At 45.3% G+C, this 57,671-nt stretch carries 48 protein-coding genes (1 of these 48 running past the window's edge); 14 read left to right on the forward strand and 34 right to left on the reverse strand.

The features are described from left to right. Positions 1 to 159 precede the first annotated feature (159 nt). Entirely contained in the window at positions 160 to 636 is a 477-nt protein-coding gene (locus tag JFC06_RS07485; protein ID WP_198334549.1) for a hypothetical protein, read from the forward strand. Positions 637 to 699: 63 nt separating this feature from the next. Here the strand turns inward: JFC06_RS07485 and JFC06_RS07490 are convergent, their stop codons facing one another. Together JFC06_RS07490 and ybaK are read right to left on the reverse strand one after the other, a co-directional pair. Beyond that, positions 700 to 1,074: a 5-carboxymethyl-2-hydroxymuconate Delta-isomerase gene (locus tag JFC06_RS07490; RefSeq protein WP_198334550.1), complete on the reverse strand. Its 375-nt coding sequence runs from the start codon at positions 1,072 to 1,074 to the stop codon at positions 700 to 702. An 87-nt stretch (positions 1,075 to 1,161) separates the two neighbouring features. Further along, complete coding sequence (ybaK, locus tag JFC06_RS07495; RefSeq protein WP_198334551.1) at positions 1,162 to 1,650, reverse strand: Cys-tRNA(Pro) deacylase; 489 nt, start codon at positions 1,648 to 1,650, stop codon at positions 1,162 to 1,164. 247 nt (positions 1,651 to 1,897) lie between these two features. Here ybaK and plsB point away from each other — a divergent pair, with 247 nt between their 5' ends. Next, positions 1,898 to 4,657 (forward strand): glycerol-3-phosphate 1-O-acyltransferase PlsB, encoded by a 2,760-nt coding sequence (plsB, locus tag JFC06_RS07500; protein WP_198334552.1) that lies wholly within the window; start codon positions 1,898 to 1,900, stop codon positions 4,655 to 4,657. Between the two features lie 111 nt (positions 4,658 to 4,768). On the opposite strand, the gene ettA is transcribed toward plsB, so the two are convergent. Then, entirely contained in the window at positions 4,769 to 6,430 is a 1,662-nt protein-coding gene (gene ettA, locus JFC06_RS07505) for an energy-dependent translational throttle protein EttA (protein WP_193005863.1), read from the reverse strand. 506 nt (positions 6,431 to 6,936) lie between these two features. On the opposite strand from ettA, the gene JFC06_RS07510 reads away from it, so the two are divergent. Together JFC06_RS07510 and JFC06_RS07515 are read left to right on the forward strand one after the other, a co-directional pair. Continuing rightward, complete coding sequence (locus tag JFC06_RS07510; RefSeq protein ID WP_198334553.1) at positions 6,937 to 7,230, forward strand: GNAT family N-acetyltransferase; 294 nt, start codon at positions 6,937 to 6,939, stop codon at positions 7,228 to 7,230. Between the two features lie 272 nt (positions 7,231 to 7,502). After that, complete coding sequence (locus JFC06_RS07515) at positions 7,503 to 7,796, forward strand: 4a-hydroxytetrahydrobiopterin dehydratase (protein ID WP_193005859.1); 294 nt, start codon at positions 7,503 to 7,505, stop codon at positions 7,794 to 7,796. A 150-nt stretch (positions 7,797 to 7,946) separates the two neighbouring features. On the opposite strand, the gene JFC06_RS07520 is transcribed toward JFC06_RS07515, so the two are convergent. Continuing rightward, positions 7,947 to 8,102, reverse strand: a complete 156-nt coding sequence (locus JFC06_RS07520; protein WP_193005858.1) for a DUF1328 domain-containing protein — start codon at positions 8,100 to 8,102, stop codon at positions 7,947 to 7,949. 614 nt (positions 8,103 to 8,716) lie between these two features. Here JFC06_RS07520 and JFC06_RS07525 point away from each other — a divergent pair. The 3 genes from JFC06_RS07525 to JFC06_RS07535 all read left to right on the forward strand — a co-directional run bounded on the left by JFC06_RS07525 (position 8,717) and on the right by JFC06_RS07535 (position 12,144). Next, positions 8,717 to 10,018: a saccharopine dehydrogenase family protein gene (locus tag JFC06_RS07525; protein ID WP_198334554.1), complete on the forward strand. Its 1,302-nt coding sequence runs from the start codon at positions 8,717 to 8,719 to the stop codon at positions 10,016 to 10,018. 495 nt (positions 10,019 to 10,513) lie between these two features. Next, on the forward strand, positions 10,514 to 11,341 hold the full coding sequence (locus JFC06_RS07530; protein ID WP_198334555.1) for a hypothetical protein: 828 nt from the start codon (positions 10,514 to 10,516) through the stop codon (positions 11,339 to 11,341). 236 nt (positions 11,342 to 11,577) lie between these two features. Further along, positions 11,578 to 12,144, forward strand: a complete 567-nt coding sequence (locus JFC06_RS07535) for a hypothetical protein (RefSeq protein ID WP_198334556.1) — start codon at positions 11,578 to 11,580, stop codon at positions 12,142 to 12,144. Between the two features lie 154 nt (positions 12,145 to 12,298). Here the strand turns inward: JFC06_RS07535 and JFC06_RS07540 are convergent, their stop codons facing one another. Then, on the reverse strand, positions 12,299 to 14,818 hold the full coding sequence (locus tag JFC06_RS07540) for a Tex family protein (RefSeq protein WP_198334557.1): 2,520 nt from the start codon (positions 14,816 to 14,818) through the stop codon (positions 12,299 to 12,301). 406 nt (positions 14,819 to 15,224) lie between these two features. Here JFC06_RS07540 and ompR point away from each other — a divergent pair, with 406 nt between their 5' ends. Then, a complete protein-coding gene (ompR, locus tag JFC06_RS07545) occupies positions 15,225 to 15,983 on the forward strand; it encodes an osmolarity response regulator transcription factor OmpR (protein ID WP_193005849.1) in 759 nt (252 codons plus the stop codon). Positions 15,984 to 16,070: 87 nt separating this feature from the next. Further along, positions 16,071 to 17,297: a CobW family GTP-binding protein gene (locus tag JFC06_RS07550; protein WP_198334558.1), complete on the forward strand. Its 1,227-nt coding sequence runs from the start codon at positions 16,071 to 16,073 to the stop codon at positions 17,295 to 17,297. Between the two features lie 108 nt (positions 17,298 to 17,405). On the opposite strand, the gene JFC06_RS07555 is transcribed toward JFC06_RS07550, so the two are convergent. The 4 genes from JFC06_RS07555 to ubiG form a co-directional block, all read right to left on the reverse strand. Continuing rightward, positions 17,406 to 17,672, reverse strand: a complete 267-nt coding sequence (locus JFC06_RS07555; RefSeq protein ID WP_193005847.1) for a DksA/TraR family C4-type zinc finger protein — start codon at positions 17,670 to 17,672, stop codon at positions 17,406 to 17,408. Positions 17,673 to 17,838: 166 nt separating this feature from the next. Beyond that, a complete protein-coding gene (locus JFC06_RS07560; RefSeq protein ID WP_227670204.1) occupies positions 17,839 to 18,675 on the reverse strand; it encodes a YciK family oxidoreductase in 837 nt (278 codons plus the stop codon). A gap of 99 nt (positions 18,676 to 18,774) precedes the next feature. Beyond that, on the reverse strand, positions 18,775 to 19,485 hold the full coding sequence (locus JFC06_RS07565; RefSeq protein WP_198334559.1) for an HAD family hydrolase: 711 nt from the start codon (positions 19,483 to 19,485) through the stop codon (positions 18,775 to 18,777). Between the two features lie 69 nt (positions 19,486 to 19,554). Then, positions 19,555 to 20,400, reverse strand: coding sequence for a bifunctional 2-polyprenyl-6-hydroxyphenol methylase/3-demethylubiquinol 3-O-methyltransferase UbiG (ubiG, locus tag JFC06_RS07570; RefSeq protein WP_198334560.1), 846 nt, complete (start codon positions 20,398 to 20,400; stop codon positions 19,555 to 19,557). 528 nt (positions 20,401 to 20,928) lie between these two features. On the opposite strand from ubiG, the gene JFC06_RS07575 reads away from it, so the two are divergent. Then, complete coding sequence (locus JFC06_RS07575) at positions 20,929 to 21,549, forward strand: thiol:disulfide interchange protein DsbA/DsbL (RefSeq protein WP_193005844.1); 621 nt, start codon at positions 20,929 to 20,931, stop codon at positions 21,547 to 21,549. Between the two features lie 182 nt (positions 21,550 to 21,731). Here the strand turns inward: JFC06_RS07575 and yjgA are convergent, their stop codons facing one another. The 8 genes from yjgA to mazG form a co-directional block, all read right to left on the reverse strand. Then, positions 21,732 to 22,244: a ribosome biogenesis factor YjgA gene (gene yjgA / locus JFC06_RS07580; RefSeq protein ID WP_198334561.1), complete on the reverse strand. Its 513-nt coding sequence runs from the start codon at positions 22,242 to 22,244 to the stop codon at positions 21,732 to 21,734. Between the two features lie 57 nt (positions 22,245 to 22,301). Continuing rightward, positions 22,302 to 23,270: an RNase adapter RapZ gene (rapZ, locus tag JFC06_RS07585; RefSeq protein WP_193005842.1), complete on the reverse strand. Its 969-nt coding sequence runs from the start codon at positions 23,268 to 23,270 to the stop codon at positions 22,302 to 22,304. A gap of 85 nt (positions 23,271 to 23,355) precedes the next feature. Then, positions 23,356 to 24,249 (reverse strand): pantoate--beta-alanine ligase, encoded by an 894-nt coding sequence (gene panC, locus JFC06_RS07590; protein ID WP_198334562.1) that lies wholly within the window; start codon positions 24,247 to 24,249, stop codon positions 23,356 to 23,358. A gap of 36 nt (positions 24,250 to 24,285) precedes the next feature. Then, positions 24,286 to 25,086 (reverse strand): 3-methyl-2-oxobutanoate hydroxymethyltransferase, encoded by an 801-nt coding sequence (panB, locus tag JFC06_RS07595; protein WP_198334563.1) that lies wholly within the window; start codon positions 25,084 to 25,086, stop codon positions 24,286 to 24,288. Between the two features lie 212 nt (positions 25,087 to 25,298). After that, positions 25,299 to 25,874 (reverse strand): 2-amino-4-hydroxy-6-hydroxymethyldihydropteridine diphosphokinase, encoded by a 576-nt coding sequence (folK, locus tag JFC06_RS07600; RefSeq protein WP_198334564.1) that lies wholly within the window; start codon positions 25,872 to 25,874, stop codon positions 25,299 to 25,301. Positions 25,875 to 25,919: 45 nt separating this feature from the next. Next, positions 25,920 to 28,082 carry a polynucleotide adenylyltransferase PcnB gene (gene pcnB, locus JFC06_RS07605; RefSeq protein WP_198334565.1) on the reverse strand — a complete coding sequence of 721 codons (2,163 nt, stop codon included), beginning with the start codon at positions 28,080 to 28,082 and terminating at the stop codon, positions 25,920 to 25,922. Positions 28,083 to 28,247: 165 nt separating this feature from the next. Next, positions 28,248 to 28,643: a ComEA family DNA-binding protein gene (locus JFC06_RS07610; protein WP_406947932.1), complete on the reverse strand. Its 396-nt coding sequence runs from the start codon at positions 28,641 to 28,643 to the stop codon at positions 28,248 to 28,250. After that, positions 28,627 to 29,493, reverse strand: a complete 867-nt coding sequence (gene mazG, locus JFC06_RS07615; protein WP_198334566.1) for a nucleoside triphosphate pyrophosphohydrolase — start codon at positions 29,491 to 29,493, stop codon at positions 28,627 to 28,629. The genes JFC06_RS07610 and mazG overlap by 17 nt, the downstream gene beginning before the upstream one ends. Positions 29,494 to 29,625: 132 nt before the next feature. On the opposite strand from mazG, the gene JFC06_RS07620 reads away from it, so the two are divergent. After that, positions 29,626 to 31,113 carry a phosphohexomutase domain-containing protein gene (locus tag JFC06_RS07620; protein ID WP_198334567.1) on the forward strand — a complete coding sequence of 496 codons (1,488 nt, stop codon included), beginning with the start codon at positions 29,626 to 29,628 and terminating at the stop codon, positions 31,111 to 31,113. 157 nt (positions 31,114 to 31,270) lie between these two features. Here the strand turns inward: JFC06_RS07620 and JFC06_RS07625 are convergent, their stop codons facing one another. The 13 genes from JFC06_RS07625 to sdhC all read right to left on the reverse strand — a co-directional run bounded on the left by JFC06_RS07625 (position 31,271) and on the right by sdhC (position 49,583). Further along, on the reverse strand, positions 31,271 to 32,617 hold the full coding sequence (locus JFC06_RS07625; protein WP_404815031.1) for a UDP-glucose/GDP-mannose dehydrogenase family protein: 1,347 nt from the start codon (positions 32,615 to 32,617) through the stop codon (positions 31,271 to 31,273). Positions 32,618 to 32,723: 106 nt separating this feature from the next. Next, positions 32,724 to 34,400, reverse strand: a complete 1,677-nt coding sequence (gene pgi / locus JFC06_RS07630; RefSeq protein ID WP_198334568.1) for a glucose-6-phosphate isomerase — start codon at positions 34,398 to 34,400, stop codon at positions 32,724 to 32,726. 3 nt (positions 34,401 to 34,403) lie between these two features. After that, positions 34,404 to 35,276, reverse strand: a complete 873-nt coding sequence (locus JFC06_RS07635; RefSeq protein ID WP_198334569.1) for a UTP--glucose-1-phosphate uridylyltransferase — start codon at positions 35,274 to 35,276, stop codon at positions 34,404 to 34,406. Positions 35,277 to 35,333: 57 nt separating this feature from the next. Beyond that, positions 35,334 to 36,410: a UDP-glucose 4-epimerase GalE gene (gene galE, locus JFC06_RS07640; RefSeq protein ID WP_198334570.1), complete on the reverse strand. Its 1,077-nt coding sequence runs from the start codon at positions 36,408 to 36,410 to the stop codon at positions 35,334 to 35,336. 95 nt (positions 36,411 to 36,505) lie between these two features. Continuing rightward, the gene (gene sucD / locus JFC06_RS07645; RefSeq protein WP_198334571.1) at positions 36,506 to 37,381 is read right to left on the reverse strand and encodes a succinate--CoA ligase subunit alpha; all 876 of its coding nucleotides are present in this window, start codon (positions 37,379 to 37,381) and stop codon (positions 36,506 to 36,508) included. Positions 37,382 to 37,517: 136 nt separating this feature from the next. Continuing rightward, on the reverse strand, positions 37,518 to 38,684 hold the full coding sequence (gene sucC, locus JFC06_RS07650) for an ADP-forming succinate--CoA ligase subunit beta (protein WP_193005831.1): 1,167 nt from the start codon (positions 38,682 to 38,684) through the stop codon (positions 37,518 to 37,520). A 157-nt stretch (positions 38,685 to 38,841) separates the two neighbouring features. Continuing rightward, entirely contained in the window at positions 38,842 to 40,296 is a 1,455-nt protein-coding gene (gene lpdA / locus JFC06_RS07655; RefSeq protein ID WP_198334572.1) for a dihydrolipoyl dehydrogenase, read from the reverse strand. A 256-nt stretch (positions 40,297 to 40,552) separates the two neighbouring features. After that, entirely contained in the window at positions 40,553 to 41,794 is a 1,242-nt protein-coding gene (gene odhB, locus JFC06_RS07660; protein ID WP_198334573.1) for a 2-oxoglutarate dehydrogenase complex dihydrolipoyllysine-residue succinyltransferase, read from the reverse strand. A gap of 140 nt (positions 41,795 to 41,934) precedes the next feature. Beyond that, positions 41,935 to 44,820 carry a 2-oxoglutarate dehydrogenase E1 component gene (locus tag JFC06_RS07665; protein ID WP_198334574.1) on the reverse strand — a complete coding sequence of 962 codons (2,886 nt, stop codon included), beginning with the start codon at positions 44,818 to 44,820 and terminating at the stop codon, positions 41,935 to 41,937. A gap of 891 nt (positions 44,821 to 45,711) precedes the next feature. Continuing rightward, on the reverse strand, positions 45,712 to 46,422 hold the full coding sequence (locus tag JFC06_RS07670; RefSeq protein ID WP_193005827.1) for a succinate dehydrogenase iron-sulfur subunit: 711 nt from the start codon (positions 46,420 to 46,422) through the stop codon (positions 45,712 to 45,714). A gap of 211 nt (positions 46,423 to 46,633) precedes the next feature. Further along, positions 46,634 to 48,484 carry a succinate dehydrogenase flavoprotein subunit gene (sdhA, locus tag JFC06_RS07675; protein WP_193005826.1) on the reverse strand — a complete coding sequence of 617 codons (1,851 nt, stop codon included), beginning with the start codon at positions 48,482 to 48,484 and terminating at the stop codon, positions 46,634 to 46,636. Between the two features lie 305 nt (positions 48,485 to 48,789). Continuing rightward, positions 48,790 to 49,194, reverse strand: coding sequence for a succinate dehydrogenase, hydrophobic membrane anchor protein (sdhD, locus tag JFC06_RS07680; RefSeq protein WP_227670216.1), 405 nt, complete (start codon positions 49,192 to 49,194; stop codon positions 48,790 to 48,792). 2 nt (positions 49,195 to 49,196) lie between these two features. Further along, entirely contained in the window at positions 49,197 to 49,583 is a 387-nt protein-coding gene (gene sdhC, locus JFC06_RS07685) for a succinate dehydrogenase, cytochrome b556 subunit (RefSeq protein ID WP_193005824.1), read from the reverse strand. A 1,015-nt stretch (positions 49,584 to 50,598) separates the two neighbouring features. On the opposite strand from sdhC, the gene gltA reads away from it, so the two are divergent. Next, positions 50,599 to 51,879, forward strand: coding sequence for a citrate synthase (gene gltA, locus JFC06_RS07690; RefSeq protein WP_198334575.1), 1,281 nt, complete (start codon positions 50,599 to 50,601; stop codon positions 51,877 to 51,879). 152 nt (positions 51,880 to 52,031) lie between these two features. Here gltA and JFC06_RS07695 read toward each other — a convergent pair whose 3' ends face one another. Together JFC06_RS07695 and JFC06_RS07700 are read right to left on the reverse strand one after the other, a co-directional pair. Further along, a complete protein-coding gene (locus tag JFC06_RS07695) occupies positions 52,032 to 52,985 on the reverse strand; it encodes a hypothetical protein (protein WP_227670203.1) in 954 nt (317 codons plus the stop codon). Between the two features lie 63 nt (positions 52,986 to 53,048). Beyond that, positions 53,049 to 53,570, reverse strand: a complete 522-nt coding sequence (locus JFC06_RS07700; protein ID WP_227670202.1) for a type IV secretion protein Rhs — start codon at positions 53,568 to 53,570, stop codon at positions 53,049 to 53,051. A gap of 429 nt (positions 53,571 to 53,999) precedes the next feature. Between JFC06_RS07700 and JFC06_RS07705 the strand changes: the two genes are divergently transcribed. Together JFC06_RS07705 and ribBA are read left to right on the forward strand one after the other, a co-directional pair. Further along, the gene (locus tag JFC06_RS07705) at positions 54,000 to 55,289 is read left to right on the forward strand and encodes a replication-associated recombination protein A (protein WP_198334576.1); all 1,290 of its coding nucleotides are present in this window, start codon (positions 54,000 to 54,002) and stop codon (positions 55,287 to 55,289) included. 362 nt (positions 55,290 to 55,651) lie between these two features. Next, complete coding sequence (gene ribBA / locus JFC06_RS07710; protein ID WP_198334577.1) at positions 55,652 to 56,764, forward strand: bifunctional 3,4-dihydroxy-2-butanone-4-phosphate synthase/GTP cyclohydrolase II; 1,113 nt, start codon at positions 55,652 to 55,654, stop codon at positions 56,762 to 56,764. Positions 56,765 to 56,893: 129 nt separating this feature from the next. Here ribBA and JFC06_RS07715 read toward each other — a convergent pair whose 3' ends face one another. Further along, on the reverse strand, positions 56,894 to 57,385 hold the full coding sequence (locus tag JFC06_RS07715) for an acyl-CoA thioesterase (RefSeq protein WP_198334578.1): 492 nt from the start codon (positions 57,383 to 57,385) through the stop codon (positions 56,894 to 56,896). 51 nt (positions 57,386 to 57,436) lie between these two features. Then, on the reverse strand, positions 57,437 to 57,671 hold the 3' portion of the coding sequence (locus tag JFC06_RS07720) for a hypothetical protein (RefSeq protein ID WP_198334579.1). 743 nt of this gene lie beyond the right edge of the window; 235 of the gene's 978 nt are visible here — the last part of the coding sequence; its start codon lies off the right edge, out of view; it ends in the stop codon at positions 57,437 to 57,439.

The following is a 57,671-nucleotide window of genomic DNA, read 5'->3' on the forward strand; positions in this document are numbered from 1 at the left end:
CAGAACTCAGTCCTTGATATAAACTTAAACCGTCCAACATTTGGGGGTCAGTTCATTTAGGCACTTTTTTATGCTTAACTAAATATCATGCAACTCAAATTAAGAGTCCTAATAGGTAGTAGGCAATGAATAACGAATAAAAAATCACAGGAGTCAATCATGTTACCCATAAAACATCAGACCGCTTCACCAGCCAAACACTGTGGACGAGCCCTACTGCTTAGTACCGCGCTTGTCAGTATGGCTACCAATAGCGCGACTGCGAAAAGTAGCGACACCCCCATTCACTTTGCCAAAGGTGCGGTGAGTAGTACGACTACTGGGAAGTTAGCTTCTAGTGAAAAAGAGCACTGGTACCGTTTTCAGGCTGAAGATGGGCAATATGCCGTGGTCAACATTGCCCCACTGGCAGGCACGCCTGAGACCGCGAATGTTGGTGTGCTATATATGCCAAATGGCACTTATGATGGCAGCAAAGGCGGTATTGTTTATCAAGACTGTTTACCGGGTACGGGGGAGTACCGATTACGTGTCGCACGCAATTTGATGGCAACCCATAGTAAAACCGCAGGCTACAAAGTAGAAGTGGTGATACTACCAAAGTATGCCAGTAAGTCACTGTGCGAACACTCATAGTTTGTCATGACTAGAGAGGTTAAAGAGGCCAGTGTCTTTAAATAATACCTTTAAACAGTGCCTTTAACGACCAAGCATTTTTTTATGATAAACCGCGCTGATCTCTTCAACCTCTACACATATCTGTAACGCCGCTCGCCCTGACTGCTCTGCGTTTAGTATCTCCTCTATGGTTGACATCAATAGTTCAGCCAACTGATTACGCGTCTCCAAAGTACGACCTGTCATGATTTTTAAATGCGCATAGATAAAGCCGTTGTTTTGTTCGTCATCTTCTGTACCCACTAAAAACGTCTCAATGGGTACGATGCGTGCTTTGATATCGGTCTGCTGACCAAAATGTCCACTGTCCCACAGCACCTTGTTCAAAGATTTGAGGAAGGCTTCTTCGTGTGAAATACTGACATTAGGCGTGGCTTGAATGGTTAAATGGGGCATAAGTATGTCCTTGTAATATATGATTGAGGGGTAGCAGCTAAGCGCCTGTCAGTTCTGAGCTTATCTGATCATTAACGATCAGGCGGCTTAGTCATCAGTAATCGCATCAAAGCAAGCCGCCAATGTTTCTGCTAATTGGGCAGGTGGCAGCTCAATCTCCAGACCACGGCGACCGCCACTCACATAAATCGTTGGCTGAGCTTGTGCTGAACGATCTATCACAGTTTTTAAGCGCTTTTTTTGTCCTAACGGGCTGACACCGCCCAGCACATAGCCCGTACTACGAGCTACTTGCTTGGGATCTGCCATTTGAACTTTTTTGCAGGGTAGCAATTTATTAGCAGATAAGGCTTTGGCCATTTTCTTAAAGTTGAGCGTTTTATCGACTGGTAATATTGCCACAGCGAGCGCACCTGTGTCTGTCGATACGACCAAGGTCTTAAAAACTTGAGTCACGTCAACCCCTAGCTTTTCAGCGGCTTCTAGTCCAAAAGAGGGGGCACTACTGTCATGAGTGTATTCGTGCACTTGATAATCAAGTCCACGTTGTTTGGCAAGATCGATGGCTGGAGTCATAATATTTTAGCTTCATTCAGTGACGTTAATGAGTAAGTAAACCTACAGTTTAGCGTATTTTGTGCCAATATATTATTATGCTTAGCCCCTGAATACTCAAATAATTGCGTGCGCCTCATAGGGCTCGATGTCGTGTGTGATCACGAGACCTTATGAATATTAGCAGTATATACAGACACTATATATCGCTTTGATGGCTTTTATGGCATCATAAGCGCAACATATTTGACTATTTTTGATACTGATTATGATACCGAAGTTTCTAAAAAAACGGATTTTTAAAGCGCCAGTCGTCACTGATAACCCTTCTCCAACTGACGTCAATCCAAGCGTACCCACGCCTTATGCTAACGCCCCGATCAATCAGCTGTATCGTAAGCTATCAGGTCAGCTGCTTGACGTTGCTGTCAAACCTAAGCTTTTAGGGGAGTTGCCTGAATTCGATGCTGACGATCAGACCCTAAGATTTTATGTGTTGCAAGATTACTCACGCTCCAACAGTATTTTGATTGATTTGCAGACGCAAGAGCACAACTTACCACCAGCGTTGGTTGGCGTAAATGATGCTGCCCACAATATCAAAGAAAATGCGGCCATCATATTTTTAAACCACCCAAGTGCCAAAGACAGTCAATTATCACCGCGCCTTGGCCGTTTGGTGTCAGCGGTCTTGCAATACCCAGAGCTAAAGGTTCGGTTGGTGCCAGTGTCTATTTTATGGGGACGCGCACCAGAGAAAGAGGATTCTTTATTCAAACTGCTGACCGCTGATAACTGGGAGGACCCCAGTATCACTAAGCAACTGTTTAATATTGGGGTGATGGGGCGTGATACCTTTGTCCAATTCCACCCACCACAAGATTTGCGCACCCTTATTACGGACCATCTTCAAGAAAACCCAGAGAACGCTGCTGTTTTTGAATCAGGGGCCATTGATTCAGCAAACGCCGACTCAACAAACACGGAAAATGATACTAAAAATAAAGCCGACGCCGTGCCAAATTATGCATTGGTAGCAGCAGCTGATGGCAATCGTGAGCTGGTACGCATGTTACAGCAGCATCTCACGACTTATTTAGACAAGCAGCGTGCCAGTATGCTCGGCCCTGACTTGTCAGATCGACGTAACTTGGTAGACAAATTGGTGTACTCACCAGCGATCAAACACGCGATAGAGACTGAAGCCGCAGAAACGGGCACCAGTGTACGTGAGGCTCGTGTCTTGGCGAAAGGTTATGCCAATGAGATGGTCAATGATTACTCACACTCTATCATTCGCGGTTTTTATAAGTTTTTAACGTGGTTATGGACGCAATTGTACGATGGCGTAGAAGTCCATCATTTCGAGCGTGTGCGCGATCTTGCCACGGACTATGAGCTGGTTTACGTCCCGTGTCATCGTAGCCATGTTGACTATTTATTATTGTCTTACGTCATCTACAAGCGAGGGCTAAGCATTCCTTATGTCGCAGCCGGTGACAACTTAGATGTGCCAGTATTAGGCCCACTATTACGCGGTGCAGTGGCCTTTTATATTCGCCGCAGCTTCCGTGGTAATGCGCTTTATACAGCGGTGTTACGCGAGTACATGCACACCCTTATCACTCGCAACACGCCCATTGAGTACTTTATTGAAGGCGGTCGCTCGCGTTCAGGCCGCCTGTTGCCACCGAAGATGGGGATGCTGGCGATGACCGTCCACAGTCAATTGCGTCAGTCCAATAAGCCCGTGGTCTTCATCCCGACGTACATTGGTTATGAGCGCATTATGGAAGGCGGTACTTATATTGGTGAGCTAAAAGGTAAGCCAAAAGAGTCTGAGTCTTTGATTGGACTACTCAAAGTTGGCCGTAAAATTGAGCGTATCTTTGGTAATGTACACTTGAGCTTTGGCACGCCACTGTACCTCAGCGACTTTATGCAAAAGTTCGATGTACCAGCCAATAGCCTACCTGCCGATCGTACCGACACACCACTGGACGATAAAGCCAGTGCGATGGTCGATAATATTGGCGTAAAAGTCATGCAGCACATCAATAAAGCCGCGGTGGTCACGCCAGTGTCGTTATTGTCATTAGTACTGCTGTCCGCACCCAAAGCCGCGTTAGATGAAAATAGTTGCCGCGAGCAAATCGCACTCTATCAAGGTCTTGCTCAGCAGCTGGCCTATTCAGATGACACTGTCATCACTGATATGACTCCGCAGCAAATCATTGATTATGGCATTAAATTAAAGCTCATCGAACGTACGCCGCACATCTTAGGCGACATCATTCAGGTTGCGGGCAAACAGGCGGCACTCCTTAGCTACTTCCGTAATAATATCCTGCATGTCTTCATCTTACTGTCTTTCTTAGCAGCCTTAGTTGCGCGTAATGGCCGCATAGAGCGCAGCCGCCTAAACAGTATTACTGAGCAATTGTATCCCTTCTTACAAAGCGAGCTATTCTTATATTATCCAGCGCATGGCTTAGCCGAAACCCTCAACAAAAAAGTCGATAGTCTGCTCTCTCATGGACTGATTGTAGAATTGGGTGATGGCGTACTCAGCGCTCCTGAATCAAACAGTAAGTACTATCAGCAGCTGCAAGTATTGGCGACCCCAGTGGGACAGAGTCTTGAGCGTTACTTTATGACCCTTGCCCTACTCGCCCAGCAAGGCTCAGGAAATTTGACCGAAAACGAAGTCGTTGACTTGTGTCATCTGCTTGGTCAGCGCTTGTCTGTGCTCTATGCGGATGATATTCCTGACTTCTTCGACCGTGCTTTATTTACTAGCTTCATCAGTGCCTTGACTCGTCTCAATTACTTACAAAAAGATGATGAGACTGGCGTGTTAACCTTTGATCACCGTATTAACGACATTGCCCATCATGCCAAGTACGTACTGACGCCTGATATGATGCAAATTTTGCAGCAAGTGGCAAGCTTAGATGAGACTGAAATCACTCATGCTATCACTGAGATTAAGAATAAAAAACAGCGCAAATTTGGACGTAAGCGTTAATTGATAAAGTGCTAGTCTGTGATATTAAGCATAAAAAAAGACCTCTAATCGTTAGAGGTCTTTTTTATTGTGTCAGATGAAAGCTTTCATTTCAGCTTTTAAGCCAACACTCTAGTTAGAAATCTTTTTGTACTTCATGCGCTTAGGACTGGCATCATCACCCATGGTTTTTTTGCGATAGGCTTCAAACTCAGTATAGTTGCCATCGAACCACACGGGACCCTCTTCTTCAAATGCCAAGATATGGGTTGCAATACGGTCAAGGAACCAGCGATCATGCGATACGACCATTACTGTACCGGGGAATACTTGAATCGCATCCTCTAGCGCACGTAAGGTTTCGATATCCAAATCGTTTGATGGTTCATCAAGAAGCAAGACGTTTGCCCCCTGCTTTAGCGTCTTCGCCAACTGCAGACGGTTACGCTCACCACCTGATAGTTGTCCAACGTGTTTTTGCTGGTCTGAACCTTTGAAGTTAAAGCGGCCGATATACGCACGGCTTGGCGTGGTGTAGTCGCCAACGGTAATGATATCAAGGCCGTCAGACACTTCTTCCCACACGGTTTTATTATCATCTAAGTGATCACGTACCTGACCAACATAGGCAACTTTGACACTTTCGCCCAAGTCGACCGAGCCGGTATCTGGGGTATCGCGCTCAGTGATCATGTTAAACAGCGTGGTTTTACCCGCACCATTTGGACCGATAATACCAACGATAGCGCCAGCTGGCACGTTAAAGCTTAGGTTTTCATATAGTAAGCGGTCGCCAAATGATTTGGAGATGTCGTTTACTTCAATGACTTTATTACCTAGACGTGGGCCAGGTGGAATATAGATCTCAGAGGTCTCATTACGTTTTTGGAACTCTTGTGAGTTTAACTCTTCAAAACGCTGTACACGAGATTTGGATTTCGCCTGTTGGCCTTTTTGATTTTTACGAATCCATTCAAGCTCTTTTTTCAGGGCTTTAGCAAAAGATTCTTCTTGCTTATTCTGCTGCTCAAGTCGGTTGTTCTTTTGCTCTAGCCACTCAGTATAGTTGCCTTCATACGGATAGCCATGGCCACGGTCAAGCTCCAAGATCCACTGAGCGACATTGTCTAAGAAATAGCGATCATGGGTAATAGCCACGATGGTACCGCTATAGTTTTGCAAGAACTGCTCAAGCCATGCGACAGACTCGGCGTCCAAATGGTTGGTCGGCTCGTCCAGTAATAGCATGTCAGGGCGTGACAATAACAAGCGGCACAGTGCCACACGGCGTTTTTCACCACCTGATAGTTTGCTGACATCCGCATCCCATGGTGGCAGACGTAGCGCCTCAGCGGCTTTTTCTAGCTGAGTATTTAAATTATGCGCGTCCCACGATTGGATGATGTCTTCCATCTTGCCTTGCTCTTCTGCAAGCTTATCAAAGTCAGCATCAGGTTCAGCATATTCTGCATAAATGGCATCGAGACGTGCTAGCGCATCTAATGCTTCGCGCATACCGTCTTCGACATTACCACGGACATCTTTGCTGTCGTCAAGCTGTGGTTCCTGTGGCAAATAGCCAACTTTGGTGCCTGCTTGCGCGCGCGCTTCACCGCTAAACTCAGTATCGACGCCAGCCATGATACGTAGCAACGTTGATTTACCTGAACCATTGATACCTAAAACACCAATTTTGGCACCAGGAAAAAATGATAGGTTGATATTTTTTAAGATTTCACGCTTAGGGGGAACAAGTTTTGACACGTTGTTCATCGTGTAAATATATTGAGCCATTAACACTCCGATAGACTGCATAGAAGAGAACAGCAAATGCAACTTAGCGATGCTGCTAAGCGTGCCGTACCTCAAAATCAGGGTTACAAATTATCAGTCATTATCGCATTGTGGCGCATACCCTGCAAGCTGACAGTTGCTTTACCCTGTGTTTTGCTCATTTTGTCATAGAGCCGCTTATTGTTTCTATTCAAGCTACCTTTTTTATTAACGCTATCTGACATCTAGGGCTAAACGATTAAACTAAATATTTTGACACATGGCTTTTTTTCACGACCACAAACATAGCGCTAAAATTTTGCCAATGTAATCAATAGCCATTAAGAATCTTAACAGTTGCCCTATCTACTCTTACGCTAAGCGTCTAGATTGTTGGCTACTGATACGCCATACTGACCGTACTACCTAGCGTACCCTGACGTTATATCGCAATTGTCATAAAATGCCATGGCCGACTAAATAAACGATAAAAATTCGATAATAATAATCAATCACGGAGTGCCCTTATGAGCAGCCACATTTCTAAATCCAATCTAAACATTATTCACAATAAACCCGCAAAGCGTTTTGAGACCTCTATTGAGGGTCAAACTGGTTATATCAGTTATCAAGACCGTGATGGCAAACTGGTATATGATCATACAATCGTGCCACAACAACTTGGTGGTCGCGGGGTCGGTTCAGCTTTGGTCAAACATGCCCTAGACTATGCACAGGAGCAAGACAAAAAAGTGATACCGCAATGCTCTTTTGTCTCTTCATATATCCATAAGCATCCTGAGTATCAGAATTTGCTGTAGCGCTTAATTACCTTATAAGCGTCTATTGAGTGATTGATACCTAGGGGCTGATTGAAGTGTAAGCACTAATACGACATTGCTCTCCTATAAGTTGGCTTTCTATCCATGTGTATATTTATTCTTACACCTATGGCAAGATAGCACTATAGGCGGGCCTTTTATGCGTTGCTCATGACAACAGCGGTTATTGTATTTGATAACGCTAACACTGTTGATTTTCACCCCATATACTTTTAATAAACCAATCCACCATAACAATAAAGGTTATTAATATGAGTAGTTTATCTGACAAACAAATCAATCTGCAGTTAGAAGATCTAGCAGGATGGCAGCGTGATGGTAACAGCATCGTCAAAAGCTATCATTTTAGCGACTTTATTGAAGCCATGAGCTTTATGAACCAAGCGGCCTTTCACGCCGAAGCACTTGAACATCATCCTGAGTGGCAAAACACTTATAACGTGGTAAATGTACGACTGACCACGCACGATACAGGTGGCATTACCAGTTTGGATATTCGATTAGCGAAACGTATGGAGTACATTATCCAGCCCAAACGCTTATAGTGACGCGTTCAGACGGTTTATTTGCAACTTCCACAACTGTTTCAAAACCTGCTCTAGTAAAAAAACCTGTTCCAATAAAAACTGTCCCAATAAAAAAGTCCTCAAATCAAATTGAGGACTTTTTGTTTTCTAAAAATATGTGGTCTGCCCTTACATCTTGCGACTTACAAACGCTACGATGAATAGGATGACTGCAACTGCCAATAAGATATAAGCCAAGTTAGCAGATAAGCCAGCGACGCCGCCAAAACCTAACAAACTTGCTAATAATGCGATTACGGCAAAAATAATAGCCCAGCGAAACATAATATTCTCCTCAAATTATTGTTAAAAAACCAGATGGATAAGCTTACACAGCAAATTTTAATCAAACTACGCGACTCAAATCCTGCCTAGTAGACACTTACTACTGTTAGCTGTTTTAATCCCTCTAATATTTATTGATACATCTATTAAATACTTTTGATTAATACCGTCAATTTTTGTTTTTTTAATACTCGTTACGACTGCTTACGTCCATAGATTAGCAATGTTTATCTTCAGAAAACGTTCATTTTAGTAATAATGTCGGTGGGTTATGTAAAGTTTGTAGCAAACCTTAATATTTACTAGCTTATCTCGCTCTTTATAGCGCTTGTGTGTAGAGATGGTTAGCTCCTACTGAATAATTGTCACCTCTACCCTATAATCTGCTATAAATGTTGCTAGTCAGTTATGCCTGATATTGCTTAAGGACGTTGCTTGCAAACGTTACTGACAAAAAGTCTCTGAAAATATAAAGGCAAATCAAAACCCAAGCTCTGATAATGGCAATAGACCGGATAGATAAAAACTTCCACCCCATGAATACCTTAGCTCACTGCTTAATTATCTATTCAAATACTTGCCATTAAAATACTTAATAAAAAAGGATGATAAATATGGATAACAATACGGACAGCTCAAACAATATGGCAAAGGACAATATGGCAAAGGGCAATGATAAAAACCGTCCTTACGCAGTCGTGTTATATGGTGCGACAAGCTTTGTTGGTAAGATCACGGCGCATTATTTAACGGAATTTTTATCGAATGCTAAAGACAAGAGTGGTGCAAACGTTACTTGGGCGATCGCTGGTCGTGATGAGGAAAAACTGAATGAGTTACAGTCCAAGCTCGCCAGCAAAGTAGATATTATTATTGCCAACAGTAATGATGAAGCCAGCCTTGATGACATGACCAAGCAATCTCAAGTCATCATCTCTACCGTCGGTCCTTATCTCAAATATGGTGAGCCTTTAATCAAATCTTGTGCGGCCAATGGCACAGATTATGTCGACCTCACAGGCGAAGCTATTTTTATCAAAGACATGATGGACAAATATCAAGATACCGCTAAGCAAAGCGGCGCTCGTATTGTCAACTCGTGTGGCTTTGACTCTATTCCATCGGACTTAGGTGTCTACTTTACTCAAACCCACGCAGAAGAGACGTTTGGTGAGACCTGTGATGTGATTCACATGCGCGTAAAAGCAGCAAAAGGCGGCCTGTCTGGCGGTACCATCGCATCGATGGCCACTATCTTTGAAGAAGTGGGAGAAGATAAATCACGTCGTAAGCAAGTGGCAAACCCTTATCTGCTGAACGATGATAAAGACGCCCCAAACGTGCGCCAAGACAATGTCAGCAAACCAGAATATGATAGCGAGCATAAACGCTGGTTGGCCCCTTTTGTTATGGCAAGCATCAACACCCGTATCGTACATCGCACCAACCAGTTGCTGGACTACGAATATGGCCGCGACTTTAAGTATGATGAAGCGATGTGGATGAAAGATGGAGTAAAAGGTCAACTATCAAGTTACGCGATGAGCGCAGGCTTATTTGGCTTTGCCACAGCGATGATGATCAAACCAAGCCGTGAATTACTGTCTAAGCATGTACTACCCAAGTCAGGCTCTGGACCATCGAAAGAAGAGCAAGAAAACGGCTACTTTGATATTCGCCTCTTTGGGCAAACCGCCAATAAAGAAACCATTCATACCAAAGTCACTGGGGACAAAGATCCTGGTTATGGCAGTACCTCACGCATGTTGGCACAAGCGGCATTGTGTTTGGCACAAGATGTCAGCAAAGATGATGTGGGTGGTGGTTTCTGGACGCCAGCTTCCGCAATGGGCGACAAGCTTTTAACCCGTTTAAAAGCGCATTCAGGTCTTAGCTTTGAAGTGGTTGATGAATAGAAGTTTCTAAATCATGACGCCGTATATTTTAATATTTATCCTTTTAATGACCGTATCTTGCTTACAAGATGCGGTTTTTTATTAAGAAGATTTTTGGTTTTCTACGTCTGATGTTAACAAATAATAATAACGTACTTTTTTGGTGAATGATGTTGCCCGTTTTCGATTTTTTAATACATTATGCTACACATTCCTAGCCTAATGTCACAGCCATATTGCAGCGAGTGCAGTAGGATTAAACAGGTTATGGCATTATTTTTACATCGTTACGTTGAACATCTTATTTTTGGTGAGTATATCTATTCTGCAAAAGGTAGAGTCACCCTCCAAAAGTAAGCGTCTAAAAATAACCCACCGACTTTGTATCAATCAATGCCAATAAAATACGCCTGATAAAAACATACTTTAAAACAACCAGCACTGTGTCAACTGAGCTGGTCGTCCTTGTAAAATTCGACAATCGGAAAATTCATTTATCATTGAGAGGGAACTATTATGAAACTTAACCTATTAACAGCTGCAATAATGACCTCAGGTCTTGCTATGTTTGCCAGCTCAGCCAATGCAGCTATGACCACTGATGGCCATGGTAATGTCGGTTATGACACCTATGAAGAGTGCGTCACAGCCGTCAAAGACGGTTCAGCCAAATTTTATACACCTTACACCTATCAAAACCCTAAACTACAAGCGGGTGAAGCCACCATCAAAAAAATGCGCTTGTCAGAAGTAACCATTCCTCAGCGGGTGGTTGATAACAACAGCTTGCGTACAAACGACTACTCGGCAGGAGCGTGTGACTTGGGCGTTGGTCAATCAAACGGTCGTTATGGGGTTTCAGGGGCCTTAGTGGGTACATATGTCCCTATCGCAGCCGACATGCCAGTCAACGTTTATATGGATGCCGCTGGCAACCCAGTACGTCTAAGCATGCAGCAATGCGACAACCACTTTGGCAGTAAATTCCCCACACCAGTGGTCAGTGAAGTCAAAGCTCCAGAAGCCCAAATTGCTGTCACCGAAGTACGGACTGTAGAGCCTGTTGTCATCGAGACCACTCGGGTCATTCGTCCGGCTAAGTATAGTGTTAAAGAAGTCATCATTGCCCCAGAAGATCAGATACAACGTGTCAATACCACGCAAGGCACTGCCGTCGCTGTTGAAGGCGTAAATCGTACTGTTATCGTTGGTGAAGAAGCCGAGGCAGGCATCCTTGATAACACCGAAGTGGATCAAACTTTCCCAGTTATTCGTGTTCCGGATACCGATACCCAACAACGTGTGGTTGATCCAAACACTGGTAAATATATTATTGTTGAATAAATATTTAACAATAAGTTTAGTTTGAGTTTATGCAGATTAAGACAGCAATCGTTGCATAACGACACATTCACACATCAAACTGTTAGAAATTTAATGAGTTTACCACTGAAATATCAGCTGCATAGCTGATATTTTAAAAATAGTAATAACAATAAAACCAGTATAAAAAGGATGGCGTCAATGTACCCATTCATGGTTTAGACATTTATTCTCTTTACATATTTTGGAGTTATACTATGAAAACGAATACTTTATCGCTCATTATGGGCGCTGCTCTTGTTCTACCAAGTCTGGCTATGGCAATGCCTGTTAATAAAACAGAAGTGACGCCAGCAGATAAGCGTGTGTTACCAGTAGATAACACCCTACAAGCTAAAATCGAAGGACCTAATGGTGAGTTACTAGCGACCCAGCCGGGTGCAGTTGAAGTCAATAACGGCTCTGCGTTAGGAATGACTGATACAGCTACCTCAGCATCCGTCAATACAGGCAAAGTCACCCCTGCTGATATGCGCACTACACCTGCCCCAAATACATTAAAAGCTAAAATCCAAGGACCCGACGGTGAATTAATCGCGACCCAGCCGGGTGAAGTGGAGTTAAGCAATGGCTCTGCGTCAGGAATGACTGATACAGCTGCCTCAGCATCCGTCAATACGGGTAAAGTCACCCCTGCTGATATGCGCAGCACACCAGCGCCAAACACATTAAAAGCTAAAATCCAAGGTCCCGATGGTGAGTTACTTGCTACCCAGCCGGGTGAGGTTCAGCTCAATGAAAGTCGCCGTCTTGTCGTACGCTAACCTGTTTTGATATTAATAACGCCTAAGCCAATTACTATAAGCGGCTAGGTCTTTATAAATTATCATGACGAATTAAAAAAGGCAGCCTTATGGCTGCCTTTTTGATTGCCTGTGATATTCATATATAAATATCACAAGCCACGAGCAGTAGTCATTATTTCTTCGCTTTAGTCACGCCCGCTTCTTTTAACAATGCCCCAAGGGTACCCATTTTACTAGGCGCTTCAGCTTTTTCCGCTCTTGGCGCTTTGCTACGATGGTTAGCACTGTCTTTATCCTGAGCTTTACCACGCGGCTTAGACTGACGCTTGTCAGTTGCAGGGCGATTGCTGCGTGGACGACTGGCTTTATCTTCGTTACCCGCATTTGCCGCAGAGGCCTTCGCTGCTGGGCGCACTGATTTTTCCACTTCAGGTTTCATACTAAAACCGATGCGACCACGTTTTTCATCAATGGAGATGACCCGCACTGAGACGATATCACCTGGTTTTACGCGGTTCATCGGGTCTGCGACAAAGTCATTGGCCATCTGGGAGATATGCACCAGCCCATCTTGATGGACACCAACATCGACGAAGCAACCAAAGGCGGTAACGTTAGTAACCACACCTTCTAACGTCATGCCTTCGCTCAGATCTTTAATACTATTTACATCATCACGGAAGTTAGCGGTCTTAAACTCTGGACGTGGGTCGCGTGCAGATTTGGCCAGCTCTTCAATGATGGCTGTTACACTGATGTTATCGTCGTGAGCCACGAGCGCTGTTGTATCAATGGCATTTAACACCCCATCATTACCGATGACTTCTGGCAACGGCTTACCCGCTTGCGCCAACAAACTATCGACGAGCGCATAGCTTTCTGGATGCACACCAGTGGCATCAAGGGGGTTACTACCACCATGAACACGTAAGAAACCTGCTGCTTGCTCAAAGGTCTTAGCACCTAAGCGCGGGACGTTTTTTAGTGACTCGCGACTATCAAAGGCGCCATGCTCTTTGCGGTAAGTGACGATTTGCTGGGCGACATTGCGATTCAGGCCAGCAATATGCGCCAAAATAGCAGGACTGGCGGTATTTACATCAACACCCACAGCATTCACGCTGTCTTGCGTCACTTTATCCAAACTATCTGCCAACTGATTTTGGTTGACATCATGCTGATATTGACCGACACCGATGGCCTTTGGATCGACCTTAACCAGCTCTGACAGTGGATCTTGCAAACGACGAGCGATAGAGACTGCCCCGCGAACGGACACATCTAAATTCGCCAACTCATCACTAGCCAGTTCACTGGCTGAATAGACGGAGGCACCCGACTCGTTTACGATAACCGCTTTGGCTGTGAGCGCATCGTTCGCGGCCAAAATCTCTTTAATCATCGCATCTGTTTCGCGACTCGCGGTCCCATTACCGATAGCAACCAAATCGACATGATAGGTGCTTAACAACTTATCGATGACGGCTTTGGCTTCATCCATTTTATTGTCAGGGGCAAACGGATAAACCGTCGCGACGACAGGCTTATCTTCGCTGTCTAACATGACATGACCTTGGGCATCGACGATGGCCATTTTTACGCCGTGACGGATACCCGGATCGACGCCTAAAATAACTTTGCGACCAGCAGGCGCTGACATCAGTAAATGCTGTAAATTATTGGCAAAGACCTCAATCGCATCCGCCTCAGCGGTCAAACGCTTCTCTGTTAATAAACGATGCTCAATGTGTGGACGCCATTTGTCTTTCCACAAGCTACCGGCCGCTTCTGCTAAAAACTCACGACGGGCGGCAGGCGCTTTGGCATCGACGTCGAAATGACTGATGATTTTTTCGATAAAGGGGGCATCTTCGCCCTCAATCTTTAGTCCCAAGACGTTTTCTTGACGGCCGCGTAGCATCGCAAGCAGACGATGATTGGGTAGACGCGCAAGACTCTCGCTATGTTCAAAGTAGTCTTTGAATTTCTCACCGACTTCACGTTTTTCCTCACTGGCCACGCTCGATACGATACTGGCCGTTTTGGCAAAACCACTGCGCAAATTGTCCAGCAAGTCCAATGCTTGCGTCCATTCATCCACGATGATGGCCTGTACACCAGCGAGCTGCTTGTCGATATCGCTGAAGTCAACTTCAATCTCATTACCACTATCATCGGTAATGCTAGATTGTGCTTGATAGTCGGCTAGCGCGTCCGTTGGGGTAATCTCTTGCGTCAATACCGCTTGGGCGGCAACGTCTAGGCCTGCCGCACGTGCTTTGGCCGCTGGTGAACGGCGACGCGGACGATAGGGCAAGTAGATGTCTTCCAGCTCAAGTTTAGAGGTCGCATTATCAATGCGCGCCTGTAGCTCGGCGGTCAAATTGCCTTGCGTGCTCAGCAGCTCAGTAATTTTGAGGCGACGGGTGGCCATGTCGCGCTCATAGTTAAGAGACTTCTCTAACGCTCGCAACTGGGCATCGTCAAGATTCTGCGTCTTTTCTTTGCGGTAACGGGCAATAAAGGGAACCGTCGCGCCTTCATCGTAAAGTTTGACAAACGCATTGACTTGAGCAGTCTTAATGCCAAGCGCGCGAGCAAGCTTGTCGTGAATATTCGCGTGTGTGGTTGCATCCAAAACCTGTGCATTTGTCGAGGTTTGAGATGGCGTTAAGGTATCAGTGCTACTCATATACGTATCAATCGTTGAGAAATGTAGTTTTGCATTATAGCAAAAGCTGCATGAATAAAAATCCTTTTTATCTTTTCGTTATTTATCATCCGTTTTATCGCAAAAATCGTCTGATATCATTAGTTTTGAAGCCCTGTTAAACAAACGCATACAGCATTTATCCTTATGAATGGTGCAATTATGACTGCAATCTTATACACTAAAGTATCAATAGCATAAATATTGGTCGCTGCTAACGCGTTGAACAATAGTACTCAAATTTTTGAGGTACTGAGATGGATCTTCATTTTTGGCTAATAATTAAGTAATGGCACTGTGTTTGCTCATGATTTTTTATACGTGATTTTTACCGATGACTTTTAACTATAATTGCTACTAATAATAATTTTTATAAGAGGATGCCTGTATGACAGATAACAACAGCCCTGACACTTTGACTCAGCGTATTTTAGTCGTCGATGATGATGCCCGTCTGCGCTCCTTGTTGCAGCGCTTTCTAGAAGATGACGGTTTTGTCGTTCGTACGGCACACGATGGCAGTCAGATGGATAAGTTGATGCAACGTGAGCTTTTCTCATTGGTGGTGTTAGATTTGATGCTTCCAGGCGAAGACGGCATCAGTATCTGTAAGCGTTTGCGTGAAGATAATGGTGATATTCCCATCATCATGCTCACTGCCAAAGGGGGTGATGCCGATCGTATCGCTGGTCTTGAAGCGGGTGCGGATGATTATCTGCCAAAACCCTTTAATCCAAAAGAGCTGCTGGCTCGTATCAAAGCGGTATTACGTCGCCAAAATCGTGAGCTGCCTGGTGCCCCAAGCCATCAACTTGAAGTGGTTGAATTTGGCCCATGGACACTTGATCTGTCAACTCGTACCCTCAAACGCGATGGCAACGTCGTCACTTTAACGACCGGTGAGTTTTCGGTGTTGAAAGCTTTGGTTCAGCATCCACGTGAGCCGTTGACTCGTGATAAATTAATGAATCTGGCGCGTGGTCGTGAATGGGGGGCAATGGAGCGCTCTATCGACGTACAAGTCTCACGTCTACGTCGCCTGATTGAAGACAATCCTTCGCAAGCTCGTTATATCCAAACCGTGTGGGGAGTGGGCTATGTATTTGTCCCTGACGAAGCCGAAATTGACACGGATAAAAGTGAGTAACTGCTTCATATTACCTTCTTGTAACGTCGCCTTCGCTTAGTACTGTGAATATATTAGAATCGTTAAGGTATTAGTAACGTTAATATCATGAGCGCCCCTTTGAAAAAAACGACTGTTTTCCAAAATATACCCTGCACCTTGGTGACAGGGTTTTTGGGTGCGGGTAAAACCACGGTGATTAACCAGTTACTAACTATCAAACCTGCCGATGCGCGCTGGGCGTTATTGATCAACGAATTTGGTCGTATCGGGATTGATGGCGCCCTGCTGGCAAGCTCGCAAGACAGGACGATTGAGCAAAATGACATTGCCATACGAGAAGTCAGCGGTGGTTGTATCTGTTGTACCAGCCAGCTACCCTTACAGATCGCTATTAGCCGTTTGCTTAGTGACCATCATCCACAGCGATTACTCATTGAACCCACAGGGCTTGCCCATCCAGGTGAGCTAATACGTCAACTTGGGGCACCGCATTGGCAGACAGCGCTAAAGATGCAGGCGGTGATCACCGTGCTGAGTGGTATGCAATGGCAGCAAGACAAGTATCGCAATCATGAAGGGTTTCAAGCGCACGTCCGTGATGCGGATGTATTGGTGGTTAATCGTTACGCTCAATTAAGTAGTAGCGAAAAACACGCATTACAACAATGGATAGCCAAGCTAAATTCGCAGGTAGACATCATTTGGGCAGTCTCTGAGCAGATTCCTTCTGATACCACAAACACCTCAAATGCCTATCTAGCAGCGCTAAATACTCAGTTGAGCGCACCAAGCCATATTCTCGCACAGCAGCGCACTGTGAATATCAGCCGTCCTCAACGACCTTCTGTCAGCTTACAGCCACTGAACACGGCTTTGTCGCCTACTTCGCTATTAAATCCTTCGCAAGCTAATGACGATGCTGAGACCAGCTCGGATCTTGAGCAGCCGTATCGTTATCATGAGAAACAGCAGGACCTACAATTAGCAGGTTGGCGGTTGCCAGCACAGTATGTGTTACAGGCAGAAGATCTACAAGAATGGTTGTTAACGCTACCAAACTGGCAACGTATCAAAGGTGTCGTGCACACTTCTGATGGTTGGCTACAAATCAACTTTACCCCTGATAGCTTAACCACGAGCACCATCAGCCCGCAGGTTGATAGCCGACTAGAGGTTATTCTACAGCTAGATGACAGCGATAATCACGCAAGCAACACCGCTTTGGAGAATGAAGGGATAGAAAACACGCTGACTTCTCCCACGTTACCAGAATTATCGCCTTCTATAGATTGGGAAGCCTGTGACCGTGAACTGATGGCCTTGGTTATATAGTTTATAGGCAGAATACAGACGCTCGCCACAGCGGAAATACGAGATCCATTACAGAAAAGCCATTACAAAAAAGCACCCTGCTATGTAGATTAGCAGGGTGCTTTTTCATTAACGTAATTGGCTGTCTTTACTACCACGTCGATTGAACAACTCCGCAGCTCTTGCCTCTTGCTCAAGCTCAGTTTGACAACTGACGCAGTGTTGTATGCCCGGCACGGCTAAGCGCCGCGCTTCTGGAATGGGATTGCCACATTCATCACACAGCTCAGCACTAACGCCCGTTGGCAATGAACGTCGCGCCCGTTCTAGCGCATCGTTAACGGTCGCATCCATCTGTTCGTGCTCAGCACCATCTCTTGACCAACCACCTGCCATAATTCCATCCTATTTATTATTGGTGATACCACTATACGAGTGAAACTTAACTCGTATAAAATTCTTTAATAACAAATAGATGGGGTGCCTGAGAACGGATTGCAAGCGACCATCGAACGTAAAACCATATATAAAACACTATAGTACTGGCGATAAAGTGACGCTGCTAATCTTTTGGTTGTAGCTCGACTACTTGCCCACGTACCCCAATACTGTCATCGCTCATCAGACAGACGTAGCCTGCCATGATGTCTTCAGGCGTTTTCAGGCTCATAGGATTCTCACCAGGATACGCATGGGCGCGCATATTGGTACGCGTGCCACCAGGATTGACGCAGTTAAAGCGTAAGTTTGTGGTATTTTGCGTTTCTTGAGTAAATATATCGCTCATACCTTCCACCGCTTGCTTTGAGAGCGCATAAGCACCCCAAAAAGCGCGAGGATGTGTACCAACCGTGCTAGACGTAAAGACGATAGAGCCATTAGCAGCGTCTTTAAGTAGCGGTAGTAGCGCTTGGGTGAGCATAAAGGTCGCGGTAAAGTTAACCTTCATCACTTGGGCAAACGTGTCAACGTCGTACATCTCAAGCGGTGTCAGCTGTCCTAGCATCCCAGCATTGTGCAAGATACCATCCAACTGTCCGACTTCTTTGTGTATCAGGCCTTCTAGCTGTTGCATTTCGGCATAGGTGGCGCCTTCTAAGTTCATCGGCAGCATGGCTGGTTGCTTGCCACCAAAGCTCTCAATTTCATCATAGACGTACTCAAGCTTACTGCTGGTACGTCCCAATAGCAAAACAGTAGCACCATAACGAGCATAGGTTAACGCTGCTACACGACCAATACCATCACCTGCACCCGTCACCAAAATAGTTTTACCATCTAGACAGTTATTAGGTGGCACAAAACTACGAATGTCCTCATGAGTTAAAGGTTGCACAGAGTTTTGGGCGGTTGGTTGATTGTCGGCCTGCTGAGCTGGCGGATTGGTAGGGTTACTCATGTTGTCACTCATGTTATTACTCGCGGCTTATCGTTTTATAGTTGGGGTGCAAAATAGCGATGCCCGCTAATGGAAAATACGGATTTATAGTGGATTGGTTTATAGATATTCAAATTTACCAGAAGACAGCAACAACTTATTTAACTGCTCAGGAGTATCGACAATATGGTCAGCGCCCCATTTCTTTAGGTTTTTTTGATCTTCAGAAGGAATATAACCATAAGCGGCTAAAATCGTTGGCATACCTGCCGCATTACCCGCTTCGATATCCCGTATATGATCGCCGACATAAAGGACGCAACCAGCCGCACCGCGCGGGATACCAAGCTTCTCTAAGGCCATATACATCGGCTCTGGGTCAGGTTTGGAGCGCGACACATCATCAGGGCAGACCAAAGCGGCACAGCGCTCATCTAACTGCATGATGCTTAGTAGCTGCTCTGCCAAATAACGCGGCTTGTTGGTGACGATACCCCACGGCACGCCTTTTTCTTCAAGAGTCGTCAATACCTCTTCTAACTCATTAAACACACAACTATCGACACATATCGCGGCTTCGTAGTCGTCTAAAAACTGCTGGCGAAAACTAAGTAACGCGTCCTCACTGACCTCAAGTTGGTCGTTGTGTCGTAGCATCAACTGCACCATGGCCGACGCACCCGCCGAGACTTGCTCACGGATTTCTACTTCAGATGGCGCATGCCAATCATTTTCGCGACTCATGTTACCAATGATACGAACAAAGTCAGCAGCCGTATCGATCAGTGTCCCATCAAGGTCAAATAAAACCGCTTTTACAAATTGGGCCATAATGAGTACTCTTAAAATTGATAACGTGTTTAATGAAATATGATGGCATACAAAGGGTTAAGTACAGCGTTAAGCCAGAGGTTTTTGTACTGCCATCATATAATTGACATCGACATTCTGTGCCAGCCAATAGCGTTTGGTCAGTGGATTATAATGCAGACCAATGATGTCTTGCCGTGTAAAGCCAGTATTGATCGCCATCTTATCTAGCTCAGCTGGGGTAATAAATTTGGCATAGTCATGTGTGCCCCGATCAAGCAAGCGTAAGACATACTCTGCGCCAACGATGGCAAACAGATATGATTTAGGGTTACGATTAATCGTTGATAGCACGCAAACGCCGCCTGGGGCTAATAGCTCAAAACAAGCCTGCACAATCGAGCTTGGATCAGGCACATGCTCTAGCATCTCCATACAAGTCACCACATCAAATTGACCCGCATGCGTTTTTGCCAGCGCCTCAACTGGAATGTGCTGATAGCGTAACGTGTGCTCTAAACCGCTTTGCTCCGCGTGCAGCGCCGCCGCTTTTAGGTTTTCAGTACCCAAATCAATACCCGTGACATCCGCACCGCGACGTGCCATTGATTCCGACAATATACCGCCGCCACAGCCAACATCAAGCACCTTTTTGCCAGTAAGTCCCGTCGTCGCCGTTCTATGGACATCTTGACGAGCGTTGTCGTGTTGATAACCGCGCTTGACGTTTTCCTCTATCCAATTTAAACGGAGCGGGTTGATTTCATGCAAGGTCGCAAACGCGCCAGTATTGCTCCACCACTCACTAGCCAACTTGTTAAATTTTTCAACTTCGCTAGGATCTACATTGATGGCAGTTGTTGTATGATCTGTCTCATTGAGATTGCTGTTCGCGGGCTCCTCCGAAGAAGGCGCAGAAGATAGAGCTGAGCTCATAGCGTTTTTCCTTTATGGTCATTATCATTATTATCATATAAAGTGCACAATTATGTGAGCAATATTAGCATGAGAGCGGCCACTTTGTCGTGCGTACATCGTCACCGATTGTGAATAGCTTAAACGCTTATAACGTCTGTCACGCTTATAAGAAGTACGCTAGAAAAAATCGTACCAGGAGTAGGTTATATCAATGTATCGATTTTAGCGGTCTTCGGCTGTAGTGACTCTCTGACACCATTCAAATACCGGACAATAATTTTTTTGAAAAAATACAATCGAAAACGAGCAAAACTCAGACTGAATTAAGGTAAGAGACCATAAGAAATATCCCTTAAATAATAGCTCACAGCTTTACAACCATCAGTTAAGAATCGGATTCACAAGCGCATAGGTTTTACGTTATCATAGGCAGTACACTATTGTCGTTTTGATACGCTGTTTATCGCTCGATAATACTTGACGCTCTATCGTTTATGCATTTAAAACCCTAACGAACCCTAAGTCTTCACACCTCAAGGATAAAGTATGAAACGTGTCATCACACTGACTGGTCTGGCCATGGCCATTGGACTTGCCACTATGGGCGCACAAGCTGCGGACTATGTCGCTGGAAAAGACTATCGCGTGCTAGACAATCCAGAAAAAATCAGCGGTGATGCTATCATTGTTCGTGAGTTTTTCTGGTACGGTTGCCCCCATTGTAATGTTCTTAATCCGCATATGGAAAAATGGGCAAAAACCAAAGACAAAGATGTGGCATTTTTTAAAACGCCAGCCGCGCTTAATCCTGTTTGGGAAGCCAACGCTCGTGGCTTTTATGCCGCTCAGCTACTAGGGTACGAAGACAAAACGCATGACGCCCTATTTGATGCCATTCACAAAGATGGCAAAAAGCTGTTTGATCAATCCTCATTGAGCAAATGGTACGCATCAAAGGGTGTTAATGAAAAGAAATTTAACAGTCTTTATAACTCATTTGCTGTGGGAACAAAAATCGGCCGCTCACAAGCAGGCGCTAAACGCTACCAGCTTTCTGGCGTACCAGCAGTAGTCGTCCAAGGCAAATACGTGGTGACTGGTGAAAGTGCTAAAGTACCCAAAGTCGTTGATTATTTAGTCGATAAAGCCCGCGCTGAAAAGAAATAATCCAGCCTTCCTTAAGTATTTGAGATGCGTTTATCAGTCAAGGTCAAAAAAGCCAATCATTCAATGATTGGCTTTTCGTATTTTAGTACACCAGCAACAGTCATGAGGTCATCTGGCTCAATCGCAAACCAAACCACCCTATCATCTAATCACTGACACTTCTAATCACTGGCGTTTTATCGTTACTTCTTTAATTGCGATAAAATAGCCACTTCACGAATATAACTCGCCAAATCTTCTTTTGACTCTGCCATGAGCTCATCATCTTGCGTGTGTTTGGCGTATTCAATCCACAGTAGCAACTGATACATACTGTTGTGTTCAGAGGCTTTGTACTGCTTGACAAACTGTTTGAGCGTTCCTTCATCATTGATGTTGAGGCGCTCATACCAGCTTTCTATCTTTGAGATTTGCTCTTTTGGAAAATATGCATCAAACAACGCTTTTACCAATTCGTGGCGATTTTCTTCGCTGATAAGCTTGCCGACCCGCTTGGTCTGGCGATTACGCGCATTGGCACTGGTAATATCAGCCAACGCCATCAACTCTGCCATAAAATAATCACTAGCTGGCAAGTTTTTTAGCTGCTTTTTCGATAAGCTGGCAAGCGGTATCGATAATTGTTGCAAGCGCTCATGGGCTTTTTTGAGTTCTGTGCGCGAAACGCGCATATCCTGTTCTGACCAGTCAATCATAAAAGCTTTCCAAAATAATAAATAATAAAATTAATAGTTTTTGATGACTACCAATAACTACCAACGATCTTTTTCACGGTGCTTTGCCAGCACTTTTATACCTTGCGGCATAGCATCGGCAAGACGACGCTGTAAATTATCGGTGATGAATACTGAACGATGCTTACCACCTGTGCAACCAATCGCCACTGTCACCGTGTGACGATTATTGTGTAAAAACTCTGGCAACCAGCGTGTTAAAAATTTATCGATATCATCCGTCATCTCCGCCACTTCTGGACAATCTGCAAAAAAGGCGGCAACTTCTGCATCCAGACCTGTCGCCGTGCGTAGCTCAGGATTCCAATGGGGGTTGGGCAATATCCTCACATCGAACACAAAATCAGCATCGATAGGACTGCCGTATTTAAAGCCAAAAGACAGCAAGTTAATGACAATTTGATTGTCGACGCCGACATACTCACGTAAGTTATTTTTTAACTGGTGGATATTCAGATTGCTGGTGTCAATTCTGATATCGGCGTATCCGGCGATCGGTTCTAACAGCTCACTCTCTTTTTTGATCGCAGCAGGAAGATTAAAAGCCACATACTTTGCGATGTCGCTATTTTCCTCCTGCAACATCAAAGGATGTACACGGCGAGTCGCACTAAAGCGTGCTATCAACGTACTCTCTTGTGCCGTCACGTATATCATATTTACCGCATGTGTCCCATATGTCTGTCTTAGGGACTCATGCATCTCTGCAAAACTGGACAGATCAGCACGTGGTGTGCGGATATCGACGCCGAGTGCCACACGGCGAATCCCACTTACATTGACCAGTTTATGGGCAGCGCTGGGTAATAAAGATAATGGCAGATTATCAATAGAGTAATACCCTAGATCTTCTAACACATTCAGTACTGAGGTCTTACCTGATCCTGACAGACCGGATACAACTAAAATACTGAGCGTATCGGCAGGTGCGGATGTATCTGCTACCTGCCTGTCCTGATCGTTACTGTTATCCTGACTTACGTCCATGATCCACCCACCCTAGTCCATTGCATCTTGCAAGTTACTCTGTCACAACGACTGATTTATTACCCCTGACTAACTGACTAACTGACTAACTGACTAACTGGTTGTCTAACAAGCGTGCCCGTCCTAACCAAGCAGCAACCAGAATAATCAAATTCTTATTTTCTGCATTAAACATCGCACCCGTATTAACCAGCGAATCTAGCGCGTCGGTTTTTATGTCTAGATAATCAATCGTAAAACCTGCATCAGTGATACGGTTGCGAGTTTCTGTTAATAAGGACTCAACCGCTTGCTGACTGTGCGCATTATTTTTTAACTGCTGTGCCAAATGTTGTAGCTCTTGATGTAACACAGGTGCTATTTGACGCTCAGCTGCACTTAAGTACTGGTTGCGTGATGATAATGCCAATCCATCAGCAGCACGAACAATAGGGGCGCCAATGATCTCAATCGGATAGCTCAAATCACGCACTAATTGCTTGATAATCGCTAACTGCTGATAATCTTTTTGTCCAAAAACAGCAACATCCGGTTGGACGATGTTAAACAACTTAGAGACCACAATACCAACGCCATCAAAATGTCCAGGACGCGACTGACCACATAATTGTGTCGTAATAGCACCAGCCAGCACAGACGTCGGCGGTGGCAAGACGGGATACATCTCATCGACAGTCGGAGCAAAAACATAGTCGGCATCTACCGTTGCCAGTTTTGCGACATCCTCATCTAGCGTACGTGGATAGCTATCAAAGTCTTCGCCTACGCCAAACTGAGTGGGATTGACAAAGATACTGACCACCACGATATCAGCCTGCTGCTTGGCAATTTTGACCAGCTCAAGATGGCCATCATGCAGATTTCCCATCGTTGGCACTAAAGCGATACGCCTGGGGCTAGCCTGTCTGTCATTTTGTGTACCACGATAAGACTGCAAGGCTGCGCGCAGTGCTGAGATGTGCTGATAAATCATTGGCATGGTTCAATATTCTTCTATTTCAAATCTTGCATAAGATTAGCTAAATTGGTGCTGTTCAGTGGGAAAAGAGCCTTCGCGTACGGACTGCTGATAAAGCGTGAAGGCACCCTCGATGCTGCGTTCAGTATTACGCTCATCCGTCAAAAAATCATGTACAAAGCGTGGGACACGGCCATGGACCATACCTAGCATGTCATGCATCACCAGTACTTGGCCATCTGTGTCTGCGCCAGCGCCAATCCCAATCACAGGTACGGCTACCGCCTCTGTCACTACTTTAGCAAGTTCAGCTGGCACGCATTCTAGTACCAACAACGCTGCACCAGCAGCGACGACCGCTTTGGCATCCGCTAGTAACTTATCAGCCGCTTCGTCACCGCGACCTTGGATTTTATAACCGCCAAAGACATTGACCAATTGCGGCGTCAAGCCTAAATGCACACAAGTTGGCGTGCCCGCTTGTGCTAAGGTTGTGACCAATTCACAAAGCTCACTACCCCCCTCGACTTTAATCACATGGGCGCCTGCTTGCATCAACCGGCGACTATTGGTCACGGCTTCTGGCAACGTCACATAGCTCATAAAGGGCAGGTCCGCTAAAATCAAAGCGTGCTTATTACTACGGGCAATATTGGCAGTGTGATAAGCCATATCGTCGACGGTCACGGGCAACGTTGAATCGTGACCTTGTACCACCATACCCAAACTATCACCAATTAAAATCGTATCAATCTGCGCCTTGTCCATCATCCGTGCAAACATTGAGTCATAGCACGTCAAGCAAGTAAACTTGGTACCGTCTTTTTTAAATTTATTTAAAGTAGATAACGTCGTCATATGACCCTCAATTAATCTGTGCTGCCTTAAACTATCAATACCCTAACTGTAGGCGGCTTACTTTAAAACCGATACAGCGCGACCGGAATGCACTTTCTGTCGCTTCTGTGATAGCAGCAAGCAAGGGAGTTTATACCAATCGCGCGTGGCTACTAACATATCGATTTTATTTCGAACGGACTATATCATTTTTCCTATGATTAAAAAGCTGATCAGGAACTTGATAACCGTTTTAAGTCTGTCCAATCTGTACTCTTTGGGTACTCATCTATTGGTTTTCCTGCGATGGCTAGGTTTGGCGCCAATTCTAAGAGCGGTATCAATACAAAATTACGCTCAGGCAATCCAGCATGCGGTATCGTTAGCTTAGGATCCATCATTTGTGTGTCGCCGTACAACAAAATATCCACGTCAAGACTACGCTCGCCCCAACGTCTCAAGCGCGCACGCTTTGCCTGCTGTTCTAACTGCTGGCAAAACGCAAGTAACTCAAACGCTGTCAGCGTCGTCTCAAAACCAGTCACTGCATTGATAAAATCAGGCTGATCTTGCGGCCCCATAGGTGCTGATGCATAAAATGAAGACACGCTAACTTTTCGTATCTGCTTATGGTCTCGCATGCCTGCCACTGCTTGCTGCAAGTGCTCTATAGGTGAACCCAGCTCATTAGATAGATTACTACCCAAGCTCGCATAGCAGGTCACCCAAGTACCATTAACCGCACTACTATCGCTAACGGAAGCAGGTTTTTTGTTGCCCGACACGGCATTATTGTCAAAGCTACTCATCGTTTTATCACTTTACTCACCTATCTGTACTCTACACTAATGACATTAAGCCTTATCAATGCTGGGTTGGCGACGGCGACGCTTGGATGGCACGGGGCCTTTATTGTCGTTCACCTTTATAGCCGCAGTCTGAGTACTAGCCGTTTGACTGGTTTTAGTAGGTTTTGCTGTGGTTGCTTTGGCGGATTTTTTAGCGTCAGCTTTATCAGTCGGTTGCACCGCGGGCTTAGGTTGCTTTTTCGCATACTTCGCAGGCGTTTGCGCTTGTTTGTCATCACCTTGCGTCTCGACACTGCTCGTACTATCGACAGAGGGCTGACGACGGCGGCGCTTATGCGGAATCGGCTCGTTATTCATGCTGACTAGTGCAGGCGATCTTGCTACTGAGCGCGTCGTAGGTGCCGGTTTAGCCGCTGACTGCTGGTCGTTAGACAACTGGGCAGTATTTGAGCGTTCACTTTTAGTAGCAGATTTTGCAACCTGACTATTTGGCTCTTTTTCAGCCGGTGCCTGCTGAGTGGCTGCTTTTTTCTGCGTTGTCGCCTGATTACGCTTAGGCTGTGAGTCTTTGTCATTAGGTAGTTGCTTTTGCAGCGGTGGTACGACTTTTTCATGCTCTATGACAAACAAGGGCGCAGGCTTTGCATCACGGCGTTTGTTTGCCGATTGGTTACTGCTAGCTAGAGACAACTGCTGTAGCTGAGCAAGCTCACTACTGTCTTGTTTTACCTGCTGCGTCATATGCGCTTTGCTGTCATTACGACTAGCGTTAGATTGACTTGCAGCGCGGCGACGGCGTGCTGGGATATTTGCTGGATCGTTTAGCATTGTCTGTTTATTCCCACTCTTCTCCATACTATCCTTAACTTGGTTTGGCTTTGTACTGCTTTGATGAGAGGTGGAATTATCAGTGGTATTTACTTCTGGTTTTTGCCGATTGCGACCACGACCACGTTGCCCCTTTTTATAAGCGCCTCGTCGAATATTTTCATCAAACTCATCAATCGCTTGCTGTTGTTCTTGTTCAGACAAGGTCTGATACGTTTGCCACCAGTCGCCCATGCCATTGGTCGACTCTGACAGTGGATGCTCGGCATCACCGCACTGCTCACGCAATAACAAAAAGTCAAAACCCGCTCGGAAGCGTGGGTGCTCAGAGAGTTGGACGATTTGTTTGCTACGCGGGGCGGCAAGTCTCGGCTGCAATATCCAGATATCACGGATAAACTGCTCAGCAAATTTGGGAATCGCCGTCTTAATACGTTGACGATCGATGACTTTGGTAGCGGCATGCATCTGTGCTTCAGCGAACGGCATATTGCGCTTTTTGGCTTTTGCCAATTGATGCAAGTAATTTTCCCACAGTAGCGCCGCATAAAAGAACGCAGGATTGATGCTCTTGCCCGCCGCAATACGTTTGTCGGTATTAATCGCTACTTGGTTCACTAAGGCGCTTGGCTCAGACGGGGGATAAATGATTAAGCTATCAATCGCACCCGACTCAAACAATAATGGCAATAACGGCACCAGATAGCCGCCCGTAAACATTTTTTGCGTCTCATCATAGAGACGATGCGGCGATATCTGCTCAAGCAGCGCCCAATTACCATCATGAAACTGCGATGCCAGCGCGTCATCAAATTCAAAGCCCAACTTGGCTTTAAAACGTAGCGCACGTAACAACCGTACTGGATCTTCTTCAATCCGTACAGGCGCGTTGCCCAACAGACGAATGATTTTATTATCAATGTCTTCAAGCGCACCGCAAAAATCGTGAACCACCCCTTTGAGCGGCTGATAATAAAGCGCATTGATAGAAAAGTCGCGACGAGAGAAATCTTGTTTGATGTCCCCCCAAACGTTGTCACGCAGGATCATACCGTCTCGATTGGTATTGGCATCACTGGTTGGTGGGCCACGAAAAGTCGCCACTTCAATCAATTCTCTGCCTGAATACACATGCGCTAATTGAAAGCGGCGACCGATAATACGGCAACGCTTACCAAAAACATCTTTGATTTCATGCGGCTTGGCGTCGGTGACGGCATCAAAGTCTTTCGGGCGTAGACCCAATAAGGTATCGCGCACACCACCACCGACGATATAGGCATCAAACCCAGCTCGGGTCAATGTGGCAATCACTTCAGTAATGGAATTGGGTAATTCAGATTTATTCAGTTCTAACTGCTTGGCGGCACGCTCGGCCATGCATCTACTCCTCGCCGGTATTCTTTGACCACCTCTGACGAACACAGCGTTTATCAGGCGGATGTACCTGCTAGTTTAACAAATTTTGGGCGTGCTGGGTGTGTTATGACATCTACTTACGTGCTATTTTGTCAATATTGGGCTGATTGCTGCAAAATAGGGCGATCAATCCTGCACGCTTAAACGTTCTCGATTTTTCTCGACGGTTTTTGTACCGATCCCTTTGACTTTTGTTAATTCATCGACGGTTTTAAAATCGCCAAACATCTCACGGTATAAAACAATTGCCTGTGCTTTACTGCTGCCAATACCGTTTAAAGACACCAACTCACCTTCGCTAGCACGATTGATGTTAATGATCTTTTGCTCACGCGCTTGTATGGCTGACGCTTCTTTTGCGAGCAAATAGTCATAGGCACGCTGAGGACTATCGAAACAGGGCGCAGCGTTAGCACTAATAGGCATCATAGCGACGCATATGAGTCCCACAAGACCAAGAGCCATGGTGAGTGTCACCGTCGTTGTTGAGCTAACAGACGAGGCTTTATGATGAACGTTCATGTCGTTTGGCCGCTTCCCACAATGCATCCATCTCTGTGATATCGCTGTCCTCTAAACCCTTGCCAGCCACTGCTAGCTGCTCTTCGATGTAACCAAAACGTGATTTAAACTTATGCACGCAGGTCAAGGTGGCGGTTTCTGCATCTAGGTTCAGTTTACGAGCGACATTGACGAGCGCGAACATACAATCGCCCAGCTCTTTTTCTATTTCTCTGATGTTGGCTTTGATTTCAACGTTGGACTTATTTGTGAGCTCAGCCTTTAACTCAGCAACCTCTTCATCCAACTTATCAAAAGCCCCGCTGACACCGTCCCAATCAAAACCCAATGCTGATGCCTGCTTTTGTACATCCTGTGCTTGCATCAAAGCGCTACCTGCTTTGACTTCATCTAAACGGCGTGGCGTTTTGCCGCGTGCTAGGCGGGCTTGCTGCTCCTCTGCTTTAATCTCATCCCAGCGTACTTTTACCGCAGCATCATCTTTGAGCGTTTCGGCTTCAAACACATGCGGATGCCGGCAAATCAGCTTCTCTTGTAAAGTGGTAATGACGTCCTTCATATCAAAGCGGCCTTGCTCAGCGTACATCTGACAATGAAAAACCACTTGCAGTAGCACATCACCAAGCTCACCTTTGATATCCTCATCGTCATCGCTCTGGACAGCCTCGCCCAACTCATAGGCCTCTTCAATGGCATACGGAATTAAGCTATGATTGGTCTGTTTTTTATCCCATGGGCAATCGGCACGCAGCCGCGCCATCAACGCTAGAAGATCTGCCAGTTGCCCGCTTGCGTCTGGCGTCCCTTGCGCGGGTTTGGGTGCTTTAGGGGTATTGTCTATTGTACTCATAAGGGTTGCTCTTATAATTTAACGTTTTTTCAGACAGTTAATGATAGTGTATCATTGAACCCTGATAGACTTATCATTGTGCTATTTACTTCTTCATTTTACCATTGCTCACACGCAAGGAAACTTATCATTATGTCCACTTCAGCGAACACTGGCTATCAACCAGCAGCGAAATTCAGTCCCATTACTATCGATTCGTTTAAGGCTTATGATATACGCGGTGAGCTTGGGGTCAATCTTGATGAAGACATTGCTTATCGTATAGGACGAGCCTTTGCACAGATATTGTCTAGGCACTATGACACCATGGCTGACACCCAAACCAGCGACATGAGCAGTCTACAGCCTGTTATCGTTATTGGTAGCGATATTCGCCATTCAAGTGAACCATTAAAACAGGCCACTATTACCGGTATGCTAGACGCTGGCGTTGACGTCATCGATTTGGGTATGACCGGTACAGAAGAGGTGTACTTTGCCACCAGTCATTATAAAGCGTTAGGCGGCATTGAAGTCACAGCAAGTCACAATCCCATTAATTACAATGGCTTAAAGTTGGTGAAAGAGTATTCAAAACCAATCAGCGCCGATGATGGTTTGGCAGAGATTCAAGCACTGGCAGAGTCTGGATTGTTTACTACGGATAAGCCATCCGGCAACTTGCAGCTATTGACAGATAAAAGCCCTTATATCAATCACGTGATGAGCTTTATCGATACTGATAAACTCAAACCGCTAAAACTGGTGATTAATTCAGGCAATGGCAGCGCGGGTCCCGTGGTTGATTTATTGACCGACAAGCTGAGACAAGCGGACGCACCAATTGAGATCATTAAACTCCATCATACCCCTGATGGTAGCTTCCCTAACGGTATTCCCAATCCAATGATTGCAGCCAATAGAATCGCAACTCAGCAAGCCGTGTTAAAAAACAATGCCGATCTTGGTATTGCCTTCGATGGCGATTTTGACCGTTGTTTCTTGTTTGATGAAAATGGCGAGTTTATTGATGGCAGCTACGTGGTGGGTATGCTGGCACAAGCATTTTTGAATAAATACCCAGCTGAGTCGATCGTCTATGACCCAAGAGTGATCTACAATACCGAGGCGGTGGTTAAAGAATACAAGGGTAAGGCCGTTATCAGTAAGTCTGGACACTCCTTTATCAAGCAAGTCATGCGTGATTCTGGGGCGGTGTATGGGGGCGAGATGTCCGCTCATCACTATTTTCGCGACTTCTTCTATTGCGACAGCGGTATGATTCCATGGCTACTCACCATTGAGTTATTGTCTATTACAGGTAAAACATTGTCTGAGTTGGTCACAGGCTATATCCAAGCTTACCCCAGCTCGGGCGAGCGAAACTTTCGCCTCACCACTCACGATGCGCCCACCATTATTAGCGCTATTGAAAGTAAGTTTGGCCCAGAAAACCCCACTAAATCGACACTGGATGGCCTCAGTCTCAATTTCGGTGATTGGCGCTTTAACTTACGCGCGTCGAATACTGAACCGCTTATCAGGCTCAATATAGAGAGTCGCGGCGATGCAGCATTGTTAGCCACCAAGACTCAAGAGATTGAGCAGTGGTTGGCAGCACAAGGAGCCATACCAGCTTAAAGTTATACAGTCAGTTCAAGATAAAAACCCTTTAAACAGTATTTTTAAGATGAATTGGCTAACTAAATTATTAAACGGCTGTGTTTAGTTGCAAATAAAAAAGGCTCGCTAACGGTTATTAGCGAGCCTTTCTCAATCAAAGCAGGGTTTGACGGGATTATTTAGACCGACCAATCCCCATATAGTCGCCTACTAGGTGATTAATTTGCCGCCGCGTCAACGCATTTCTCGCATCAAATATTGGCATCGCTTGCTGATTGATTTTTGCAATATCCAACTGCTCTTGTGGTGCCCAGCTCATAATAAAAATGGCCTGCGCCTCATTAAGCTGCTGGTAAGGGCTGGCAATCAATTCAAGCAGGGGTTGCTGCGGATAGAGCGCTGCAAGTTCAGGTTGTGCTTTATCACTATAAACCAAAGTACGAATATTATAAGACCATAATAACGCTAATAATGGATGAATGGCGGAGCCCGCCGTACGCCCTGAGCCTGTCTTATAACTACCACCCCAGATCATCACTGTTCTGTTGTCAATAAAACCATTAAAATACTGCCAAAACTTACGGAATATCAGCTCTTTTTGGTCTTCATTGATGTGCATAATCGAGTGCAATAGCGGCATGTCTAAACTGTGAGAGGCGCTTGATTGCTGTAGTTTAGACAACTCAGTCGGTAGCGTGTTACCACCAAACCCCCAACCCGCTTGTAGGTAACTGCTGCCCACCCGCTCATCTAAGCCCATAATATGGCTCACTTGCTTGATATCCACCTGTTGGCTATCCGCCAAACGTGACATCTCGTTCATAAAGCTCACGCGCGTCGCCAGCATCGCCATAATACTACTACGAGCAAACTCTATCGTGGCGATATCAGTGTAATGAGCAGCGCGCGCATGCTGCATGATAGGCTTCAATACCTCTAAGTGCTGGCTACTGTCCGCTGTTTTTTCACCAAGTAACCACAATGAAGGGTTTAACATCGAGCTATAAGCATCGCCATCTTGTAGGAATACAAATGGTATATAGTATACCCACGCACGCTGCAGGCGCTGAGCCAGTGCTGTGACACGGCCCAGCTGCTCAATACCGCTCATAATTAGCGGTGTTGCTTGCTGATGACTGTGGTTAAAAGCAGTAACCCAGCTATCTTCCGTCCATACTGACTGAATACTGTTTAAAAATAACCAGTACAGCGCAACGGTTTGCGGCTCATCACTATCACTATTTTCGTCAACATCACCGCTGTTATCACAATTTGGCTTTTCATAGCGCTGTATGAGCTTGTCGGCATTATCTGGCAACGCGTGACTAACAATAATATGCTGTTGCTCGTACATTTGCCATAGTGCTTGTAAATGATGCTCAAAGCCATACTGCTGTATCTGTTGCTTTAACAAAGCGCTATCTGCATACAAATGAATACGCTGACCCAAGCTTGCCAGTACGACCGCACTGGTAATGGCTTCAATACTATGTCCGACGAGTACGCAGACGCTAGCGTTCATAATAGAATTTTTAAGCGGATTCGCTTTAGATTCGTCGTTTTGTTCGTCTGTGACATCAGCGCTCATGCGGTTACCTTTTAATATTATTCACGTATCAGCATCACCACTAGGAGAGCCGTTTAATGTGCCGTAGCAACTGATCGGTGGAGGTATCAAACCGTCCTTCGTCAACCTCATACTGCATGGCATCATGCACAGACTCCGCCATTTGTTTGCCCATCTCAACGCCCCATTGATCAAATGGATTGATATCCCAGACACTGGCCATGACATACACCTTATGCTCATAAAGCGCAATCAGCGCCCCTAAACTATGCGGGGTGAGCTCATCGATCAGTAAGGTGGTTGACGGCTGATTACCTCGGTAGTACTTATACTTGTCTGCCTCAGAATCCGCTTTAGCACAAGCGATATCTGCAACGGCAGTATTACCAAAGGCCAATACTCGGCTTTGTGCCAGACAGTTGGCTAAGGACAATTCATGTTGCTGCTGTAATGGCGCGTTTGGTACCTTATCACTATAACGGCGTACACAAGCGATAAAGTCACAAGAAACCTGCTGTGTGCCTTGGTGTAGCAGTTGATAAAAGGCATGCTGGGCGTTTGATCCTATCTCACCCCACAGAATCGGACAAGTATCGTAGTCAATGTGATTGCCGTGCTGGGTAACCGACTTACCGTTACTCTCCATCTCAAGCTGGGTTAAGTAGCTCGGCAAGTAGCTTAAACGGCCATCATAAGGCAACACGGTATGAGCATTCACCTGTAAAAAGGTACTGTTCCATACGGCGAGCAAACCCAAAAGCACTGGTAAGTTCTCTGCAAAATCGGTTTCAGCAAAATGCTCATCCATACTGTGAGCACCGCTCAATAGCTCCTTGAACCTAGGCATGCCAATCCGAATGGCAATCGCCAGTCCAATCGCTGACCATAAAGAAAAGCGACCACCGACCCACTCCCAAAGCTGCAACTGATGCTCAGGATGAATACCCCATGCATTCATTTTTTCACTATTGGCCGAAATACCAATGAAGTGCCGACGTAATACGCTGTCTTCAGTACCCGCCCTCAGCTTGGCAGTAGCAAGCAACCAGGATAATGCTGTCTTAGCATTGGACAACGTATCCACCGTACCAAAAGACTTGGATGAGATAATAAATAAGGTCGTCTCAGGATTGAGATGTCTGAGTAGGTTATCAAGCTGGGTGCCATCCATGTTAGAAACAAAATGCACCTCAATCTCTGTATCCGCCCATTCATCTAGGGCGTTAGTCGCCATGAGCGGTCCAAGGTCAGAGCCACCAACCCCAATGTTCACCACATCCGTAACGGCTTTACCTGAAAATCCACGCCACGTACCATGACGAACTCGCTCGGACAGTCTTGCTACCTGCGCCAAGCTATGATGCACGTCAGCCACCACATCTTGACCCTCGACCTGCAGCGCTGCTGTGTCTGGTAGACGCAGCGCCGTATGGAGCGCCGCACGCTGCTCACTGGTGTTTACCATAGCGCCTTGCATAAGCGCCTCAACCCGCACTGACAGCTCACAGCTCACAGCTAGCTGCAACAGAGTGTCTAGTACCTCCTCATCGATACACTGTTTACTATAGTCCATATACAGCGCGCCTGCCTGCGTACTAAAGCGCGTAGCACGATTGGCGTCTTGTGCGAACAAGGAGGCCAGTGACCATTGCTGCTTAGCCAGCGTTTGTAATTGCTGCCAGTGTTTAGAGCTGCGAGCGCTGGTAAATCCTTTTTTGTTATCCTTTAACTCATCCATCAGCTACTCTTCATCCGCTAATTGCTGCTCGGCAAAGTAAATAAAGGCTTGCATATAAGAGCGCATATCACCTGCATCATAGCTATCACCGCACATGGTTGTTACGTTTACGCCATACTTACTAATCAGTGCATCAATGGCATCGGTGAGCTGTATCTCGCCGCCGACTGAGGCAGTCGTATTGGCTAAATAATCAAAGATCTGGTTGCTAAACACATAGCGTCCCACCACTGCCAGCTTTGAGGGTGCCTCTGCTAAGCTGGGCTTTTCGACAAACCCTGCCACTTTAAAGCTGACATTCACATCCGCTTGCTCATCCACATTGCCAGCACCGCTCAGCTTGGCAATACCGTATTTATGAACATCTTCATCTGCTACTTTATCCACCAATATTTGTGAATGGTTATCTTTATGAAAAGCGTCAATCATAAAGGCCAAATTATCGGTAGCAGCATCGGTCGTAAATGGATCGAGCACCACATCCGGCAATAACACGGCAAAGTCGTGCTCACCGATAATGGGGCGCGCTGCCAGCACTGCATGCCCTAAACCTAACGCTTTACCTTGACGTATCATGGACACCGTCACATCATCTGGTAGCCAATTTAAACTATCCGCCAGCTCGTTTTTGCCTTTATGACGCAGCTGGTTATCCAGCTCAGCATTGACATCAAAGTAGTTTTCAATCGCGCTTTTTTGCGCGTGACCGACCAAGACAATGTGCTTGATCCCAGCGGCAATCGCCTCTTCAACCACATAGTGTATGGCAGGACGATTGCCTAATGGCAGCAGCTCTTTGGGCACTGATTTAGACAGTGGCAGCATACGAGTGCCAAAGCCTGCGACAGGAATAACAGCGTGCGTGATTTTTTTCATAGTGTTTAGACTGTTTTAAAGTAATAGTGAGATAAGTTTATATCTTATAAAGCCATACTAAGTAGTGGCATAACCGTCTGGACTCATACTCTGCCAACGCCAAGTATCTTGACACATATCAGTAATAGAGAGATTTGCTTGCCACCCTAATAATGTTTTCGCTTTATCAGCACTGGCATAACAGCTGGCAATATCACCTGCACGGCGATCGACAAACTGATAAGGAATAGGCTTGCCAGTCACTTCAGTAAATACCTGCAATAACTCTAGTACAGAGGTGCCTTTGCCAGTTCCTAGGTTAATCGGTAAGAAACCTACTGAGCCTTTTTTATTTACACTGGTTTTATCTATATTGTTTTTTTCTGGACTTCTTGCTTGCTCTAGATAACTCAATGCAGCCACATGACCTTGAGCCAAATCAGTAACATGAATAAAGTCACGGACACCGGTGCCGTCTACGGTAGAATAATCATTACCGAAGATACTGAGCTTATCAAGTTTACCAACGGCTACTTGGGAGATATAAGGCATTAAATTATTCGGGATATCATTAGAGTCTTCACCAATCTGCCCTGAGGGGTGCGCACCTACGGGATTAAAGTATCTGAGAGCAATTAAATTCCACTCATCATCGGAGACTGCTAGGTCTTCTAAGATACGCTCGACTGCAAGTTTGCTTTGCCCGTAAGGATTGGTACAAGAACGCGGGGCAGTCTCATCGATAGGCAAGGTATCAGGATCGCCGTAGACCGTAGCGGAGGAAGAAAAAACGAGGTTTTTGACATTATGAGCTGCCATGACTTCTAATAAATTAATGGTACCACTGACATTATTGTTATAGTAAAGCAGCGGCTTGGCTACTGATTCGCCAACGGCCTTTAACCCTGCAAAGTGTATGACACCAAAGAAATTATGGGTAGAAAACACTTGTTTCAATGACTCTGTATCGCGGATATCCCCTTTGATGAAGGAGATAGGCTGTCCAATCAGAGTAGAGACACGGTTGATCGCTTCACGGCTACTATTAGATAAGTTATCGTAGACTACGATATCATATCCTGCTTCATGCAATGCGATACAGGTGTGGGAGCCAATATAGCCTGCGCCACCAGTAACTAATATCTTGTTTTTCATAATATTATTTTCAGTACAAAAAAAGACACCCCATTGTAGAGGTGCCTTCTTAATATTTCAACACAGTTTTGGTAGTTAATCGGCTTTTGCCTATTTTACCAACCTGTCACTTCTTTTAGCTTGTCGCCAAGTTTAGATGGGTCACGCGTGTAGGCGATACCAGCATCTTCAAAGGCTTTGAATTTTTCTTCAGCAGTACCTTGACCACCAGAGATGATCGCGCCAGCATGACCCATACGCTTACCTTCTGGAGCAGTGACACCTGCGATATAACCAACCACTGGCTTAGTAACATGATCTTTGATGTAAGCAGCAGCTTCTTCTTCAGCCGTACCACCGATCTCACCGATTAAGATAATTGCTTCGGTTTGTGGATCGTCTTGGAACAATTTTAACGCGTCGATCTGGTTCATACCAGGGATCGGATCACCACCGATACCGATACAAGTAGACTGACCAAAACCAAGCTTAGTGGTTTGTGCAACGGCTTCATACGTCAATGTACCAGAGCGTGAGATGATACCCACTTTACCTGGCTGATGGATGTGGCCTGGCATGATGCCGATTTTGCATTCGCCTGGCGTGATAACACCTGGGCAGTTAGGACCAACAAGACGCACGTCGCCTGCAGCTTCAAGATAGCGTTTGGCTTTTAGCATATCGAGAGTAGGTACGCCTTCAGTGATCACAACGATCAATTTGACGCCTGCATCGATTGCTTCAACGATAGAGTCTAGTACAAATGGTGCTGGTACATAGATAACTGAAGCGTCAGCTTGAGTGGCTTCCATGGCCTCACTCATAGTGTTGAACACTGGCAGACCTAGGTGCGTTTGACCGCCTTTACCTGGGGTCACGCCGCCAACAACTTTGGTACCGTATTCGATGGCTTGTTCAGAATGGAACGTACCGTTTTTACCAGTGAAACCTTGTACCAATACTTTGGTATCTTTATCGATTAATACACTCATTATTTTTTCCTTTATTCGGTTGTCTTGTGATAGCAACTTGATGGCGTATCGATCATTCATGAATGACGATTCATTTTTTGCCAAAAAGTTGCTATTACGCTTTGACTACTAGGCTTAAGCAACTATTTTTATAGATTTACGCTTTAACAGCATCGACAATTTTTTGAGCTGCATCAGACAGGCCTTGAGCTGAAATCAATTTCAGACCAGACTCTTCTAGAATCTGCGCGCCTTTCTCAGCGTTGTTACCTTCTAAACGGACAACAACAGGTACTTTTACGTCAACTTCTTTGATAGCAGCAATAATGGCTTCTGCAATCATGTCACAACGTACGATACCACCGAAGATGTTGATAAGAACGCCTTCAACGCTGCTGTCTTCTAGGATAATTTTGAACGCTTCAACAACGCGATCTTTAGTTGCCCCGCCGCCAACGTCTAAGAAGTTAGCAGGCTTGCCGCCGTACAATTTGATGATGTCCATCGTCGCCATTGCAAGACCAGCGCCGTTTACCATACAACCGATGTTACCTTCTAGAGCAACGTAGTTTAGGTCAAACTCAGCCGCTTTAAGCTCACGCTCATTTTCTTGGGTTTTGTCTTGTAGCGCTGCGATTTTTGGCAGACGATAAAGGGCGTTTGAGTCGATACCGATTTTGCCATCAACGCAAACAATCTCGCCGTTTTCACGAACCGCTAGTGGGTTGATTTCCATTAGCGCAAAGTCGTTTTCGACAAAGGCTTTATAAGCGCCAGTCATTAATTTAACGAACTGGTTGATTTGCTTGCCTTCTAAGCCTAGCTTGAACGCGACATCACGCGCTTGGAAAGGCATCAAACCAACTAAAGGATCAACATTTACTTTAAAGATTTTTTCTGGCGTGTTGTGCGCCACTTCTTCGATATCCACACCACCTTCAGTCGATGCCATGAAAGTCACGCGACGAGTCGCACGATCAACCACTGCGCCAAGATACAGCTCAGTTTGTACTGGGTACATATCTTCTGCAACCAACACAAAGTTCACTGGCTGACCATCAGCGTCAGTTTGGAAAGTTACTAGGTTAGTACCGATAAGCTCTTCAGCAACTTGCTTCGCTTCTTCACGAGTTTTAACCAGTTTTACACCACCAGCTTTACCACGACCACCTGCATGTACTTGCGCTTTGATAACCGCAATATCAGTTGGCGTTTTATCAAAAGCCGCTGCAGCTTCGTCGCCATTATGGGCAATGATGCCTTCTTGAATAGGCAATCCGTAGCTTTTTAATAGCTCTTTTGCTTGATACTCATGTAAATTCATTGATTGTATCCTTTATTTTTTACAATTAATAAAAAGTGAAAACAAATGCGCCGTCTATACATGCTAGCTATACATCTGGCGCACTTATGACCGTAGCGATGACTTTGATAGCGACGCTACGATCAGGTTATAAGTCGGTACTTATTACAATAACTACTTATTTCTTACGCTTTTTACGCTGGATGGCGTGAATAGCACGGCCATCTGCAGATAGTGCGGCTTCATGCACGGCTTCTGAAATGGTTGGATGGGCAAACGTCATAAGCTGTAAATCTTCGATACTAGAGACAAACTCCATCGCGATCATACCTTGATGGACGATGTCACCTGCGCCCGCAGAGATAGCGTGCATACCTAATAGGCGATCTGTCTTGGCATCGGCAACGACTTTGATAGAACCTTGCGCTTCGCTTTGAGCGAGTGCACGGCCGTTAGCCGCTAAGTTAAACGAGCCTGTTTTAACTTCATAGCCAGCATCGCTAGCTTCTTGCTCAGTCAAACCAACCCATGCAATCTCTGGATGCGTATAGATAACGTTGATGATCGTATCATAATTCACTTGGGCTTTTTCGCCATGAATACGTTCAACCGCCATCATGCCCTCTTCCATCGCTTTATGCGCAAGCATCGGACCACGTACCAAATCACCAATGGCGTAAACACCATCAAGGTTGGTTTTGCATTGATCATTCACATCGATAAGACCACGTTCAGTCAACGTGATACCACTGTCATCGCCAAGCAGTTTTTCAGAATAAGCACGGCGGCCAACACAAACGATCAGCTTATCAAAGCTCTCCTCGCTCGACTCACCTTTATTTTCGCTAGTGACAACCACTTGATCGCCTTTGACTTCAGCGTTGGTGACTTTGGTATCGACACGGATATCGAGACCTTGCTTTTTCAGCATTTTGCCAGCTTCTTTTGAGATGTCTTTGTCAGCGGCGGCCAAGAAGCTTGGAAGCGCTTCATATACAACAACTTCCGCCCCTAAACGACGCCATACTGAACCAAGCTCAAGACCGATCACGCCCGCACCGATCACGCCTAAACGCTTAGGTACTTCTGTGAAATCAAGCGCGCCTGTAGAGTCAACGATGTGATCGCCGTCAGTTTTGGCCACAGGAATCTCGATTGGTACAGAACCTGCCGCTAAAATCACGTTTTTAGCAGTGATGGTGGTTTCGCTTTCGTCTTCTAGAGCGGTAAACTTCACTTTTTTGTCAGTGCCTTTACCGTCAACCAATGTGCCCCAGCCTTGTAGCCAGTCAACGCCATTGCCTTTTAATAACGCTGCAACGCCGCCAGTCAATTGCTTAACAATACCTTCTTTACGCGCAATCATCTGCTCGATATCAATGGCGACATCGCCTGTGCTGATACCATGTTCAGCAAGGTCATGCTTAGTCGCTTCATAACGATGCGAGCTGTCAAGTAGGGCTTTTGATGGGATACAGCCAACGTTCAAACAAGTACCGCCAAGTGCAGGCTCGCCTTTATAAACACGTTTTTCGATACAAGCAACGCTCATACCCAACTGACCTGCACGGATAGCCGCTTCATAACCACCAGGACCGCCGCCGATGACGACTAGATCATAATTGTCTTTCATAGTACGTTCCTATTTCAAATTTTACTTATTATTGACACTGAGGTTTGTCTCATTCATGAATAGATAATCTCTGCAGTTAGTAGTTAATACACTACCTTAGCAAGAGACGCTTTTTCATTCAAAAATGACTACCCACAACAGTGACCAAATTAATTTAATACGCCAACTAACTCATTGACTGTTAAATGGCTAGAACTCACACCTATACCAAAGTTAAAAAGCTTGTATCAGCGATTGCCAATACAAGCTTAACAGCTTACAGGTCTAGTAGTAACATGGCTGGATCTTCAACCAGCTCTTTGATCGTTACTAGGAACTGTACGGCTTCTTTACCATCAATCATACGATGGTCATAAGAGAGTGCAAGATACATCATTGGTAAGATTTCAACTTTACCATCGACTGCCATTGGGCGGTCATTGATAGCATGCATCCCTAGAATAGCCGTTTGGGGTGGATTCAAGATAGGCGTTGACATCAATGAGCCAAATACACCGCCGTTTGAAATGGTGAATGTGCCACCAGTCATATCTTCTAGTCCAAGCTTGCCTTTTTGCGCCAAGCCACCAAGCTCACGGATACGGCTTTCGACATCTGCCATGCTCATGCGATCGGTATCACGCAATACAGGAACTACTAAGCCGCGATCTGATGACACCGCCACACCGATGTCATAAAAACCATGATAAACAATGTCATCGCCGTCTAGTGAAGCATTCACTGCTGGGAAACGTTTTAGCGCTTCTGTCGCCGCTTTCACAAACAATGACATAAAGCCTAGACGGACGCCATGGCGCTTCTCAAATTGCTCTTTGTACTTAGCACGCATGTCCATCAATGGCTTCATGTTAACTTCGTTAAACGTTGTTAACATCGCTGTATCTTGTGACGCTGACAATAAACGCTCAGCAACACGCTTACGCAGACGAGTCATTGGTACACGTTTTTCAGTACGCTCACCCATTGATTCAGCCACTGGGCGGCCGCTATCAGACTTAATGCTACTGTCCGCTTTCAATGTTGGGTTTGCCATATCAGTCTTAGTGACACGACCACCGCGACCGCTACCTTCAACTTCTTTAGGATCTACGCCGCTTTCTTTCGCCGCTTTACGTACTGCTGGGCTTTGATCTTTGTGATCGGCTTCGTCTTTTTTATCTGTTGCTTGTACAGGCTCGCCACCATCGGCTGCTTGTTTTGCTTGTACAGGCGCTGCTGGTTGGTCTGGATCTACAGCAGGCGCAGAATCTGCACTGGCGCTGGCACCCGCTTCAAATTCAGCGATAAGCTCATCAGACAAAACCGTATCATCAACTTGCTTAACGATTTTGGTCACGACACCATCATCCGGTGCAACCACTTCTAATACAACTTTATCAGTTTCAATTTCAGCCAATAGGTCATCACGATTTACTTGTTGACCTTCAGTGACATGCCATTCAACGATCGTGCCATCGGCAACCGATTCTGGAAAAACGGGGGCTTTGATATCAGCCATCGATATACTCCTTAGATTTGGATATTCATATGTATATTATTAAGTCGTGATAGGCAGTCAGTACCATTTTAAGGGGTCATTCTTAGATGGTTAAAGGATACTGACTGTCATCGCCTGATTCATTTATCTTGTATAGCCTGTTACTTAGACAACTCATCGACACTAATGCCAAGACCACCAGCGATCAACGCTTGCTGCTGCTGTGCGTGTAGTTTTGGTGAGCCTGTCGCAGGTGCTGCACTAGGAGGACGTGCCACCGGCTCCATGACTTTTGCCTTGGTTGGATGCGGTACGACGATACGGAACATGTGCGGTGCCAAATAGTACCAAGCGCCTTGGTTCAGCGGCTCTTCTTGCGTCCAAACGATCTCAGCTAAGTTACTGTATTTCTCAATCTCAGCAATCAAACGCTTCTCTGGCAACGGATAGAGCTGCTCGATACGAACGATAGCGACATGGTCTAAACCTAAAGCACGACGCTGCTCCAATAAATCATAATAAACTTTACCGCCACATAGCACCATGCGGGTTACTTTGTCTGCGTTGTGCTCATCCATCTCTGGCAACACGGTTTCAAATTTACCGTTAGCCAACTCTTCTAGATTCGATGTTGCCAATTTATGACGTAACAAGCTCTTCGGTGACATAACAATCAACGGTTTACGAATTGGGCGTACCGCTTGACGACGCAGGGCATGATAAATTTGCGCCGGCGTGGTTGGCGTAATCACTTGCATATTGTCTTCAGCACACAGCTGTAAGAAGCGCTCAAGACGGGCAGAAGAATGCTCAGGACCTTGACCTTCAAAGCCATGTGGCAATAGCATGGTCAGACCACAAACACGTTGCCATTTGGTTTCGCCACTTGAGATGAACTGGTCAATCACCACCTGTGCGCCGTTAACAAAGTCACCAAACTGCGCTTCCCAAACGATCAATGCGTTTGGTACTGTGGTTGCATAACCATATTCAAAGGCTAACACCGCTTCTTCTGACAACAATGAGTTATAAGTCGCAAAGCGCGCTTGCGTCTCACTCATATGAGCCAATGGCACATACATGCTGCCATCATTCACATTGTAGATTTCACTATGACGATGTGAGAACGTACCACGGCCGACATCTTCACCAGTAATACGTACTAGCACCTCATCGTTATCTACGAGTGACGCATAAGCTAACGTTTCAGCCGCACCCCAGTTTAAAGGCTCTTCGCCAGTTTGCATGGCCAAACGCTGCTCTACCATCTTCTGGACTTGACGTTGTAGCTTATAGCCTTCTGGCATTTCCGCCATACGACGTCCATAACCTTTTAGCGTCTCGATATCGACACTGGTATCCCATTCATCGACTAAATCATGACCTAGATAAGGCTTCCAATCGACAAACAGGGCTTCATTAGGCTCACTGACTAGCGAATTGGCCACATAATCACCGCGGTCTAACGATTCACGATATTCATCTTCGTACCGTTTTTCTTCTTCTGCATTCAATACACCATCTTCAATAAGCTTTTGTGCATAGATAGTGCGGGCAGTCGGTAACTTTTTAATGACCGCATACATTAGGGGCTGAGTCGCTGATGGCTCATCCGCTTCGTTATGGCCATTACGGCGATAACAGAACAGATCAATAATAATATCTTTACCAAACTCATGACGGTAGTCTAACGCCAATTGAGCGGCGAACACGACGGACTCAGGGTCATCACTGTTTACATGCAAGATAGGCGCGTGAACCATTTTTGCCACATCAGTACAGTACTCAGTTGAACGAGCATCGTCTTGACGGCTGGTGGTAAAGCCAACTTGGTTGTTAATAACAATATGTACCGTACCGCCTGTGGTATAAGCGCGGGTTTGTGACATCTGGAAAGTTTCTTGAACCACACCTTGACCAGCAAAGGCGGCATCGCCATGAATGACGATTGGCAGTACTGAATTGCCGTCGGTTTTGTCCATTAAGCGATCATCATTACGACGAACCTGACGTGCGCGCACTGACCCCTGCAATACGGGAGCGACAATCTCAAGATGTGATGGGTTAAATGCCAACGCTAAATGCACCTCACCGCCTGGTGTCATCACATTAGACGAAAAACCGTTATGGTATTTTACGTCGCCTGAGCCTTTTTCTGGCTGTACTTTACCGTCGAACTCATCAAACAAATCCGCTGGATTTTTGCCTAAAATGTTTACCAACAGGTTGAGGCGTCCACGGTGGGCCATACCAATGACCATCTCTTTGGTACCATAACCGCCAGCACGTTGAATGATTTCATTGATAGCAGGAATAAAGCTTTCGCCACCCTCTAAACCAAAACGCTTAACACCTGTGTACTTACGCGCCAGATATTTCTCTAAGCCTTCTGCTGCTGTGAGACGCTCTAGAATAGATAAGCGTTTTTCTTTATCAAACTTGATATACCCTAAATTGCTTTCTAGATACTTTTCCATCCAGCGTTTTTCGGTACTGGTGGTGACATGCATGTACTCGACGCCAATGTGACGGCAGTATACCCGCTCCATGATTTCGATAATTTCACGTAACGGCGCTTCATCCTTACCAATATTTAAATCATTGGTCGGAAACACGGTATCAAGGTCGGCTTCTGAGAGATTATGATAAGCAAGGGTCAAATCTTCCACTTCTGCCCGTGGATGTAGATCTAACGGATCCAGCTGGGCACGGCGGTGACCACGGCGACGATAGGCGGATATTAGCTGTTGTACGCCCATTTGCTTGGGATCAGCACAGTCAGCGGCATGGTTAACATTGGTATCCGTATTTTGCACACCACCCTTATTGGCGGTCTGGTTACGGGCAAGCAATAAAAACTGGTCTTTAATAGCATTATGCTGAGCATCGTTTGGCGATTTGTACTGTTCAAAATACGCTTGCCAATCTGTATCAACGCTATTAGGATCGTTTAAGTATTGCTCATAAAGAGCTTCTACATAGCTGGCGTTATCAGCAGCCAACTCTGTATGTCCTAGGCTCGCGGCTTCTTTAGTTATACTATTCATAATAATCGTCTATTTGATAGATAAATGAATGGAATCGTGCTTATTCTTGAGTAATCTGTTGTATGTTGACCGGTACTATTAATCACTATTCGATAAAAAGGGCTTACTTCTATCGATAACTGACTACGATAATAAATTATGCTGAACCGTATTCAGTAAGCGTTATTGCCATACTTCTACAAAAAATACTGCTATTTGTGAACGTTCAGTTTTCTAGTCAGACTCGTTTCACAACATTAATTTATATATACTACCGTCAGTCATAACCAAGTTATTCATAATGCGTTATGAGCAAATGAGCAACGATGTCAGCTAGCCTATAAATTGGCTATTTTTGCTGAAATTCTTTGTCATTGCCGAGACATTACTACTTTTTAGTCAAGCATACATTGCTGTATAGAATAGCACGCCTAGCTTTTGTGCCATAGTTTGTTTGTTCAATACTAGGTATTTACGTAATGAATATCTACTATCATTCTAATCGCATTATCACACACTTGGCTATTTTGGTGCTGCTATTTCGTTCAATAACAGGGACTGACGCATCAAAGTATCGCGTTCGCATAACTGGGCAGTATTCTAACATTTAACGTGGTCAACATCTCTTGGTGAATCATTTTTTCTCATGCAAGCATATCGCTTGCTTGATCATATTTTCTCATGCAAGTATATCGCTTGCTTGATCATATATCATGTGTTCTTACATACGACCAACGTATTGTTAGTACAGCATTACCTACGCTACTGGGCATTGTTTTCATCTATAAACCCTGCCCCAAGCGAATGAAAAGATTTTGAACCCTCTTAAAATTTTGCTAATAAAAAACACCACCCAATCACTAGGTGGTGTTTTTATATAGTATCTGCAAAAAACGCTGCAACTATAAACGATTAACCCGCTTGATCAATAAGCAGGCTGCGTAGATGGCCAATTGCTTTGGTTGGGTTCAAGCCTTTTGGACAAACTGATACACAGTTCATGATACCGCGGCAACGGAACAAACTAAACGGATCGTCTAAACGAGCCAAGCGCGCTTGCGTGTCGCCATCACGGCTATCAGCAACGAAGCGATAAGCATGCAATAGCGCTGATGGACCTAAGAATTTATCAGGGTTCCACCAGAACGATGGGCAGCTGGTTGAACAACATGCACACAAAATACATTCGTACAGACCGTTTAGCTTTTCACGCTGTTCAGGTGATTGCAAACGCTCGGTTGGCGGTGCTGGCTGATCATTGATTAAGTACGGATGTACTTTTTCATACTGCTCATAGAATTGGTTCATGTCGACAACCAAATCACGAACCACTGGCAAACCCGGCAGGGGACGCACGGTTACCTTTTCTGGCAAGGTATTCATGTTGATTAGACATGCCAAACCATTTTTACCATTGATGTTCATGCCATCAGAACCACAGATGCCTTCACGGCAAGAGCGACGGAAAGTGAGTGTTTCATCTTCCTTTTTTAGGCGTAATAACACGTCAAGCAACATACGATCTGACTCAAGAAGCTCAATCGTATACGTTTGCATGCGTGGCGCTGCGTCCAGATCAGGATCGTAGCGATAGATTTCGATGGTGCGAGTACCTCGGCTCATAATGCTAAACTCCACACGTAGGTGATGGCGGGCATACAAAGATTGCAACATAGTGACGCTGACTATTCATCAATACTGATAACCAGTACCAAATACTGATGAGTAGTCTAAAAGCGCTGGCATGAGCATGTAGCTGGCGGTCACCTTTTTAATAAATTAATTAGGGATAAAACGTTTACGCTGTCTTATATATCAGGCGTACCGTCTAGAATTAATAGACGCGAACTTTTGGCTCGATATAATCAACAGTCAATGGCACTTTGCGAACTGGCTTATAAATAATCTTGTTGCCTTCAGAATACCATAAGGTATGCTTCATCCAATCGTGATCATTACGGCCATTTGGTGCATAGTCGTCATCTTCTGGGCGATCGTAATCAGACACACTATGAGCGCCGCGGCTTTCATGACGCTTGGCGGCAGAGATCATTGTCGCTTTTGCTACTTCATATAAGTTAGCAACTTCAAAAGCTTCAATACGTGCTGTGTTAAACACTTGTGATTTATCTGCCAAGTGGATTTTTTCGATTTTCTCACCCAGCGCTAAAATCTTCTCAACGCCTTCGTCCATCATCGCTTGCGTACGGAACACACTAGCATGTGCCTGCATGGTCGCACGAATCTCGTCTGCGACGTCTTGCGCATTGTAGCCTTCGGTTGACTGCTGCAGCTTGTCTAAACGGCGCACGGTAAAATCAAGTACGCGAGGATCTAGTGGCTTGTAGTTATGATCCGCATGGTGGAATTCATCAACGATGTGTTTACCAGCCGCGCGGCCAAACACCAATAAATCCAGCAGTGAGTTGGTACCTAGACGGTTGGCACCGTGAACACTCACGCAAGCACACTCACCAATAGCATAAAGTCCTTTGATGACCGTGCCTTCTGCATACAACCCGTCTTCATCAGTGCCAGCTTCTAGATTTGGCACAACCACTTGGCCATGAATCGTCGTTGGAATACCGCCCATCATGTAATGAATGGTTGGAATAACAGGGATAGGCTCTTTTGTGATATCGACGTTGGCAAAGTTTTTACCAATCTCAAATACTGATGGCAGGCGCTTCATGATGGTCTCTACCCCTAAATGGGTCATATCCATTACGATATGATCGGCATTAGGGCCACAACCACGGCCTTCTTTAATTTCTTGGTCCATAGAACGTGAAACCAAATCACGCGGTGCCAAGTCTTTTACCGTTGGCGCGTAACGCTCCATGAAAGCTTCGCCATCTTTATTACGTAAGATCGCGCCTTCACCGCGGCACCCTTCCGTTAACAGGACGCCAGCTCCGTGAACGCCTGTAGGATGGAACTGCCAGAACTCCATATCTTGCAATGGAATCCCTGCGCGAACCGCCATACCAATACCGTCACCAGTATTAATATAAGCGTTGGTAGAGGCAGCAAAGATACGGCCTGCACCACCTGTCGCTAGGACAGTGATCGGCGACTGGAACACAGCAATCGTACCCGTTTCTTGCTCAATCGCCACAACGCCATTGATGTTACCAGCTTCGTCTTTGATCAAATCAAGTGCAATCCACTCGATAAAGAACTCAGTACCTTGCTCAAGGTTCTTTTGATATAGCGTATGTAAGAGTGCATGGCCAGTACGGTCAGCAGCAGCGCAAGCACGTTGTACGGCTTTTTCGCCATAGTTTGACGTGTGACCACCAAACGGACGCTGATAAATCGTCCCATCTTCATTGCGGTCAAACGGCATGCCCATGTGCTCAAGCTCATAGACCACTTTTGGCGCTTCACGGCACATATATTCAATGGCGTCTTGGTCACCTAACCAATCTGACCCTTTAACAGTGTCATAAAAGTGAAAGTGCCAGTTATCATTGCTCATATTACCCAAACTTGCACCGATACCACCCTGAGCTGCGACGGTGTGCGAACGCGTTGGGAATACTTTGGTCAGGACTGCAACCTTCATGCCCGCTTCAGCCAAATGTAGTGAAGCACGCATACCTGAGCCGCCACCACCAACGATGACAGCATCATAGTTGAGGGTTTTGATATTGCTAATGGTATTATCTTGTCTTGTTGCCATTACGGTTTTCCTAATGCCTGTGAAGTAAATACAAGAGTTGCCTAAACCAGTCTTTCTGCTAACGTAGCGACGTACGGCTGCTACCACCCACACAGCTTAACTGTTCTTATTCAGACAACCTGCAACCACTTACTAAAATTTGCATATTCATCATGATGTTGTGGTGAATCTATTACCCAGCACGATCGGATGAATCTTATATGACTGTTGACTAACTGCATTTAAAGACCTAAGCCATAAATAAAGCGGACTTAACAGTCGGTCATTAAAAAGATAAAAGTATCACGTTTAGGGTAGTCAACTCGTTAAATAGCAACGACACTGAAGCCTGTACCCCAAAAAATCATGATGCCCCAAAATAGAAACACTAAGACGGCGATAATCATTAAGGTCTGTAGCACCAAACGTAGTCTTGGTGCGCTTTCACCCATCTTGCCAGACGTAATGTAATCGGTAAATACCGTCCACATACCAACCCAAGCGTGACCAGCTAATGCCAGTACAGCCACTAAGCTAAACAGACGCATTGGCAGACTGGTCATAAACGATGCCCACTCAAGATAAGTGACATCACCATGGGTCAAAAAGAAACCCAGCAACACCACACTATAAACGGCTAAAACGACAGCACTAATGCGCTGGACAATCCAATCGCGTGAGCCTGAGCCTGTCAGACCAGTCGCACTTTTGATTCCTGAATCATTTTTAATCATTAGAACATCACCCATACAAATGACGCGACAATTAGTATCGCTGAAATCACAAAACTGGCCATAGAGGCAGCGCGGCCAGATTTTAGCTCTTCAGTCATGCCCATATCAGCAAATAAGTGCTTGATACCCATCACAAAGTGATAAGCAATCGCTGCAACAAAAATCCATGCTAAAAAGCGCACAAGTACGTTGTCAAATACGGTTGCAAAACTCTCAGGCGATGCCAATGAGTTTTGTAGTAACCACAACATGACAGGAATCAATAAAAATAAAATAATGCCAGAGATACGATGCAGAATTGAGGCGATCGCAATCGGTGATCGGTTAACGCTAATCACTTGGCTTAGAGGCAGATCAATAGGTCGGTTGCTTTTCACAGCGGGCATCCTTTTTGCGGTTATACTCCTGTATCTGCTATCAACGCTTAATATCAATGGTGTCAATTAAGCATTGAGCAACACACGAGACGAATAAAGTAAGGAAGAGCTAGCTGACTTCGTTTAGTTTGCGCTAAATATGAAGAAACGATCAGGGGATACAGAGTATTGATAAACTGTTTAATATTGCTCGTCAAATTGACAGGTCAATAAAACAACCCATCTATTATACAACAAAGAAAATAAACATGAGTAAGATCGATTAACTAGTCTATTTTTACTGGTGATATCAAAAAAGATAACGTTACGCTGTCATCTGTATCGACATCAACCTTAGGCTAAGTACTTAAAAATAGAACAGTTAACAAGAACATTCGAACCTGAAATAAAGGTTTTTATCTATCAAGACATCATTGAGTCGTAACCCAGTACGAATAGTGAAGGCTCTAAACGACACTATATCATGACCACTTATCAATTCGCACAAAGCTAGTGCCAGTTAAGTGCCTCTAATTATAAAATGACTGGACGATAATTACAAATTTATCCCTTAAGTAGTAAAAGACAAACACTGAGCCAACAAATAAATAGAAATAGGCAAGCCTGCGGGTCTAAAAACCCTTAGAATTGCTAGAATTTACCCCCTATTTATTTTGTCCGCTACTCATGCTCTGTCTGTTTTTGCCACACATTTTCGTAAAAACTGTCTTCTTATTCTGGGAAAATCCTTCAAAGCCACCCTCAATAATGTAGTCTCACTTACTGCTACAAAAAGCAGGTTTTTTAGTAAAATAACCAAACAGACATATTTTGATACAAAAATTACAGTGAATAAACACGACTAAACCGTACCAATGAGCGGCATTGTGGTGAAAAGTCTTTTCAAATCATAAGGAATTACTGCTAATATACCCTGCGTATCAAATGTGTTAAACACTTTTTGACCATTTGACGAATGCTGACGCGAGGGTATGCGTCTATAGCAATTTTATTCTAACAAGCTAAAACCAATGGAGAGCAATTTATGGCTGACACTAATGCCAAACTAACCGTAAATGGGGAAGCGTACGAACTTCCTATTATTAAAGGTACTTTAGGGCGCCCAGTTATCGATATTGCTGCTTTACAAGATTCAGGATTTTGGTCTTATGACCCTGGTTTTAAAGTAACGGCTCCTGTTGAATCAAAGATTACCTACATTGATGGCGGTAAAGGCGAGTTACTACACCGTGGCTACCCTATCGATCAGCTAGCAAACAATGCTGAATATCTAGAAGTTGCTTATGCGCTGATTCATGGTGACCTGCCTAACAGTGAGCAAAAAGCAGACTTTTTTGAAAAAATCCGTAAGCATACTGGTGTTCATGACCAATTGCGTAAGTTCTTTGAAGGCTTCCGCCGTGATGCGCATCCAATGGCGATTATGGTTGGTGTCGTTGGTGCCTTATCAGCGTTTTATCATGAAGACCTAGATGTGAGTAACGAAGAGCATCGTGAAATCACTGCTATTCGTTTAATTGCTAAGATGCCAACGCTTGCTGCGATGAGTTATAAATACTCACAGGGCGAACCGTTCATGTACCCACGCAATGACTTTAGCTACGCTGAAAACTTCTTATACATGATGTTTGCGACACCTGCTGATGTGGATTACCAGACCAACGATGTTATCACCCGCGCAATGGATAAAATCTTCACCTTGCACGCTGACCATGAGCAAAACGCATCAACGTCTACTGTCCGCCTAGCGGGCTCTACTGGCGCCAACCCTTACGCTTGTATCGCTGCTGGTATCGCAGCCCTTTGGGGCCCATCACATGGCGGCGCTAACGAAGCCGTTCTTGAGATGCTAGATGAAATCGGCTCGGTTGAAAACGTGCCTGAGTTTATGGAAAAAGTGAAGAGCCGCGAAGTGAAGCTCATGGGCTTTGGTCACCGTGTTTATAAGAACTTTGACCCACGTGCTCAAGTCATGAAAGAAACTTGTGACGAAGTACTCGCTGCTCTCGGCATCAATGATCCTAAGCTTGAACTTGCGATGGCACTTGAAAAAATCGCTTTAGAAGATCCATTCTTCATCGAGCGTAACTTGTATCCAAACGTTGATTTTTACTCTGGCATCATCCTAAAAGCCATCGGTATTCCAACGTCAATGTTTACGGTAATCTTCTCACTAGCCCGTACGTCTGGTTGGATCAGCCATTGGTTAGAGATGCACAGTGCACCGTTCAAAATCGGTCGCCCACGTCAGCTATACACTGGTGAAACGCGTCGCGATTTTGTAAAAACTGAAGATCGTAAATAAGCAAAAATAATCCTCGCTTAATAAAAAATCCCGCTAATGTGCGGGATTTTTTATTGTCTGTTTTTTAATGCTTTAACGCTTTGATCATCATAGTCTTTGCTCAAACACCGTCTCCATTCAACTGTGGCTGGTCCAAGCTTTATCTTGATGAATTATTGAAACGTTCTTAACGTCTGCTCATATTTAGCGATTTGCTCATCATAGTCTTCAATCGTGTCGTTAAATTTTGCCATAAGCGCTTCAAACTCTTTTTGTTGATCTACTTTCATCTGCTGCATATCAATCACTTGCTGAGCCTGTATTTGCTCCCAAACTTGATGCTGAATAATCAGCCGTGCCAATGCAGGACTCTTGGCACTCACCCGTCCAGCAATCTCTGCATGTTCAAACAATTGCGGCACTAATGTCGCGATATTAAGCAAGGTGTCGACATCTTCTGCACTAAGCGGTGTCGTCACTGGTTGGTAGAGCGCTTCCATTGCTTGCTGGTAGCGATCAATAATTTGATCTTCCGTTCGCATAATGGGTTTGCGCGGCTCTAAGCTAATACGCTTTAATACAGTTAAATCACGCTCGCCAACTTCCGTACTGGTATTGATATCAACCTCAGGAGCAGCGTTAGCGTCACTGTCTGTGGCAATAGCCTCTTCTGCATTCGCAGGCGCTATTTCAGCCACTTGCTCCGAATTGCTACTATCAGCATCGACAGTGGCTTCAGTGGTTAACAACAAATTCTCACTGTCTGACGCATCAGCGGCTTGCAGCGATTCATACTCGGCTTGTAGACGGCGCTGTAGCCCTTGTACTTGCGCGACGTATAAAGGCTGAAACTGCTCAATACGCGCTGCAGCCGAATCACTTTGCGGCATAGGCTTACTGTCCTCAGCACTCGTTTTTTCCGTGCTCTGACTGTCCTCTGGCATAGGCTGAGTGTCTGGCTGCTGCTGACAACCGGTCAAAAACAGCATTCCCGTTAGTGTGACTGCAAGCCAAGTGGGTGACTGACGAAAACTGGCAGCTTGATTAAGACGCAGGTTATTGACCACATCTTTATTCGCTTTATGGCTAGCGTCAAGCACAGACTTTGCTGGCGAAAATTTAAACATGAGAATAGCTATCCTTGTTAAGGCAAATGATTAAACACTAAAATGATCGCGACCACGCATTGCTCATTGGTTTGACACCGCCTTATCGACAGCGTTTACCCTTAAAAACGGTATGCAGGCCTCTAAGTCTTGACAGTCCTGTCCCCGCTGACGACGGATAAAATAGTCCTGTACCATGCGTGCTTGCTGCTCGATACCATATTTAAAAAACGACTTTCCTGTCTCGAGCACATAGTCATAACGGCGATCAATAAGCGCGCCACGCACTACTTTTACACCTTGCTGCAACTGCCACACATGGGTTAATTCATGTATCAGCCAACTTTGTTTGCTAAGAGATGCGTGGCTAAAATCCACAAGCCAATCTGCTGGATGAAAGTAAATATTGCCATTCGGACTAACCGCATAGTTTTTCAGTACCCACCACGCGGTTTTTAGCTGCACCTCATCAAGGTGAATACTGTCACCGAACACTGAATGCGCCAACGCTTTTTCACCATCACTAAGTAACCGTGAGTGCTGCTGTGCGCCTTTTGACGGTAAACAACGATGCGCCAAACGTTTAACAATCGTTTGAGACTTCATTCACAAAATACCTTATGCTTAATGGACTGTTTGTAAGTCGGCACGCTTATTAAAGGACGTTTAGTAGTAGAAGTAGAGCATTAATAGGGATAAAACTTAAAAACCAAAGTGTTTGCTACATAAAAAATATTTGGGACATAAGCGGTACACTTTGCTGACTTTTAATAACGTAAATCTGCGTTAGCCTAGCCTATACAGTATTGATAACCGTGATTGGAAATAATGAGTTATACAAATTAGCGTACTTTTCCTACTGATGTCTAATGTTATTATTGACCATTCTGTTTTTACCAGTGCCGCTTTTTTGACACAAAAATCTGTTTTTTAGTATAAATAACAAACTTAGTGTGCAGCTTATTTGTAACAATGCTGCTTAAGCCCCGCTGTTAGAATGATGGCGCGCTGTTTTATTTCACAATAGAGAGTCCTATGCCCCCTAACTTTCATGCCGACACGCCCCTTGCCCAACGTATGCGCCCTACGACGCTTGATGCCATCATTGGCCAAGCGCACCTTTTGGCCGCTGGCGCCCCCCTACGACGGTTGGTCGAACAAGGACATTTGCCCTCCATTATTTTGCATGGCGAAGCAGGTATCGGTAAAACAACCATCGCCATGCTATTGGCTGACGCGGTTGGCAGACCTTTTCATGCGCTCTCTGCCTTAAACACTGGGGTTAAGCAGTTGCGTGAGGTGTTAGACAATAAAGATTCATTGAGCTTTGAATCACCTGTGGTCTTTATCGATGAGATTCACCGTTTTAATAAAGCTCAGCAGGATGCGCTATTGGGTGCGGTAGAGTCTGGCGATATTACCTTAATAGGCGCGACCACTGAAAACCCTTCCTTTAGCGTCAATAATGCGCTGTTATCACGCTGCCAAGTGTATCGTCTCGAACCGTTAACGTCTGAGCAAATCAGTGCGGTGTTACAACGAGCACTATCAGAAGACAATGTGCTTAAAAAACTGAAAATCGATTTACAAGCCCAAGATACCATCAGTCAGTTGGCTCATGGCGATGCGCGAAAAGCACTGAATGTGTTAGAGCTTGCGGTGCAAACCGCTGATGCGCAGCACTCACCGCTTGTCATTGATAATGAGCTGGTCGGCCGCGTCGCACAGACCGCGTTGGTTCGCTATGACAAAGATGGCGAGCAGCATTACGATATCATCTCGGCCATGATAAAGTCCGTACGCGGCTCCGATCCAGATGCTGCGCTATATTGGATGGCGCGGATGCTGGTCGGCGGTGAGCCTGCTGATTTTATCGCGCGACGCTTGGTGATTTTGGCCAGTGAAGATATTGGCAATGCCAACCCCAACGCTCTACTTCTCGCCGATGCCGCATTGCGTAGTGTACAGTCCATTGGTATGCCAGAGGCACGTATCATTTTAGGGCAAGTGGTGGTCTATCTTGCTACCAGCGCCAAAAGCAATAGCACTTATAAAGCCATTAATGCCGCGATGGCGTTGGCAGAAAAAGACGCATCGCCCGTTCCCCTCCATCTGCGTAATGGCGTGACCAAGCTCATGCGCACCCAAGGCTACGGTCAGGGCTATGCCTACCCACACGATTATCCCAATCATTACTATCCCCAAACTTACTTACCTGATAATTTATTAGGGACAAGCTTTTACACATTTGCGGACAATCAGCGGGAGCAGCACAGCAAGCAATTTATGGATTGGTTAAAAAACCAAGCCGCAAGTAATGACTAATGTATTAGGGCGTGTTGAACATTCACAAATGAGCACTACTGATTGCTAAAACTGTGGCTTAAAACCGTCCCACAAAGAAAGACAGCTGTACCGATCATTGATAAAACTTATGACGATTTTTTAGCGTCTAACCCTTATAGTTTAGAGATGAAGCAGCACGCTTGGGTAAAAAGCGTTAAAATGTCACCACAGAGGTATAGACAAGTAATGAGCGATGAGCGTCGGCAGTTGCTTGCTTTCATTACCACGCGCTTTGCTTAACCATAACAGCGCTTTTTGCCATCTACTGCTACAATAGGCAGATAACGCTTTATATTCCAAATCACACCTATCTATAAATAATAAAATATTGAGACTTACCTATGAGTTTACATACGATTCCTGAAATTATCGAAGACATTCGTGCTGGTAAAATGGTCATCTTGATGGATGATGAAGACCGCGAAAACGAAGGCGACATCATCATGGCAGCGACCCATGTGCGCCCAGACGACATCAACTTTATGATTACCCACGCGCGCGGCTTGGTCTGTTTGACCTTATCGCAAGCACGTTGCCAACAGTTGGCATTACCACTGATGTCTGATCGCAATGAAGCAAAATTTAGCACCAACTTTACCGTGTCCATTGAGGCGGCGGAAGGCGTCACGACTGGTATCTCTGCCGCCGATCGCGCGCGCACCATTCAAGCCGCGGTTTCTTCTTCAGCAAAACCTGAAGACATCGTACAGCCTGGGCATATCTTTCCCATCATGGCTCAAAATGGGGGCGTTCTTCATCGTGCCGGCCATACGGAAGCCGGTTGCGACTTGGCACGACTAGCAGGCCTTGAGCCCGCAGCGGTGATTGTAGAAATCATCAACGCTGATGGTACGATGGCACGCCGTGATGATCTTGAGGTATTTGCACAAGAGCATGGTATCAAAATGGGCACGATTGCTGACCTTATTAACTATCGTATTGCCAATGAGCAAACGGTAGAAGAAATTGAGACCCGTCCTTTTGAAACTGAGTATGGCATCTTTACCTTACATCGTTTCCGTGAGTTTGGCGCTGATGAGACGCATTTGGCCTTGGTCAAAGGTGATGTGAGCGAAGGTGTCAGTACTGTACGTGTACATGGCTTCCATCCGCTGCGCGATTTATTCGCTGCCAAAAACGATACGACAGGCCGTAGTGGCTGGAGTGTGCAATCCGCGTTAGAAGAGATTAGCGCGTCAGATTGCGGTGTCCTCGTATGGATTGGTAGTCATCAACCAGTGGATCTGGGCGATGCGCTAGATAAAGCCTCAGACAATCAATCCCTATCTACCATTACACAGCAGCCGTATCGTAGTATTGGTGTGGGCGCACAAATATTACGCCACCTTGGGGTACGTGATATGCGCTTACTGTCATCTCCGATGAAGTTTTATGCGTTATCAGGCTTTGATCTAAACGTGGTCGATTTTGTTCATGCGCCAAAGCAGGATTAATATTTAAACCGCTGGCTGATTCAGTACCAGCGTGAGTAGTATCACTGACATAAAAAAAGGCACGCTAGCATAAGGTTAGCGTGCCTTTACATTGTTAGGTGAATATTGTTAAGTGATAAATACTTCTTTTTAAACCTTAGGCGTGTGCTCGACTGTCGCCTCTAATGCGAGTAACCGTTCACGTTCATCCTCTGTCCACGGCAGCTTATTTTTTCCATCACTGTCTAACCGCACCACCACCGCTTCAGCCGTTGCGACGATGGCCTTTTGGGCGCTGCTATAATAGCCATACTCCATCACAATGCTAGTATTGCCTAAACGCTGACAACGCACCCCTAATAACAAAGTATCAGGATAAGTCACTGGGCGTAAATATTGGCAACTTGATTGCGCCAACACTGTGACCATACTGCCATCAAACATGCCAAGTGCCTGCAAATAGCTAATACGTGCTGATTCTGCATAACGATAATAGACCACGTTATTTAAATGATTAAAGGCATCCATCTCACCCCAATGAATGGGCTGGGGATGAATAATAGGAAAATGCGCCAATTCGTTGGGGCAATGACTGCTTGAGACATCAGTGGTTGCATTTTCTGACTGTTTAGGACTCTCCATAATTTAATTTCTCTTATTTTTTGGGTCAATAAATCTGGCAAGCAACGACCATCAACGTTGAGGCTTGTCTAAAATCTGGGTGGTTAACAGTGGTGTTGGTTTTGGTGCGTTAGCAATCAATCGATCTAACCAGTCTATGACTTCTGAGATGTCAGTGGGAGCAGTTTTGGTTGATAAACTAGTATCATGAGATTTGTTTGTTATGCCCGCCGACGTTGAACGAGACGTTTTTTCACTATTAGTCGTAGCGGTTTTTGACGCAGTTTCTGCTGACATTGATTCTTGG

This window comes from Psychrobacter namhaensis (assembly GCF_016107545.1).
In the GTDB taxonomy this organism is placed as follows: Bacteria; Pseudomonadota; Gammaproteobacteria; order Pseudomonadales; family Moraxellaceae; genus Psychrobacter; species Psychrobacter namhaensis.

Coding starts and splice junctions, on each gene's coding strand:
- JFC06_RS07485 (WP_198334549.1), top strand. CDS start 160: ATGTTACCCATAAAACATCAGACCGCTTCACCAGCCAAACACTGTGGA.
- JFC06_RS07490 (WP_198334550.1), bottom strand. CDS start 1,074: ATGCCCCATTTAACCATTCAAGCCACGCCTAATGTCAGTATTTCACAC.
- ybaK (WP_198334551.1), bottom strand. CDS start 1,650: ATGACTCCAGCCATCGATCTTGCCAAACAACGTGGACTTGATTATCAA.
- plsB (WP_198334552.1), top strand. CDS start 1,898: ATGATACCGAAGTTTCTAAAAAAACGGATTTTTAAAGCGCCAGTCGTC.
- ettA (WP_193005863.1), bottom strand. CDS start 6,430: ATGGCTCAATATATTTACACGATGAACAACGTGTCAAAACTTGTTCCC.
- JFC06_RS07510 (WP_198334553.1), top strand. CDS start 6,937: ATGAGCAGCCACATTTCTAAATCCAATCTAAACATTATTCACAATAAA.
- JFC06_RS07515 (WP_193005859.1), top strand. CDS start 7,503: ATGAGTAGTTTATCTGACAAACAAATCAATCTGCAGTTAGAAGATCTA.
- JFC06_RS07520 (WP_193005858.1), bottom strand. CDS start 8,102: ATGTTTCGCTGGGCTATTATTTTTGCCGTAATCGCATTATTAGCAAGT.
- JFC06_RS07525 (WP_198334554.1), top strand. CDS start 8,717: ATGGATAACAATACGGACAGCTCAAACAATATGGCAAAGGACAATATG.
- JFC06_RS07530 (WP_198334555.1), top strand. CDS start 10,514: ATGAAACTTAACCTATTAACAGCTGCAATAATGACCTCAGGTCTTGCT.
- JFC06_RS07535 (WP_198334556.1), top strand. CDS start 11,578: ATGAAAACGAATACTTTATCGCTCATTATGGGCGCTGCTCTTGTTCTA.
- JFC06_RS07540 (WP_198334557.1), bottom strand. CDS start 14,818: ATGAGTAGCACTGATACCTTAACGCCATCTCAAACCTCGACAAATGCA.
- ompR (WP_193005849.1), top strand. CDS start 15,225: ATGACAGATAACAACAGCCCTGACACTTTGACTCAGCGTATTTTAGTC.
- JFC06_RS07550 (WP_198334558.1), top strand. CDS start 16,071: ATGAGCGCCCCTTTGAAAAAAACGACTGTTTTCCAAAATATACCCTGC.
- JFC06_RS07555 (WP_193005847.1), bottom strand. CDS start 17,672: ATGGCAGGTGGTTGGTCAAGAGATGGTGCTGAGCACGAACAGATGGAT.
- JFC06_RS07560 (WP_227670204.1), bottom strand. CDS start 18,675: ATGAGTAACCCTACCAATCCGCCAGCTCAGCAGGCCGACAATCAACCA.
- JFC06_RS07565 (WP_198334559.1), bottom strand. CDS start 19,485: ATGGCCCAATTTGTAAAAGCGGTTTTATTTGACCTTGATGGGACACTG.
- ubiG (WP_198334560.1), bottom strand. CDS start 20,400: ATGAGCTCAGCTCTATCTTCTGCGCCTTCTTCGGAGGAGCCCGCGAAC.
- JFC06_RS07575 (WP_193005844.1), top strand. CDS start 20,929: ATGAAACGTGTCATCACACTGACTGGTCTGGCCATGGCCATTGGACTT.
- yjgA (WP_198334561.1), bottom strand. CDS start 22,244: ATGATTGACTGGTCAGAACAGGATATGCGCGTTTCGCGCACAGAACTC.
- rapZ (WP_193005842.1), bottom strand. CDS start 23,270: ATGGACGTAAGTCAGGATAACAGTAACGATCAGGACAGGCAGGTAGCA.
- panC (WP_198334562.1), bottom strand. CDS start 24,249: ATGCCAATGATTTATCAGCACATCTCAGCACTGCGCGCAGCCTTGCAG.
- panB (WP_198334563.1), bottom strand. CDS start 25,086: ATGACGACGTTATCTACTTTAAATAAATTTAAAAAAGACGGTACCAAG.
- folK (WP_198334564.1), bottom strand. CDS start 25,874: ATGAGTAGCTTTGACAATAATGCCGTGTCGGGCAACAAAAAACCTGCT.
- pcnB (WP_198334565.1), bottom strand. CDS start 28,082: ATGGCCGAGCGTGCCGCCAAGCAGTTAGAACTGAATAAATCTGAATTA.
- JFC06_RS07610 (WP_406947932.1), bottom strand. CDS start 28,643: ATGAACGTTCATCATAAAGCCTCGTCTGTTAGCTCAACAACGACGGTG.
- mazG (WP_198334566.1), bottom strand. CDS start 29,493: ATGAGTACAATAGACAATACCCCTAAAGCACCCAAACCCGCGCAAGGG.
- JFC06_RS07620 (WP_198334567.1), top strand. CDS start 29,626: ATGTCCACTTCAGCGAACACTGGCTATCAACCAGCAGCGAAATTCAGT.
- JFC06_RS07625 (WP_404815031.1), bottom strand. CDS start 32,617: ATGAACGCTAGCGTCTGCGTACTCGTCGGACATAGTATTGAAGCCATT.
- pgi (WP_198334568.1), bottom strand. CDS start 34,400: ATGGATGAGTTAAAGGATAACAAAAAAGGATTTACCAGCGCTCGCAGC.
- JFC06_RS07635 (WP_198334569.1), bottom strand. CDS start 35,276: ATGAAAAAAATCACGCACGCTGTTATTCCTGTCGCAGGCTTTGGCACT.
- galE (WP_198334570.1), bottom strand. CDS start 36,410: ATGAAAAACAAGATATTAGTTACTGGTGGCGCAGGCTATATTGGCTCC.
- sucD (WP_198334571.1), bottom strand. CDS start 37,381: ATGAGTGTATTAATCGATAAAGATACCAAAGTATTGGTACAAGGTTTC.
- sucC (WP_193005831.1), bottom strand. CDS start 38,684: ATGAATTTACATGAGTATCAAGCAAAAGAGCTATTAAAAAGCTACGGA.
- lpdA (WP_198334572.1), bottom strand. CDS start 40,296: ATGAAAGACAATTATGATCTAGTCGTCATCGGCGGCGGTCCTGGTGGT.
- odhB (WP_198334573.1), bottom strand. CDS start 41,794: ATGGCTGATATCAAAGCCCCCGTTTTTCCAGAATCGGTTGCCGATGGC.
- JFC06_RS07665 (WP_198334574.1), bottom strand. CDS start 44,820: ATGAATAGTATAACTAAAGAAGCCGCGAGCCTAGGACATACAGAGTTG.
- JFC06_RS07670 (WP_193005827.1), bottom strand. CDS start 46,422: ATGAGCCGAGGTACTCGCACCATCGAAATCTATCGCTACGATCCTGAT.
- sdhA (WP_193005826.1), bottom strand. CDS start 48,484: ATGGCAACAAGACAAGATAATACCATTAGCAATATCAAAACCCTCAAC.
- sdhC (WP_193005824.1), bottom strand. CDS start 49,583: ATGCCCGCTGTGAAAAGCAACCGACCTATTGATCTGCCTCTAAGCCAA.
- gltA (WP_198334575.1), top strand. CDS start 50,599: ATGGCTGACACTAATGCCAAACTAACCGTAAATGGGGAAGCGTACGAA.
- JFC06_RS07695 (WP_227670203.1), bottom strand. CDS start 52,985: ATGTTTAAATTTTCGCCAGCAAAGTCTGTGCTTGACGCTAGCCATAAA.
- JFC06_RS07700 (WP_227670202.1), bottom strand. CDS start 53,570: ATGAAGTCTCAAACGATTGTTAAACGTTTGGCGCATCGTTGTTTACCG.
- JFC06_RS07705 (WP_198334576.1), top strand. CDS start 54,000: ATGCCCCCTAACTTTCATGCCGACACGCCCCTTGCCCAACGTATGCGC.
- ribBA (WP_198334577.1), top strand. CDS start 55,652: ATGAGTTTACATACGATTCCTGAAATTATCGAAGACATTCGTGCTGGT.
- JFC06_RS07715 (WP_198334578.1), bottom strand. CDS start 57,385: ATGGAGAGTCCTAAACAGTCAGAAAATGCAACCACTGATGTCTCAAGC.